The organism is Haemophilus parainfluenzae, assembly GCF_003252755.1.
Lineage (GTDB): Bacteria > Pseudomonadota > Gammaproteobacteria > Enterobacterales > Pasteurellaceae > Haemophilus_D > Haemophilus_D parainfluenzae_N.
The window spans coordinates 172,700-227,326 of sequence record NZ_QEPT01000003.1 but is presented as its reverse complement, the minus strand read 5'-3'; the positions used below and the strand labels follow the sequence as shown (position 1 = coordinate 227,326).

Genomic DNA, 54,627 nt, shown 5'->3' with positions numbered 1-54,627 from the left:
GTTCGTGTAGATGCTGAGCGTAAATTGCTATTAGTAAAAGGTTCTGTACCTGGTGCTATCAATGGCGATGTTATCGTTAAGCCGGCAGTTAAAGCATAAGTCTAGGAGATAGAGATGGAATTACAAGTTGTAGGTGCAAACGCACTAACTGTTTCTGAAACTACCTTCGGACGTGAGTTTAACGAAGCTTTGATTCACCAAGTTGTTGTTGCTTATGCAGCAGGTGCTCGTCAAGGTACTCGTGCGCAAAAAACTCGTGCTGAAGTGTCTGGTTCAGGTAAAAAACCTTGGCGTCAAAAAGGTACAGGTCGTGCTCGTTCTGGTGATATCAAATCACCAATCTGGCGTTCTGGTGGTACAACCTTCGCGGCAAAACCACAAGATCACAACCAAAAAGTGAACAAGAAAATGTACCGTGGTGCTATCAAAAGCATTCTTTCTGAATTAGTTCGTCAAGACCGTTTGGTTGTTGTTGAAAAATTCGAATTAGATGCACCAAAAACTAAAGTATTAGTACAAAAATTAAAAGATTTAGCAGTTGAAGATGCGTTAATTATCACAGCAAGTTTAGATGAAAATCTATTCTTAGCGGCACGTAACTTATATAAAGTTGATGTACGTGATGTTCAAGGTATCGATCCAGTTAGCTTAATCGCTTTCGATAAAGTGATTGTTACTGTTGATGCTGTGAAACAAATTGAGGAGATCCTAGCATGAGTCAAGAACGTTTGCTAAGCGTGCTACGTGCACCGCACATCTCTGAAAAAGCAACTAACAATGCTGAAAAATCTAACACTGTTGTACTTAAAGTTGCTTTAGATGCGAACAAAGCTGAAATTGCTGCTGCTGTTGCTCAATTATTTGAAGTAAAAGTTGACTCAGTTCGTACTGTGGTTGTTAAAGGTAAAACTAAACGCCGTGGTAACAAAATGGGTCGTCGCAGCGACTGGAAAAAAGCTTATGTAACTTTAGCCGAAGGCCAAAACTTGGACTTCGTGGACAGTGCAGAGTAATCGGAGGAAATTAGAGAATGGCTATCGTTAAATGTAAGCCGACCTCCGCTGGTCGTCGTCACGTTGTTAAAATCGTGAACCCTGAATTATACAAGGGTAAACCTTACGCGCCTCTTCTAGATACTAAATCTAAAACTGGTGGTCGTAACAATTATGGTCGTATTACCACTCGCCACATCGGTGGTGGTCATAAACAACATTACCGTTTAATCGATTTCAAACGTAACAAGTTAGATATCCCAGCGGTTGTTGAACGTTTAGAATATGATCCAAACCGTTCAGCTAACATTGCTTTAGTGCTTTATAAAGATGGTGAACGCCGTTATATCTTAGCACCTAAAGGTTTGTCAGTTGGCGATCAAATCCAATCTGGCGTTAACTCACCAATTAAAGTGGGTAACTCATTACCAATGCGTAATATCCCAGTTGGTTCAACAGTACATAACGTTGAATTAAAACCAGGTAAAGGCGGTCAAATCGCTCGTTCTGCTGGTGCTTATGTACAAATCATCGCTCGTGAAGGCAACTACGTAACTTTACGTTTACGTTCAGGCGAAATGCGTAAAGTATTAGCTGAATGTGTTGCTACAATCGGTGAAGTTGGTAACTCAGAACATATGCTTCGCGTATTGGGTAAAGCTGGTGCTAACCGCTGGAGAGGTATTCGCCCTACAGTTCGTGGTACTGCAATGAACCCAGTAGATCACCCACACGGTGGTGGTGAAGGTCGTAACTTTGGTAAACACCCAGTAACTCCTTGGGGCGTTCAAACTAAAGGTAAGAAAACTCGTCACAACAAACGTACTGATAAATATATCGTACGTCGTCGTGGCAAATAATTTAAATTAATAAGAGGATAAGCCATGCCACGTTCTCTCAAGAAAGGTCCTTTCCTTGACCTACACTTGTTGAAGAAGGTAGAGAAGGCGGTGGAAAGCGGGGATAAAAAACCAATCAAAACTTGGTCCCGTCGTTCAATGATCATTCCTTCAATGATCGGATTGACCATCGCAGTCCATAATGGTCGTCAGCACGTTCCTGTTTATGTATCTGATGAAATGATCGGCCATAAATTAGGTGAATTTGCACCGACTCGTACATACCGCGGTCACGCGGCAGATAAGAAAGCTAAGAAATAAGAGGTAAATAGATGGAAACTATCGCAAAACATCGTTACGCTCGCACTTCTGCCCAAAAAGCTCGCTTAGTTGCCGATTTAATTCGTGGTAAAAAAGTTGCGCAAGCATTAGAAATCTTAACTTTTACTAACAAAAAAGCTGCGGCTTTAGTTAAAAAAGTATTAGAGTCTGCTATTGCTAACGCAGAGCATAATGATGGTGCAGATATCGATGATCTTAAAGTTGCTAAAATCTTCGTTGACGAAGGTCCTAGCATGAAACGTGTTATGCCACGTGCTAAAGGTCGTGCAGATCGTATTTTAAAACGTACTAGCCACATCACTGTGGTTGTGTCAGATCGTTAATAAGTAGAGGAATAGCAATGGGTCAAAAAGTAAATCCAAATGGTATTCGCCTAGGTATTGTAAAACCTTGGAACTCTACTTGGTTCGCGAATACACAAGATTTCGCCGACAATCTTGACGGTGACTTCAAAGTACGCAAATTCTTAACTAAAGAATTAGCAAACGCTTCGGTTTCACGTATTACTATTGAGCGTCCAGCGAAAAGTATTCGTGTAACAATTCACACAGCTCGCCCTGGTATCGTTATCGGTAAAAAAGGTGAAGATGTTGAAAAATTACGTAACGCAGTATCTCAAATCGCTGGCGTTCCGGCTCAAATCAACATTGCTGAAGTGAAAAAACCGGAATTAGATGCAAAATTAGTTGCAGATAGCATCGCTTCTCAATTAGAACGTCGTGTAATGTTCCGTCGTGCTATGAAACGTGCGGTACAAAGCGCAATGCGTTTAGGTGCTAAAGGTATCAAAGTTGAAGTTAGCGGTCGTTTAGGTGGTGCAGAAATCGCACGTTCTGAATGGTATCGTGAAGGTCGTGTACCTCTACATACTCTTCGTGCGGACATCGATTATAACACTGCAGAAGCTCATACTACATACGGCGTAATCGGCGTTAAAGTATGGATCTTCAAAGGTGAAATTTTGGGTGGAATGGCTGCAGTTGCGCAATCAGAACAACAACCTGCCGACAAGCCTAAAAAGGCTCCGCGTGGCAAAGGTCGTAAGTAAGGAGAAACGCTAAATGTTGCAACCAAAACGTACAAAATTCCGTAAAGTTCACAAAGGCCGTAACCGTGGTATCGCGGGTGGTACTGAAGTTAGTTTCGGTACATTCGGGTTAAAAGCAGTTGGTCGTGGTCGTTTAACCGCTCGTCAAATTGAAGCGGCTCGTCGTGCAATGACACGTGCAGTTAAACGTCAAGGTAAAATCTGGATCCGTGTTTTCCCAGATAAACCAATTACTGAAAAACCATTAGAAGTCCGTATGGGTAAAGGTAAAGGTAACGTTGAGTACTGGGTAGCCTTAATCCAACCGGGTAAAGTACTTTATGAAATGGATGGTGTGTCAGAAGAGATTGCAAGACAAGCATTTGCATTAGCAGCTGCTAAATTGCCAATCAAGACTACCTTCGTAACTAAGACGGTGATGTAATGAAAGCTCAAGATTTACGTACAAAAAGTGTTGAAGAGCTGAATAATGAGTTAGTGAACCTTTTAGGTGAACAATTCAAATTGCGTATGCAAACAGCCACCGGTCAGCTTCAACAAACCCATCAGGCTAAACAAGTGCGTCGTGATATCGCACGTGTTAAAACCATTTTAACTGAGAAGGCGGGTGAGTAATGACTGATAAAATTCGTAGCGTACAAGGTAAAGTTGTTAGCGACAAAATGGAAAAATCTTTCGTTGTTGCTATTGAACGTAAGGTAAAACACCCGTTATACGGTAAATTTATCCGTCGTACAACTAAATTACACGTACACGATGAGAACAACGAAGCCAAATTAGGTGATGTAGTAGAGATTCGCGAATGTCGTCCTCTCTCTAAAACCAAATCTTGGACTTTAGTTCGTGTTGTTGAGAAAGCAGTTATTGCTTAATTAACAAGTTAAAAAATAAAAGCCAATGGTTTATACCGTTGGCTTTTTTCTTTCCACGGCTTGCTAAAAGTCATGAAAATTTGACCGCACTTTAAATGAGCTAATTTAAGCGTAAAATTTTGATTGCGTTTCTAGCTTGATTTTGGTAAACTCCGCCACCTATCCGCCATATATCTTTATAAGGCATGGATAGGTTCGTCCCGCAAGGGTGTATTATTAACTTAACGGAGCATAAAATATGATCCAAGAACAGACTATGCTGGATGTTGCCGATAACTCTGGTGCTCGCAGCGTAATGTGTATCAAGGTTCTAGGTGGATCGCACCGTCGTTATGCTGCTATTGGTGATATCATCAAAGTTACTGTGAAAGAAGCAATTCCACGCGGTAAAGTTAAAAAAGGTGATGTATTAAAAGCAGTTGTTGTGCGCACCAAGAAGGGTGTTCGTCGCCCAGACGGATCAGTCATTCGCTTCGATGGTAACGCTTGTGTAATTTTAAACAATAACACAGAGCAACCAATCGGTACTCGTATTTTTGGACCGGTGACTCGTGAACTTCGTTCTGAGAAATTCATGAAGATCATTTCTTTGGCACCAGAAGTACTGTAAGGAGAAGTGAGAAATGGCTGCAAAAATTCGTCAAAACGATGAAGTAATCGTACTTGCCGGTAAAGACAAAGGCAAGCGTGGCAAGGTAACTAAAGTGTTACCAAACGGTAAAGTGTTTGTTGAAGGTATCAACATCATCACTAAACATGAAAAACCAGTTCCTGCTTTAGGACAAGCTGGTGGTTTAGTGAAAAAAGAAGCAGCTATTGATGCTTCTAATGTTGCGATTTTCAATCCAAAAACAAACAAAGCTGACCGTGTAGGTTTTAGATTCGAAGACGGCAAAAAAGTACGTTTCTTCAAATCTAACAATGAAATTATCTAACAAACTGGAGTAATGCGATGGCGAAACTGCATGATTACTACAGAGATCAAGTAGTAAACGAGTTAAAAAATAAATTCGGCTACAAATCTGTCATGCAAGTCCCACGAATCGAAAAGATTACCCTGAATATGGGTGTGGGTGAAGCATTGACCGATAAGAAATTGCTAGACAACGCAGTAGCGGACTTAGCAGCAATTAGCGGTCAAAAACCTTTAGTAACTAAAGCTCGTAAATCTGTTGCTGGCTTTAAAATCCGTCAGGGATATCCAATCGGTTGTAAAGTAACACTACGCGGTGAGCGTATGTGGGAGTTCTTTGAACGTTTAATTACAATTGCTGTTCCACGTATTCGCGACTTCCGCGGTTTAAGCGCGAAATCATTTGATGGTCGTGGTAACTACAGCATGGGTGTGCGTGAACAAATCATCTTCCCTGAAATCGATTACGATAAAGTAGATCGTGTACGTGGTTTAGATATCACTATCACAACTACTGCTAAGAATGATGAAGAAGGTCAAGCACTACTTGCTGCCTTTAATTTCCCATTCCGTAAATAAGGCAGGTTATAATGGCAAAACAATCAATGAAAGCACGCGATGTAAAACGCGTTAAATTGGCTGAAAAATTCTTCGCTAAACGTGCAGAATTAAAGAAAATCATTTCTGATGTCAATGCCTCTGACGAAGATCGTTGGAATGCAGTGTTAAAATTACAAACTTTACCACGTGATTCTAGCCCTAGTCGTCAACGTAACCGTTGCCGCCAAACTGGACGTCCTCACGGCGTTTTACGTAAGTTTGGTTTAAGCCGTATTAAGGTTCGTGAAGCTGCTATGCGCGGCGAGATCCCTGGCCTTAGAAAAGCGAGCTGGTAATATACCACTTTATTTTGGAATCGGAGAAAAAGTACAATGAGTATGCAAGATCCAATCGCAGATATGCTGACCCGTATTCGTAACGGTCAAGCTGCGAACAAAGTTGCAATCAATATGCCTTCTTCCAAGCTAAAAGTGGCAATTGCCAACGTATTAGCTGCTGAAGGTTATATCGAAAGCGTTAAAGTTTTAGAAGGTGCAAAACCTGAATTGGAAATTACTTTAAAATATTTCCAAGGCAAACCGGTTGTAGAAAGCATCCAACGTGTAAGCCGTCCAGGCCTTCGTATTTACAAACGTAAAGACGAATTACCAAAAGTTATGGGTGGTTTAGGTGTTGCTGTAATTTCTACATCTAAAGGTGTTATGACTGACCGTGCAGCTCGTCAAGCGGGCTTAGGCGGTGAGATCATCTGTTACGTAGCTTAATAGAGGGGTAGGAAAATGTCTCGTGTTGCAAAGGCACCTGTTAATATTCCTGCCGGCGTTGAAGTTAAACTCGACGGTCAGCTATTAACAGTAAAAGGAAAAAATGGCGAGTTATCTCGCACAATTCATCACTCAGTTGAAGTTAAACAAGATAATGGTCAATTTACTTTCACTCCACGTGAAGGTTTTGTTGAAGCGAATGCTCAATCGGGTACAGCTCGAGCATTAGTTAATGCAATGGTTATCGGTGTTACTGAAGGCTTCACTAAGAAATTACAATTAGTGGGTGTTGGTTACAGAGCTCAAGTTAAAGGCAACGTAGTTGCATTAAGCTTAGGTTTCTCTCACCCTGTGGAGCACACTTTACCAGCAGGTATTACTGCTGAATGCCCTTCACAAACGGAAATCGTTTTAAAAGGTGCTGACAAGCAGTTAATTGGTCAAGTTGCAGCAGATATTCGCGCTTATCGCCGTCCTGAACCTTATAAAGGTAAAGGTGTACGTTACTCTGATGAAGTAGTACGTATGAAAGAGGCTAAGAAGAAATAATTAAGGTAACACTATGGATAAGAAATCAGCTCGTATCCGTCGTGCAGCTCGTGCACGTCATATGATGAGAGAGCAAGGTGTAACTCGTCTAGTTATTCACCGTACTCCGCGTCATATCTATGCACAAGTTATTGCACCAAACGGTTCAGAAGTGCTTGCCGCTGCTTCAACTGTTGAAAAAGCAATTCGTGAGCAAGTTAAATATACCGGTAATAAAGATGCCGCAGCAGTAGTAGGTAAACTTGTTGCTGAGCGCGCATTAGCAAAAGGCGTTAAAGACGTTGCTTTTGACCGTTCCGGTTTTAAATATCATGGTCGTGTCCAAACTTTAGCGGACGCTGCACGTGAAGCTGGTCTACAGTTCTAATGAGGTAAATTGAGATGTCAAACATCGAAAAACAAGCTGGTGAACTGCAAGAGAAGCTAATCGCAGTAAACCGTGTATCAAAAACTGTAAAAGGTGGTCGTATTATGAGCTTTACTGCTTTAACAGTAGTAGGCGATGGTAACGGTCGCGTAGGTTTTGGTTATGGTAAAGCTCGCGAAGTTCCGGCAGCGATCCAAAAAGCGATGGAAAAAGCACGTCGCAATATGATTAATGTCGCTTTAAACGAAGGTACATTACAACACCCAGTTAAAGGTGTTCACACTGGTTCTCGCGTATTTATGCAACCAGCTAGCGAAGGTACAGGTATCATCGCTGGTGGTGCAATGCGTTCAGTGTTAGAAGTTGCTGGTGTACGTAACGTTCTTTCTAAAGCGTATGGTTCAACCAACCCAATCAACGTTGTTCGTGCAACTATTGATGCATTAGCAAATATGAAATCACCAGAAATGGTTGCTGCTAAACGTGGCAAAACCGTTGATGAAATTTTGGGGTAATTGATAATGGCTAAAACTATTAAAGTAACTCAAGTTCGTAGCTCAATTGCTCGTTTACCGAAGCACAAAGCTACCTTGCGTGGTCTTGGTCTTCGCCATATGCACCATACTGTTGAGTTAATCGATACTCCGGCAGTACGTGGTATGATTAACCAAGTTTCATACATGGTTAAAGTGGAGGAGTAAGAGAATGCGTTTAAATACTCTATCTCCGGCTGAAGGTGCTAAGCACAGCGCAAAACGCCTTGGTCGTGGTATTGGTTCAGGTTTAGGAAAAACTGGTGGTCGTGGTCATAAAGGTCAAAAATCTCGTACTGGCGGCGGTGTTCGTCGTGGTTTCGAGGGTGGTCAAATGCCATTATACCGTCGTTTACCAAAATTTGGTTTCACTTCAATGAAATCAGCTGTAACTGCTGAAGTTCGTTTAAACGAATTAACAAAAGTTGAAGGAAATGTTGTCACTTTAGAAGCATTAAAAGCTGCAAACATTTTAACTAAAGATATTCAATTCGCTAAAGTTATCTTAGCTGGTGAAGTGAAATCTGCAGTTACTGTACGTGGTTTACGTGTAACTAAAGGTGCAAAAGCAGCAATCGAAGCTGCTGGCGGTTCAGTTGAGGAATAATTAGCAAATGGCTAAACAACCAGGTTATCAAAGCAGAAGTACTAATAGTGGTACTGGTGAACTAAAAAGCAGATTGCTTTTTGTATTAGGTGCACTTATCGTTTATCGTATTGGTTCTTTTATTCCGCTTCCTGGTATTGATGCCGCCGTGCTAGCTCAATTAGTTGAACAACAAAAAGGCACCATCATTGATATGTTAAACATGTTCTCTGGTGGTGCATTGAGCCGAGCATCAATTTTAGCATTAGGTATTATGCCGTATATCTCGGCATCTATCGTGATGCAATTGCTTGCGACGGTTTCCCCTGCCTTAGCAGAATTGAAAAAAGAAGGCGCAGCAGGACAAAGAAAAATCACCAAGTATACTCGTTATGCAACGGTGGTTTTTGCTACTATCCAAGCTATCGCAATTTCTACCGGTTTACCGAATATGTTGCCACAGTTAGTGCCAAATATCGGTTTTACTTTTTACTTCACTGCAGTAGTGAGTCTTGTAACCGGAACCATGTTCTTAATGTGGTTAGGTGAGCAAATTACTGAAAGAGGTATTGGTAACGGTATCTCAATTCTTGTTTTTGGTGGTATTGTTGCAGGATTGCCGCATGCAATCATCGAAACAGTTGAGCAAGCTCGTCAAGGACAAATGCATCCTTTAGTTCTTCTACTAATCGCTGCTATTGTTTTTGCAGTAACTTATTTTGTTGTCTTCGTAGAACGTGGACAACGTAGAATTCGTGTTGAATATGCTAAGCGTCAACAAGGACGTCAAATTTTAGGTGGTCATTCAACTCACTTACCATTAAAAGTTAATATGGCAAACGTAATGCCAGCAATTTTTGCTTCAAGCATTATTTTATTCCCAGCTACATTGACACAATGGTTTGGTCAGAATGATAAGTTTGAGTGGTTAAATGACTTATCAATGTTGTTGAATCCTGGACAACCTTTATATCTTCTTGTTTATGCGGTAGCGATTATTTTCTTCAGTTTCTTCTATACTGCAATGCAATATAATCCACGTGATACAGCAGATAATCTAAAAAAATCTGGTGCATTTATCCCAGGAATTAGACCAGGTGAACAAACATCACGTTACATTGATAAAGTGATGACTCGCTTAACATTAATTGGCGGTCTTTATGTAACGTTCGTATGTTTAGTCCCTTATATTATGACATCAGCATGGGATGTTAAATTCTACTTCGGTGGTACTTCCTTATTAATCGTTGTTGTTGTAATTATGGATTTTATCGTGCAAGTTCAGAGTCACTTAATGTCGTCTCAATATGAATCTGCGTTAAAAAAAGCAAACCTTAAAGGTTTTGGACAGTAATTGTTCATTTAAGTAAAAAGGATAAGCAATGAAAGTTCGTGCTTCCGTTAAGAAGATGTGTCGTAACTGTAAAATTGTTAAACGTGAAGGTGTTGTTCGCGTATTATGCAGCGACCCTAAACATAAACAACGTCAAGGTTAATTAACATTTCTTCTTGCAAAGAACCGGTTGAGTAGTTATACTACTCAACTCATTTATGTCCTTGGTATTCTGTTTGAGTATCCTGAAAACGGGCTTTTCAAGATCAGAATACCAAATTAGTTAAAATAATAGGAGTGCATAGTGGCCCGTATTGCAGGCATTAACATTCCTGATCACAAACACGCTGTAATCGCTTTAACTGCAATTTACGGTATCGGTAAAACTCGTTCTAAAAGCATTTGTGCTGCGGCGGGTATTGCTGAAGATGTTAAGATCAGCGAATTGTCTGAAGAGCAGATTGACAAACTGCGTGACGAAGTTGGTAAATTTACCGTTGAAGGTGACTTACGTCGTGAAGTAACACTAAACATCAAACGTCTTTTAGACTTAGGTTGTTACCGTGGTTTACGTCATCGTCGTAGTTTACCGGTACGTGGTCAACGTACTAAAACTAATGCGCGTACCCGTAAGGGTCCACGTAAGCCGATCAAAAAATAGTCGGGGTAAATAAAGAATGGCTAAAACACCAGTTCGTGCACGTAAACGTGTAAAAAAACAAGTTGTAGATGGCGTAGCACACATTCACGCATCTTTCAATAATACAATCGTTACCATTACTGACCGTCAAGGTAATGCTTTAGCTTGGGCTACAGCAGGTGGTTCAGGTTTCCGTGGTTCTCGTAAATCTACCCCGTTCGCTGCACAAGTTGCTGCAGAACGTTGTGCTGAAATCGTTAAAGAATTCGGCTTAAAGAACTTGGAAGTTATGGTTAAAGGTCCGGGTCCGGGTCGTGAATCAACAATCCGTGCATTAAATGCAGCGGGTTTCCGTATCACGAACATCACTGATGTGACTCCGATTCCTCATAACGGTTGTCGTCCACCGAAAAAACGTCGTGTTTAATGGCGTAATAGGATAGTTGGAGAAAGAAAATGGCAAGATATTTGGGCCCTAAACTCAAGCTCAGCCGTCGTGAAGGCACTGATTTATTCCTTAAATCAGGTGTGCGTGCGATTGATTCAAAATGTAAAATTGATACAGCACCAGGTCAACACGGTGCTCGTAAACCGCGTTTGTCTGACTATGGTAGTCAATTACGTGAAAAACAAAAAGTTCGTCGTATCTATGGTATTTTAGAGCGTCAATTCCGTAACTACTATAAAGAAGCAAACCGTTTAAAAGGTAATACTGGTGAAAACTTACTAGTATTATTAGAAGGTAGATTGGATAACGTTGTTTATCGCATGGGATTTGCTGCAACTCGCGCAGAAGCTCGTCAATTAGTGAGCCACAAAGCGATTGTCGTAAATGGTCGTGTTGTAAATATCCCATCTTTCCAAGTTTCTGTAAATGATGTCGTTGCTGTTCGTGAGAAATCTAAAAAACAAGCACGTATTAAAGCATCATTAGAATTAGCAGAACAAAGAGAAAAACCAACTTGGTTAGAAGTTGATTCTGCGAAAATGGAAGGTGTGTTCAAACGTGTTCCTGAACGTTCTGATTTATCAGCAGACATTAACGAACATCTGATCGTTGAGCTTTACTCTAAATAATAGTTAAGCTTAAAAGCAAAGAGAGGATAAAATGCAGGGTTCTGTTACAGAATTTTTAAAACCACGCTTAGTAGATATCGAGCAAATTAGCTCTACTCATGCTAAGGTGATCTTAGAACCGTTAGAGCGTGGCTTTGGTCATACTCTAGGGAATGCATTACGTCGTATCCTTCTGTCTTCAATGCCAGGTTGTGCTGTAACTGAAGTAGAAATTGATGGCGTATTGCATGAATATAGTAGTAAAGAAGGTGTTCAGGAAGATATTCTTGAAGTTCTTTTAAACCTTAAAGGTCTAGCGGTTAAAGTACAGAATAAAGATGATGTTATTCTGACATTAAATAAATCTGGAATTGGCCCTGTTGTTGCAGCAGATATCACCCACGATGGTGATGTTGAGATTGTTAATCCATCACATGTAATCTGTCACTTAACAGACGAAAACGCATCTATTAATATGCGTATTCGTGTTCAACGTGGTAGAGGTTATGTACCTGCATCTGCTCGTACTCATTCACAAAATGAAGATCGTCCAATCGGTCGTTTATTAGTAGACGCTTGTTATAGCCCGGTTGACCGTATTGCTTACAATGTTGAAGCAGCACGTGTTGAACAACGTACTGACTTAGATAAACTAGTTATCGAGTTAGAAACTAACGGGACTATTGATCCGGAAGAAGCAATTCGTCGTGCAGCAACAATTTTAGCAGAGCAACTCGATGCATTCGTTGATTTGCGTGATGTTCGTCAACCTGAAGTCAAGGAAGAAAAACCGGAATTTGATCCGATTTTATTACGTCCTGTTGATGACTTAGAGTTGACAGTTCGTTCTGCTAACTGTTTGAAAGCAGAAACAATTCACTATATCGGTGACTTAGTACAACGTACAGAAGTTGAGTTATTAAAAACGCCTAATCTTGGTAAGAAATCTCTTACTGAAATTAAAGACGTTCTCGCTTCACGTGGCTTGTCACTTGGTATGCGCCTTGAGAATTGGCCACCAGCAAGTATTGCTGAAGACTAGTTTGGTCATAGGTTAAGATTTTTCTGAGAAGGATAAGATCATGCGCCATCGTAAGAGTGGTCGTCAACTAAACCGTAATAGCAGCCATCGCCAAGCGATGTTCCGTAACTTAGCAAGTGCTTTAGTTAGTCATGAAATCATCAAGACTACTTTACCAAAAGCTAAAGAATTACGTCGTGTAGTTGAACCGTTAATTACATTAGCAAAAGAAGATAGCGTTGCAAACCGTCGTTTAGCATTCGCTCGTACTCGTAACATCGAAACTGTTGCGAAATTATTCAATGAATTAGGTCCACGTTTTGCTCAACGTGCAGGTGGTTACACCCGTATCTTAAAATGTGGTTTCCGTGCAGGTGACAACGCTCCAATGGCATACATTGAGTTAGTTGATCGTCCAGAAGTTGCAGAAGCAGCAGCGGAATAATAATTTGTTATAAAATGAAAAGGCTCACTAATGTGAGCCTTTTTTATATTTCTTTTTCTAGAATTCAGCTTCAGCTCTGAATGTCATTTTCTCACCTGTAATAGGATGAGTAATCGTAAGTTCTTCTGCATGTAAGCATAGGCGAGGTGACATCGCTTTAGATTGTGGGTGAGAATAAAATTTGTCACCTAAAATAGGATGTCCTAGTGCGAGTGTATGTAAACGTAGTTGATGTGAACGTCCTGTGATTGGTGTCAGTTTTACTCGAGTGCAGTTAGTAGGTAATCTTTCTAGAACTTCATAAAACGTGACCGCTCTTTTACCAAATACAAAATCAATGCGTTGACGCGGGCGATTTTCCCAATCACAAATCATGGGAAGATTAATTTCCCCACTATCTTGTTCTAAGTGTCCCCATACTAAAGCTTGATAATATTTCTTTGGCTCACGTTCACGAAATTGACGTTTCAACTCTTTATCTGCCGCTTTACTTAATGCAAATAGAATAATCCCACTTGTGGCCATATCTAAACGATGTGCAGGTTCACAAAATCCAAATTTCTCTTTTACCCGACTCATTGCACTGTCATAGTATTCTGGCTGATTGCCAGGGACTGAAAGTAAACCGCTTGGTTTGTTTACTACGCAGATATGATTATCTTGGTAGATAATATCTAAATACGGTTCTAAAGGGGGGTGGTATTCAATAAGTGCCATATTATTCCTTGTTTGTCACTATTACCCGAAGGCTATCTAGTCGCCAGCTTGCTTTACTTAATTCTTCTAGAGAAACTAAACGTTGTTTTTCTAATACATCAATTTCCACCTGGCGAATATTTTTATTTACTGCTTTCAAGGCTATAAGTCTATTGAGCTCAGTGCTCAATGTTTGATCGGCTAATCTACTGGCTTCTCGAATTTGAGCTTGTGCAATTTCAGTTATTTTGTGCTCGCCTAGTTTAATTAATTGCTCAATATTTGGACGAGCCATTTTGACCATTTTATTTGCAATGTCTTTGCTTAGTAGCTTAAGTTTATTTTGCAATGTATCAAAATTAACTTGTCCGGCGAGATCATTTCCTTTGCTATCCAGCAATAATCGAACTGGTGTAGGTGGAAGAAAACGATTCAGTTGCAAGCCTTTTGGTGATTGGCTTTCAATCATATAAATCAATTCAACCAGTAGCGTGCCAGCAGGCAGTTGTTTATTGACTAATAATGCCATTGCTGCTTTGCCAATGTCGCCAGAAGCGATTAAATCAATGCCTTGACGAATCATTGGGTGATCCCAGGTAAGAAATTCTAATTCCTCACGCGCAAGGGCTAGTTGTCGGTCAAAAGTTACTGTGACACCTTCTTCTTTTAGTCCTGGAAAATCAGGAACAAGCATGGTGCCTGTTGGCGTGATGACAATGCTGTTTTCACCTAAATCATCTTGTTCTACACCAATAATATCAAATAAATTCAGTGCAAAATTGACTAATTGTGGCGAATTATCTGTTTGAGCAATTTCTCCCGCAAGTCGTTGTGCCTTTTCACCACCATTAGAATTTAATTCTAACAAACGATCACGACCTTTTTCCAAGGCTAAACGCAATGCTTTTGCTTGTTTTTGCGTTTGGAGAATGAGTTGCTCAAAATCTGCTTTATTTTCTGACCGCACTTTTAATAAAGTTTCATATTGTTCAAACAATGCCATACCAATAGGGCAAGTTTGTTCAAAAGCATTTAATCCTTCATGATACCAACGTGCTAAATCTTGCTGTGCAGAACCTGATAGGCAGGGTACATAAATTTGTACATCTCGCGTTTGCCCGATGCGATCTAAACGGCCAATACATTGCTCAAGTAAGTCAGGATTTTCTGGTAAATCGAAGAGTACGAGATGGCAAGCAAATTGGAAGTTTCTCCCTTCAGAACCAATGCTTGAACTCAGTAAAACTTGTGCGCCATTATCAGTATCTGCAAAATAAGCCGCTGCACGATCTCGTTCAATAATCGACATTCTTTCATGGAAAACAGCAATGCGAATGGCTTCTTTTTCTCGTAAAATTTGCTCAAGTTGAATTGCCGTTTGTGCTGTTTTACAAATGACTAAGATTTTTTCATTTCGGTGTGATTTTAAGAAATCAATTAACCAATGAATTTTTTCATCACCCTCAGTCGCATCAATCGTTACTTGGTGATAAACCCGATGCGGGAAACCTTTTACACCTTGGCGTGTATTGCGAAATAAAATACGGCTTGTGCCATGTCTGTCGATGAGATTTTGAATGAGTTCTTGTCGCGCAGCTTGTTTCTCCTCATCATTATGACAGGCTAAAGCTTTGAATAATGATTCGACATCCTGCTCATTGAGTAAATCAGAAATATGATTTTTTTCGACCGCACTTAGCGGCTTCTCTGAGAGTAAAGATTGCACAGCATCCGCAACAGGCTGATAGTTTTCTTGCTCCTTCAAGAATGCTTGATAATCGTAAAAACGCTCATGATCAAGCAAGCGTAAACGTGCAAAATGGCTTTCCAAACCCAGTTGTTCAGGCGTTGCGGTGAGTAATAAAACAGATGGAATAGCATTCGCTAATTGTTCTACTAATAAATAAGCGGCACTTGGCGCATTTTCAGACCAAGCTAAATGATGCGCTTCATCGACAATTAAACAGTCAAATTCAGCTTCAATAGCTTGTTGTACACGATTGGGATGGGCTTTCAACCAGTCTAATGCACAGATAATTAAGCTTTCTGTACTAAATGGGTTGATAGCTTGTTCGGCAAAATCTTCACAACGTTCTTCATCAAATAATGAAAAATGTAAATTAAAACGACGAAGCATTTCAACAAGCCATTGATGTTGCAAGGTTTCAGGTACAATAATTAATACACGTTGTACTTTTTCAGTAAAAAGCTGGTTTTGCAAAATCATCCCTGCTTCAATGGTTTTACCTAACCCCACTTCATCCGCTAAGAGTACACGAGGATTGACACGATTTCCTACCTCTTGCGCGATATGAAGTTGATGAGGAATTAAACCCGCACGATTGCCTCGTAATCCACGCAAAGGCGATTGGAATTGAGCTTGTTGATGTAGAAGAGTTTGATAACGCAACGCAAAATGTTCACTGCGGTCAATTTGCGATGAAAAGAGGCGATCTTTCGCTTGGCTAAAAGAAATTATCGGAGAAAGTTCTTTTTCATTGACGATAACGTCTTCGCCTTGCGCATTTTTGACTAAATAAAATAAGAGACCATTCATTTCTTGAACATCAAGAACTTCACCTTGCCAACCTGCCTGGTGATGAAGTTGTTCCCCTTTATTCAATACAATTCGGGTTAAGGGAGCTTGTGCCACCGCATAAATTCGGGTTTCATCTGTGGCGGGAAAGTGAAGGGTAACTGAACGGAAATCTAAGTCTGTAATCATGCCTAATCCGAGGCTATTTTCTGTTTCGCTAATCCAACGTTGACCGATTGCAAATGACATCATCTTCCTCTTAATGAATCTCTTAAAATGGGGCGATATTGTAGTCTGATTATAAGGGAAAGCAAGGCATGGCCATCTAAAAGTATGAAAAATAAAGTGTGATTTATCTCACAATAATCAAATTAAATACTCGCTATGCTTTACTTTAAAAAAGTGCGGTGTAAAAATGGCGTACTTTTTATAAAACAGGAGTGTTCCATGAATTGGACAGAACGACTTAAAGAAGAATTTTTATCCGGTTGGAAGCCTTTTGAAGTGGTATGGGTGGTTATTTTCCTTGCCGCGCAAATTATTGCTTATGTTCTTGCGCCAGATAGCCCATTAGGCATGATTTCGGGTATTGCAGGTATTCTCTGTGTAGTATTGGTGAGTAAAGGAAAAATTAGCAACTATTTCTTTGGGCTTATTTTTGCTTACACCTATTTTTATGTCGCATGGAGAAACAATTTCCTGGGCGAAATGAATACGGTGCTCTATGTGTATATTCCATCACAATTTATCGGTTATTTTATGTGGAAACAACACATGCAAAACGATAATGGCAGTGAAAGTGTAATTGCAAAAGCTTTAACACCAAAAGGTTGGGCAATTTTACTCGTGAGTGTTGGGATTGGGACATTCTGCTTTGTGCAGGCTTTAAAAGCAGCGGGCGGGAGTTCTACAGGATTAGATGGTTTAACCACGATTATCACCGTAGCGGCACAATTATTGATGATTTTGCGTTATCGTGAGCAATGGTTATTGTGGATTGTCTTAAATGTGCTTTCCATTTTACTTTGGGCAGAGCAGCCAGCGATGTACTTAATGTATAGTGCTTACTTACTTAACTCATTATATGGTTATTACAACTGGACGAAACTCGTCAAAGCGGAAAGTCACTAATCACATCAATAAAAAAGGGCATAGTCATATGCCCTTACATTTTCAAATAAAATGCCTTCGTCAACGCAATAAATTCCTCTGTGTACTGATTGTTTTCGTTATAAATCACCAAGCTATCTTTTACCTGTGGTAAATGCTCTCGGCTAAACGTGAGTAATATCCGTTGTGGATCTTTCCCTGTCTTTGTAATGACATCAGTCTGCTTAATGCAACAGAGTGCGGTTGAATTTATCAATGTTTTCCCCGCCTCATAAGGCAAGACAAAACTGATTTTTCCTTTTTCGGATAAACAACTCGCCGCCCAATTTAACCAATCTAAATGGCTTTGTTGAACATAACGGGCAAGTGCTCGTTCATTATTTCTACATTCAACGCCTTGCGCAAAATAAGGCGGATTCGCCACAATTAAATCAAATTGATGTGCTGTTTGTTGGCAATAAGTTTGCACATCTTGGTGTGTTAAATAAAGGCGATTGTGCCATGGCGAAGCCTGGAAGTTTTCTTGTGCTTGTTGTGTTGCAAGGGGATCAAGTTCAACGGCTTCAATTTGGCAATGCTCATGACTTCGTTGGGCGAGCATTAATGCAACCAAGCCTGTGCCAGTCCCCATATCTAGAATATACTGACAATCAGATACATCCGCCCAAGCACCCAGTAAAATGCCGTCTGTGCCGACTTTCATTGCACAATGTTGTTGATTAATATGGAATTGTTTGAAGGTAAAGCTGCTCATAAAATCTTGCGGAAAATGACCGCACTTTCAGGTATAATCAGCCCCAATTTTAACAAATTAACGCAAAATAATGAATTTATCCCCATTTGAAGAATTCGATCTTTCCCCTGAATTATTAAAGGCCTTAGAAAAGAAAGGTTATACTCGCCCAACTGCCATCCAATTAGAAGCGATTCCGGCTGCAATGGAAGAGCGTGATGTGTTAGGTTCTGCACCAACAGGTACAGGTAAAACTGCTGCATTTTTATTGCCAGCGATTCAGCATTTATTGGATTATCCCCGTCGTAAACCTGGTGCGCCTCGCATTTTAATTTTAACACCAACTCGTGAGTTAGCGATGCAGGTTGCGGAACAAGCGGAAGAATTGGCGCAATTCACGCATTTGAAGATTGCTACGATTACAGGCGGTGTAGCGTATCAAAATCATGGGGAAGTGTTTAATTCAAATCAGGATATCGTGGTGGCAACACCAGGACGTTTATTGCAATACATCAAAGAAGAGAACTTTGATTGTCGCGCGGTAGAAATGCTGATTTTTGATGAAGCAGATCGCATGTTGCAAATGGGCTTTGGGCAAGATGCGGAGAAAATTGCTGCTGAAACACGTTGGCGTAAACAAACGCTCCTCTTCTCAGCGACATTAGAAGGGGAGTTATTAGTTGATTTTGCAGAACGTTTATTGAATGACCCGGTAAAAATTGATGCCGAGCCAAGTCGCCGTGAGCGTAAGAAAATCAACCAGTGGTATTATCACGCCGATAGCAATGAACATAAAATTAAGTTGCTTGCACGTTTCATCGAAACCGAAAAAGTTAGCAGAGGTATTGTGTTTGTCCGTCGTCGTGAAGATGTGCGTGAGCTTTCTGAAACTTTGCGTAAACGTGGCATTCGCTCTACTTATCTAGAAGGCGATATGGCGCAAACGCAACGTAATAACGCCATTGATAAATTAAAATCAGGTGTTGTTACTGTGTTAGTGGCTACTGATGTCGCCGCACGTGGGATTGATATTGATGATGTCACACACGTCATGAACTTCGATTTACCTTATAGTGCAGATACTTATTTACATCGTATTGGTCGTACGGCTCGTGCAGGAAAAAAAGGCACGGCTGTTTCTTTTGTTGAAGCACATGATTACAAATTGCTCGGTAAAATTAAACGCTATACGGAAGAGCTTTTAAAAGCGCGTATTTTAGAAGGGCTAGAACCTCGTACTAAACCACCGAAAGATGGGGAAGTAAAATCCATGTCTAAAAAGCAAAAAGCACGTATTAAAGAAAAGCGTGAAGAAAAGAAAAAAGCAGACGTGAAGAAGAAAGCTAAACTGCGTCATAAAGATACGAAAAACATTGGTAAACGCCGTAAGCCAAGCGCAGAAAAAACAGCCGAGAAATAATAAAAAACAACCGCACTCATTAAGTGCGGTTATTTTTTTGACTATTTATTGACTTGGCTACCGATTACGCCACCTAATGCGGCACCACCTAATGTGGTTGCGGCATTACCACCAAGCATATAGCCTGCTGCACCACCGATAGCGGCGCCAGCTGTTGTATTTTTTTGAGTACGACTCATATTTCCACATGCAGCAAGAGAAATAACAGTCATCGCGATAACAAGTGATTTTCCAATTAATTTCATAGGATCTCTCCGTGTTTAACATATAAAACTATCCATATTGATAGTAATCCCTAAGACAAACAGAGATGAATGAAAGTTCAAAAATATGCGTTTTTCGCTGTTTTTCTGAACAATTAAATATATTGAATGTTAATCTTTAGCTTGATCTAATACTTTCGTAACCACTTTCAAATATTCAATTGCCAAACTATGATGCCCCGTACTCGCATTAAACACTAAATCTTCACTTAATACACCACAAGGCATATCCTCTGGGATCTTACCATCCTCATAAGCTTGATAATCTTCTCGCCAGTCACCATCAAAATAATAGTGTTCTAAGGTTTTCATTTTTGGTAAGAAGGTCTGCCATTTTTCAAGAAATTGTTCTGCGTCAGCTAAGAAACTCTCTGCTTCATTGAGAAGATTTTCCATTTCTGAAATTTTATCTAAGCGTGATTGAGGTAACATAGGTTTCTCCAAAATAAGGTAAAAATAAACCGCACTTTATGCGAACAAAGTGCGGTGAGTTTATCACGAGTTTTTTACTTACACATCATAAGTGGTGGATGCAGTATTACCACCGCGACCCGTCCAGTTGGTGTGGAAGAATTCACCGCGTGGTTTGTCAGTGCGCTCATAAGTATGTGCACCGAAGTAGTCACGTTGTGCTTGCAATAAGTTTGCCGGTAAACGGGCTGAAGTGTAACCATCTAAGAAGGTAATAGCAGATGCCATACAAGGCATTGGGATACCTACTTCGATAGATTTTGCCACCACTTTACGCCAGTCGCTTAATGCGTTTTCTAAAATGCCTTTGAAATAACTATCTGAACCTAAGAAGATTAAATCTGGATTTGCTTCATATGCATCACGAATGTTACCTAAGAAACGGCTACGGATAATACAACCTTCACGCCATAATAATGCGGTTGCGCCGTAGTTGATGTTCCAGCCAAATTGTTCAGAGGCTTCACGAATCAGCATAAAGCCTTGTGCGTAAGAAATGATTTTTGACGCCAATAAGGCTTTACGTACCGCTTCAATCCAAACTTTTTTATCGCCTTCAACAGGTTGAATTGTTTTGCCGAATAATTGGTTAGCGGCAACACGTTGATCTTTAAATGAGGATACGCAACGAGCAAAGACAGATTCAGTGATTAAGGTTAATGGAATACCGAAATCTAATGCATTGATACCCGTCCATTTACCTGTCCCTTTTTGGCCAGCTGTATCTAAGATTTTTTCAACTAATGGTTCAGCATCAGCATCTTTATAACCAAGAATATCGGTCGTGATATCGATTAAGTAGCTATCAAGTTCAGTTTTTTTCCATTCTGCGAAGATAGCTTGCATTTCTTCATAGCTTAAGCCTAAACCTTCTTTTAAGAATTGGTAAGCTTCACAGATTAATTGCATATCGCCATATTCGATACCATTGTGAACCATTTTCACAAAGTGGCCAGCGCCTTCACCGCCAACCCAGTCACAGCAAGGCTCGCCTTGTTCTGTTTTAGCAGAGATGGCTTGGAAGATTGGTTTAACATATGGCCATGCTTCGTGGTTACCACCCGGCATGATAGATGGTCCATGACGCGCACCTTCTTCACCACCAGAAACACCCGAACCGATAAAGCGAATGCCTTTTTCAGCCAATGCTTTTACACGACGGTTGGTATCAGGATAGTTTGAGTTACCACCATCAATGATGATGTCGCCTTCTTCTAAGTGCGGTAATAATGCCTCAATGAATTGATCCACTACATCACCCGCGCGCACCATTAACATCACTTTACGTGGTTTTTCTAATTTAGAAGCTAAATCTTCTAAAGAGTATGCACCGATAATATTTGTGCCTTTTGCTGCACCTTGTAAAAATTCATCCACTTTTGAAGTGGTACGGTTATATGCCACGACTTTAAAGCCATGATCATTCATATTTAAAATGAGGTTTTGCCCCATTACGGCTAAGCCGATAACACCGATGTCGCCTTTTACTGACATTGTTTTCTCCTGTTTGTAGGGTACAAGTTGTTGTACCGATTTGAATATGTTGGTGCAACAAGTTGTACCACATGACTACACGCAAAAAGTGCGGTCGTTTTTTCAATTATTTTTTACTTATGCTGGCGCGCGTCTTCCGACACGTGCCTTATAATTTAAGAAGTTATCAGCACGCGTCGGAAGACGCGCGCTATCAAAAAGGGTAAAATGCAAATATTTTACACCTATTTCAAAGCTAAAATAACGTAAACATAAAATTTGTATTTTTTATTTCTTGTGTAAATACATATTTATGATTTATATCTATCTTCTCATCTATTAACTTAAATAAATAATCTTGTTCTACTTTACGATGTATACCTATAAGCCATAGATCTCTTTCACTAGGCAACTCAAGTTGTCTGATATTATTATATTTTTCTAAATCTTTGATCATATTTCTGATACAAGCAGAAGCTTCCATATTTTGTTTTACTTCTATAGGAATAAAGCTATGAGCACCTTTCTCTCGAACAATAAAATCAATAGCACATAAAGATTTTAATTTTTCTTTCCTTTGATCCATAAAACATCGTTCTTCACGATAGGCTTCTTGAACATTATCTTGTGCACAGAGAAAAATAAGCATTTCAACTTGTAGCCATATCTCCCACCCTGAAATATTTAATCGATCAATATCATTTAAACGATTAATAACATGTTTTTGTTGAAAAAATTTTAAGAAGATTTCTTTAAGAAAATCAAAATCTTTATTGATTTTATACATTAACATTTCCTACACATTTTTAACTCTTCGTCCACGCACTCATATGTTGAGTAAATCCAATATGTGGATAATAATCCACTGCTTGTGGAGCGGATAAAAGCACAATTTTGGCTTGTGGATGTAAGGCGTGTTTAGTGTGATCAATTAACTGCAAGCCGATACCTTGCTTTTGATATTGTTCATCAACTGCTAAATCAGATAAATAACAGCAATAGGCAAAATCCGTCACCGAACGTGCCACACCCACTAATCGTTCATCATCCCAAGCGGTGACTAATAAATCCGCATGGTGCAACATTGCCGCGACACGTTTTTCATCCTCTAACGGACGGCGTGCCCCGAGCGTTGTTTTATTTAGCAATTCAATAAATTGTTTAACTGAAATTGGTTCATTCACTTTGTAGTCTATCATTTTGCAAGCCTGTGATATTTGATACTCAACCTGTTATAGCAATTTCGCCGCCGCTTTATCTAAATACCATTCCGTCACCCCATTTTTTGCTTTAATTTTTGCTGCGGGATAAGGCAGATTTTCTGCTGGCGTGGTTTGGATTTCTTTTAGAATGTCTGCTTTGCTTTCGCCAGTGACCAAATAGGTAATGCGTTTCGCTTGTTCAATGAGTTTGGCGGTTTTAGAAATGCGAATTTGACCACTTTCAGGGTGTTTAGCAATGATAGCTAGGTTTTCATCATCAAAATTGGTTTGATGTGGGAAGAGAGAAGCAGTATGACCGTCAGTCCCCATACCTAAAATAATCCAATCAAAAACACCGTTTGGAATGACCGCACTTAATTCTTCTTCGAAACGTTTTAACTCAAAGTTCGGTTCATTTTCGCCACGAATTCGGTGGATATTTTCTGCAGGAATTTGAATGTGATCGAATAAGAGTTTTTGCACTTCACCGTAGTTGCTTTCTGAATCGGTTGGAAGAACCATGCGATCATCACCCCACCAAAAATGCAGATTTTTCCAGTTAATTTGTTCCGCATAAGGCGCTTTAGCTAAGGTTTTAAATAACAACTTAGGTGTTGAACCACCAGAAAGGGAAATATTTACAGGATGATTTAATTGGCTATAAATCACAAATTCTTGGGCGATCTTTTCAACAGCGTGTTGAGCCGTTGGGAAGGTGATGGTGTTCATGTTTGCTTCTCTTTATATTGGATATAAGCCTTCTTCCGCTTGTAGGGAAGAAGGCTTGCGATTAATGATTAAACCTTTTTCTTCATTTTGCCGCTTGGTTTACGCCATACGCGACCACTTTTCGCAATGAGTTTTTCGGCTGCAACGGGTCCCCAAGTGCCGGCTTCATATTCGTAAACTCGACCGCCTGCTTCTTTGTAGTCTAAAATTGGTTGAACGAATTTCCATGCAGCATGAACGGCATCAGTACGAGCGAAGAGTGTCGCATCACCTTTCATCGCATCGAGTAATAAGCGCTCATAAGCCGTCAGGACTTGGTCATCGGCTAAATCAGCATAACGGAAATCCATTGAGACTTCTTTGGCTTCAAAGCCAGCCCCTGGTTTTTTCAAGCCGAAACGCATTGAGATGGCTTCATCGGGTTGAATACGGATGATCAATTTATTTTCTGGTGCATTTTGACTGAATACAGGATGTGGTGTGGTTTTGAAATGAATCACAATTTCCGTCACACGTGCCGGTAAGCGTTTACCGGTACGTACATAGAAAGGTACGCCCGCCCAACGCCAGTTTTCGATTTCGCAACGTAAAGCCATAAAGGTTTCAGTGCGAGAGTTAGAAGGCACGCCTTTTTCTTGTAAATAACCTTTGACTTCTTTGCCATCAATTTCTGCTGCAATGTATTGACCAAGCACTAAATTATGCTCAACGTCATCTTGCGTTAATGGACGTAAAGAGTGCATGACTTTGGCCACTTCATCACGCATTGAGTTCGCATTAATGATAGCAGGTGGTTCCATGGCAACCATGGCAAGAACTTGTAGTAAGTGGTTTTGGAACATGTCACGCATTGCACCGGAACCATCATAATAGCCGCCACGTTCTTCTACACCAATGGCTTCGGCTCCCGTAATTTCGACATAATCAATGTAATTACGGTTCCAAAGCGGTTCGAATAAACCATTTGAGAAGCGTAAAACAAGTAAGTTTTGCACGGTTTCTTTACCAAGATAATGGTCGATACGATAGATTTGATGTTCTTCAAAGAAACGATGAATTTGGACGTCGAGTTCTTGTGCTGTTTTTTCATCGTAACCAAAAGGTTTTTCGACAATAATCCGTTTCCAACCGTCTTCTTCTGTGTTTAAACCATGAGCTGCAAGACATTCTGGAATCACACCATATAAACTTGGCGGGGTGGACATGTAATAAAGCGTGTTGCCATTCGTTTGATATTTAGTATGTAATTCTTCTAAACGGGGTACTAATTTACCGTAATCAGCCGCATCAGATGTGTTTACCGCTTGGTAATAGAGATGGTTACAGAATTCTTCGAGCGTTTCAGGCGTAGTTTCTTCTGTTTGAAGAAGTGCTTCGCGCATTTTCTCACGGAAAGTGTCATCGTTTAATTCTGAACGAGCGACACCTAATACAGAAAATTTGTTTAAACGCCCAAATTTGAAAAGATTATAAAGTGCTGGAATGAGTTTACGGTGAGTCAAATCACCGGAAGCACCAAAAATTACGATACAGTTATTATTCGTTTGCATATTATTCCTTATTGTTCCGAGTAGCGTTTTTAAATAATGCAATATATTACTGCACTTTACCAATCGAACCAATCAATTAAATTGAAAGACAGATGCCCAATTTTGTGTATTATCTGACACCATCACAAAGTTTGGATTAATTAAACTTTCACGCTGGTTATAGGTGAGTGGCTGAAAGTGTGGATCGAAAATTCCACCATTGATTTCAGCTAATAAAATTTCAGCGCCAGCAGTGTCCCATTCGCCGGTTTTGCCGAGGCGAACATAGCAATCAACCGCGCCTTCTGCGACCAAACCGCTTTTCAAACTACTTGAACCAACCACCGTAAATTCGCATGCCACATTCTTCGCCAAAATTGACCGCACTTTTTCTTGTGAGGTGGTGGCGCCTACGGCGATTTTTAACGGTTGAGTAAGATCGATTTTTCTTGGCTGTAAGGCTTTTATCTCTTTGTCACTCTGTTTGAATGCCCCAAAACCTTTCATGGCGTAATAGGTGATATTCAAAATAGGGAAGTGAATAACACCTAGTACGGGTTGATGGTTTTGCACAAGTGTGATCAAAACGGAAAATAGATCTGTGCGATCAATAAATTGCTGTGTGCCATCAAGGGGATCGATCAACCAATAGGTTTGCCAAGTTTGGCGTTGTTCAAAGGGAATATTGCAGTTTTCCTCTGAAAGAACAGGGATATCGGGGAAAAGTTCGGTCAGTTTTTCAATTAAAAACTGGCTGACAAATAAATCCGCCTCTGTGACAGGTGTGTTATCCGATTTAGTTTGTATTGCCACATCCTGTTGGTAAAAACGAGCCAAATGTTTTCCCGCTTCATTAGCAAGCGTGAGGACTTGATCGAGAAGAGATTGAGATAATTGCATATTTATTCTCTACTTTGATTTCGGTAATAACAAGGAGAGGAAAATTGTCGTATAGATTGCCATGATGGCAGAGCCGCCTAAGATGAAGGATATACGGTCAGTGAGGTATTTCGTATTTGGTGCGATCACGACATTCCCGATACTCCAATAACAAAAAATAATGATAAATGAAAAAAGGAGAATCTTCTTCCAGTGATGGCGTAGATAGCCTCTGCATTTGGCAAAGTAAGCATTGATTATCGCCGGAACAGTGAGAGGCCAAAATGTCAGAAAGAAACCAAATAACGCAGAGTCGAAATAGCCTTCTCTGTAGTCGTCTAGGTCGAAAAGGACATAAGCGATAACACTGCCTATCAGCTGCGTAACTAGTGGGAAGATAATAATCGCTTTCAAATAAGGGGATTGAGTTGACACCTTAAGCTCCTAGAAAAATAGGCTATCCGAGGACAGCCTATTTTCATCCATTATTTCGATTTCTTCGCACGTAATACACGAGAAACGAAAATAAAGACACCGAAGATAAACACAGCAAGACCGAGTAATTCGCCTATATTATCCCAGTTTTCTAACGCTAAGGCTAATGGTGCTTCAGAGCCGCCAGATGTTACAGATGCCGCGATAATGAAGGCTAAGATAACGCCCATTAAGCTTTCACCAACAATTAAACCAGCCGCGAAAAGTGTACCGAAGCGTTCTGCTTTTTTCTCCACTTCAGTATCGTTAGTGCGTTTTGCGTAGCTCTTAATATTGCGTGTGAGAAGCCATGCCATCACCGCACCGACCACAACCGGCATATTGATTGATGGTGGAAGGTAAATACCAATACCAACCGCTAATACTGGTAGCGCGAAGCGATTGTTAGTTGTTTTACGCATAAGCGCATCAATAATGATTAATACAACACCTAAACCTACACCACTTAAAATGTAAGTCCATTCTAATTGATTGGTGAAAATACCTTTTGAAATAGTGGTCATAATGGTTGCTTGTGGCGCAGAAAGTGCTTGTGTTGGATCCATGTCTGGACGTGGTAATGCACCCGTGAAACCATAAGCGTGGTATAAAATTTCTAATACCGGCGCAATTACTAATGCACCAACGAAACAACCAATGATTAACGTAACCTGTTGTCTCCAAGGTGTTGCTTCAACTAAAAGACCAGTTTTTAAATCTTGTAAGTTATCGTTTGAAATAGTTGCTGTGGTTAATACGATAGATGCGGTGAACAAGGTCAATGCGGTTAAGAATTTTTGACCGTCTGCCGTTTCAAATAAGCCACTGCTTTTACCAATTGTCACTAAAACAAGTGAAATCACGATCACGGAAATAATCCCGATACCTGAAATTGGGCTGGAAGATGAACCAACTAATCCCGCCATATAACCTGATGCCGCTGCGACGAAGAAACCAATTAACACCGCAAGTAGCGTACAAACCACGACTAATAACACGGCAAGTTCAGCAGAAATTGGTGCGGCTGCAACGAAGTGATATAAGGAAATCACGATTAATACAACGGTCGCCAATAAAATATAAATAATGGTTTTTGGCGATAAGTCGATATCAATACGATTTTCTGATTCAGCTTGTGAGCCTTTTAACATACGGAAAGAATGAACCATCCCTTCAATCATTGGTTTGAGAAGGATTAATAATGTCCAAATCGCTGCAATACCGATAGTACCCACACCAATAAAGCGTACTTTGGTTTTCCATTCGGTCATGGCGTAACTCACAATTGAAGCATCGGTTGGCATATCACCTGTTGCAGTGAAATAAGGTACAGCCACACCCCAAGCGAGGAATGTACCGAATAACATTGCAAGACCGCCCACGATACCGATTAAGTAACCCGCACCGACTAATGCAAGAGAGAATCCCATCGGTAATTGGAAAACGGCTTTACCGTTAGAGAACCATGCACTTGCGCTGTCAGACATGACACGTAATGCGTTGGTTAGGAACGCAACGGTTCCTGCAAAAATACCGCCATAAGCGATATCTTTTACACCACTGTCGCTTTCGTCATTATTACCCGCTTTTAAGATTTCAGCTGCCGCCACACCTTCAGGGTAAGGTAAGTCGCTGTTTACCACCATCGCACGACGTAATGGAATAGTGAATAGTACGCCCAACGTACCACCAGAGGCACAGATAAGCACAGTTTGCCAGAATGGGAATTCTTGCCAGTAACCCATCATTAACAGGCCTGGAAGAACGAAAATAACAGAAGACAATGTCCCCGCTGATGAAGCTTGGGTTTGCACCATGTTATTTTCTAAGATACTGGAATCCTTGAAGAATTTTAAAATTGCCATAGAAATTACGGCAGCCGGAATGGAGGAGGCAAATGTCATCCCCACTTTAAGACCCAAATAAACGTTAGATGCAGTGAAGATCACTGTAATTAACGCCCCAAGGAACATTCCTCGGAAGGTCAATTCTTTTAAATTATCATGAGACATAAATTTTCCTATTTATTTTTGAAAAATGACTATACATTCTCAAAAAAAGAATAATTATTCAAGTTTTATTTAAAGTTAATCGCTTGCAATTAGAATTTATCTAAATTTCTTCAATTTATTTACGTTTTTTTAAATAATCTCGCAAGGTATAAAGTGCGGTTAAGTTTCTTGCCTCATTAAATTCATCACTATCCAACAGGGCGTCAAGTTGAGATAAAGGGTAACGCACGATTTCTAGTGGTTCGGGTTCATCCCCTTCCAGTTGATTTGGGTATAGATCTTCACCTAATAAAACGTGCATTTTATGCCCCATGATTTGTGGATTGATCTTCATCGTGCGTAAAAACTTCCATTTTTTTGCCCCAAAGCCAATTTCTTCCTGCAATTCGCGATTCGCACTTTGTTCGGGCGTTTCTCCCGTATCCATACCACCTTTTACAAAGCCTAATTCATATTGTTCCGTTCCAACGGCATATTCACGAACCAGGAGTAGATCTTCTCCATCAATTGCAATCACCATGACGGAGTCGCGATTGAAAGGGCGAAAACGTTCATAAGTGCGGTCAATGCCATTAGAGAATTTGAGATCGACAGCTTGAATTTCAAACAAGCGGGATTTTGCCACGGTGGAAAGGGAGAGAATGTGTGGAAGTTGTTTTTTCATGATATTAGCCCTATTATCTTGTTATTGGCTCATCATACGCAAAGTGAGAGAAATAGGAAGAGTTATGGCTGAAAATAACGAAGTACGATTAGATAAATGGCTTTGGGCGGCGCGTTTTTATAAAACCCGTAGCATTGCGAAAGCGATGATTGAAGGGGGCAAAGTACATTACAACGGTCAACGAGCTAAAGTAAGTAAAAATGTAGAAATCGGTGCCATGATTAAGCTACGTCAAGGCAACGATGAAAAAGAAATTGAAGTGATTGCGTTGAGTGACCAACGCCGTGGCGCCCCCGAGGCCCAACTGCTTTACCAAGAAACGGCACAGAGTGTGAAAAAACGCGAAGAAATGGCATGGGCAAGAAAAAATAATGCACTTTCGATGCCGCATCCTGATCGTCGTCCAAACAAAAAAGAACGTCGAGATTTATTGAAATTTAAACACCAAGATGAGTTCTAGAAAACAAAAGTGCGGTCGAATTTGACCGCACTTTTTGTATTAATGATTTTTATGACTTGTGCTGTATAGGATTTTGTCGGTATAAGCCATTGCAATCGCTGAAATCAAGAAAGAAAAATGAATTATCACTTCCCACATGATTGTTTTTTCAGGAATTTTTGAGGCATTCACAAAGGTTTGCAATAAGTGGATAGACGAAATACTGATAATTGACATAGAAAGTTTGACTTTCAGTACAGTTGCATTCACATGGCTCATCCATTCAGGTTGATCAGGGTGGTTTTTCGTGCGCAGTTTTGAAACAAAAATCTCATAACCGCCTAATGTTACCATTACTAATAAGTTAGCAATCATTACCACATCAATGAGATTGAGTACGGCGAGCATAATGGTGTCCGCATCCATTTCATTAACATTGGTGATGAGATACCACAAGTTTTTCATAAACTTGTAGGCATAGATGCCTTGCACGACAATTAAACCTAAGTAAATAGGCACTTGTAACCAACGACTTGCAAAAATCGTTTTGCTTAGAAAGTTAGTCTGTTCATTATATTTTGCACATGGATCCGAGATTTCTTTTTGTTCCGTTGCCATAAAATTCCTCATAAATAAAAATTCAAATAAAAAAGCGGCAAGAAAATAGCCGCTTTTAAAGAAAAATTCAACCGATGTTTTTTATTTTACCCCGTTCTCGGTAGTGACAAGAGATAGGCGCGTTAAGTCCACGTCATTATTGAGTAATTCAACGTTTGGCATGCTCTTGTTAGCTTTCGCTGACAAGTCTTTAAAGCGTTCCACTTTCCCGACTAAACCTTGTTGTCCCACAAGGGCGGTGACGGTGCTGTTGTATTGATTGCTCACAGTGGAAAGCGTGTTGCCTAGTTTGTTCAAGCGTTCTGCCACCAGGCAAATCTGGTTGTAAATTTCGCCTGCTTTTTCTGCAATTTCTTTGGCTTCGGCGTTGCCTCGTTCGATACGCCATAAATTCGCCACAGTACGTAAAATTGGCATAAGGGTCGTGTGCGAAACCATAATCACATTTTTCTCATAACCATAATTAAACAGGCTTGGGTCTAATTTTAAGGCTTCAATATAAGCGGGTTCTACGGCGATGAACATTAAGACAAAATTAGGGCTACGCATGCCAATCAAATTGCTGTAATCCTTGCGGTGCAAGTCATCAATGTGATTTTTCAGGGCTTTAATATGCTCCCTTAGTAAACGCTCACGTTCAAATTCATCCTCAGAATTGACCGCACTTTCGTAAGCATTCAATGACATTTTGCTATCAATGATGATGTTTTTCTCATCGGGCAGATTGAGCACAAAATCAGGATAGTTTCGACCGCCTTGTTCATCTTTAAAATGGGCTTGTGCACTGTAATGCACATTTTCAATGAGTCCGGCCAGTTGAAGCGCGCGCTCAAGTTGTACTTCTCCCCAGTTGCCTAGGGTTTTCTTTTCACCTTTTAACGCCGAGGTTAAATTATTGGCCTCTTGCGACATATTTAAGCCAATTTCCAACACCTTTTTGATTTCCGCTTCTAAGCCCGCATTGCCTTTTACGGATTCTGAATGGATTTCATTGACTCGTTTTTGAAAGCCTTCGATTTGTTCACGGAAAGGCTTCAATAAGGTTTCCAATGCGGTTTGATTGGTCTGATTAAAGGATTGGCTTTTTTCTTCCAAAATGCGGTTGGCCAGATTTTGGAATTCCACGCCTAGCTGTTGTTTGGATTGCTCAATATGTTGCTGCTGTTCGGCAAAATGCTTTTCTTTTTCGGAAAGGGTGGTTTTCAACTCCGTTAATTCTTGTGAAAGTGCGGTCAATTTTTCCTGCGTTTTTTGCTGCTCTTGTTCTTTTCGTAGCACATTTTCTTGCGCTTGTTGTAATTGACCTTGCAAGCTTTCAGCTTGTGCTGAAGCGATCCCAAATCGTTCTTTTAATGCGGTGATTTGCCCGCCAATTTGATCGTGTCGGAGCTGTTCTTCATCCAATTCTTTTTCTAAATATTGGATTTTTTCATCACGTTCATTAAGGCGAGTTTGCAAGCCTTCTGCATGAGTTTGCGCTTTAACAGCTTGTTGTTCTAGTTGATTTTTGACCGCACTTAAGGAATCAAAACGCTCCGCTAATTGATTGTAATCTTCGATAGTTTTATTGAGATCTTGTTGTAATTCTTGCGTATCTCGTTTGCTGCGGCTTAATAGAAAAAGCATCACAATGCTGATAAAAACCAGCACAGCAATGATGATTAAATATTGATTAGGCGTGAGTTCTGACATAAATAGGCTCCTGGAAACGGAAAAATTTTAGCATATTCCCAGAAACTTTTTAAAAATTAAGAGGATTTTCACTAGACAAAGAAAGTGCGGTCAAAAATAACCGCACTTTTTTTATAAAGATTAGTAGTTTGAGTTAATCAATACTTCTTCGCCGTAGCCACCAAGGGTTGGCATTGGTTGATAAGTTGAGTTAGCGGCACGCATTAAACGAATACCACGAATACCTGCTTCTTTTGCGGCTAGGATATCGTCATCGCTGTCACCATAGTGAATACTCACTTTGTGCTCAATAATACCCGGTGTTTTGTTATATTTAGTTGGAAGTTTGCGACCACCCATGAATTCTACAGGATGCATGTCTTTAATATTAAAGGCTTTTTGTAGCACTGGTGTCACACCATCTTTATCGCCTGCTGTACGACCGGTAATGAAATAAATTTGGTCACCACGTGCTTGGTGCATATTAATTAAATTCACCGCAATTTGTTTTGGAATAGAATATTGGTCACAACCCGCATTTACTTCATTCCAGAAATCTTGATTTTTTAAGTAATCATTTTTACCTGGTGAGTATTTTTCTTGGCCGTGATAGAAACAAGGGCTACTGAAAAGGACGGTATCGTCAATGTCGAAGCTCACATTAATGGGTGCTTTGCCTTCCAATTCTTTTTTCAATTGTTCAACAGAGATCCAGTGAATAGGTTTTTGCTCTGTCATTTCACGAGCATTCGTACCTTGTTCAGTGTAAGGTTCTTTGTTTGATGCAAAAGTAGAGGCTGCGCTTGCCGCTAAAATTGCAATGGCAGAAAGTTTAAGTAAATTTTTCATGTTTTCCTCATTAAGTAGTTTGTTTTACTTGTAATAAATCATATTACTTTAAAATATGGGTGTGAAATAATAGCAATCGTTTGCTATTTAAAAAAGTGATCTTTGTCACATTTTTTTGAAATGGTTGTTTAATAAAGCATCAAAGAAAAATTTCCCCTTGAATTTGGCGGAATTGAACGCCATATAACGAATAACTTTTCTTAAAAGAAGGATAAAAGAATGACAACAATTGTAAGCGTACGTCGTAATGGCCAAGTGGTTGTTGGAGGCGATGGACAGGTTTCATTAGGCAACACCGTCATGAAAGGGAATGCCCGTAAAGTACGCCGTTTATATAATGGCAAAGTTTTAGCCGGTTTCGCAGGCGGTACAGCCGATGCGTTCACCTTATTTGAATTATTTGAGCGAAAATTAGAAATGCATCAAGGGCATTTGTTAAAAGCCGCCGTGGAATTAGCCAAAGATTGGCGAACCGATCGTGCCTTACGCAAGTTAGAAGCGATGCTGATTGTGGCGGATGAAAAAGAAAGTTTAATCATTACCGGTATTGGTGATGTGGTGCAACCGGAAGCCGATCAGATTTTAGCGATTGGTTCAGGCGGTAATTATGCGTTGTCGGCCGCTCGTGCATTGGTGGAAAATACCGATTTATCAGCACGTGAAATTGTTGAGAAGTCTTTAAAAATTGCCGGTGATATTTGCGTGTTTACCAATACGAATTTCACTATCGAAGAATTACCGAATAAATAAGGAAAAATTATGTCTGAAATGACCCCTCGTGAAATTGTTTCCGAATTAGATCAACATATTATCGGCCAAAAAGAGGCGAAAAGAGCGGTTGCGATCGCGTTACGTAACCGTTGGAGAAGAATGCAGTTGCAAGAGCCACTTCGTCATGAAGTGACCCCTAAAAATATTTTAATGATTGGGCCAACGGGGGTGGGGAAAACCGAGATTGCGCGTCGTCTTGCAAAATTAGCCAATGCACCATTCATTAAAGTGGAAGCGACCAAGTTCACCGAAGTGGGTTATGTGGGGAAAGAAGTGGACTCCATTATTCGTGATTTAACGGACAGTGCGATGAAATTGGTTCGCCAGCAAGAAATTGCGAAAAATCGTGCGAAAGCAGAAGATGCGGCTGAAGATCGTATTTTAGATGCATTACTACCACCACCAAAAAATCAATGGGGTGAAGTGGAAAACCACGATACCAATAGCAGCACTCGCCAAGCGTTCCGTAAAAAATTGCGTGAAGGTCAATTAGACGATAAAGAAATCGAAATTGATGTGTCTGCGGGCGTGTCAATGGGCGTGGAAATTATGGCACCTCCAGGCATGGAAGAAATGACTAATCAGTTGCAATCCATGTTCCAAAGCCTGGGTTCGGATAAAACTAAAAAACGCAAAATGAAAATTAAGGATGCATTAAAAACCTTAATTGATGATGAAGCGGCAAAATTGATTAATCCAGAAGAATTGAAACAAAAAGCCATTGATGCCGTTGAGCAAAACGGTATTGTGTTTATTGATGAGATCGATAAGATCTGTAAAAAAGGTGAATACAGTGGTGCCGATGTTTCACGAGAAGGTGTGCAACGTGACTTATTGCCATTAGTGGAAGGTTCAACGGTTAATACCAAACACGGGATGGTGAAAACCGATCATATTCTCTTTATTGCATCGGGCGCATTCCAAGTGGCACGTCCATCGGATTTAATCCCAGAGTTGCAAGGCCGTCTGCCGATTCGTGTTGAGTTGTCTGCATTAACGGCAGAAGATTTTGAGCGTATTCTAACTGAGCCAAATGCCTCTTTAACGGAGCAATATAAAGCGCTTATGGCGACAGAAGGCGTGAACATTGAGTTTACACAAGATGCCATCAAGAAAATTGCTGAAGCCGCCTTCCGTGTGAATGAGAAAACGGAGAATATCGGTGCAAGACGTTTACATACCGTTATGGAACGTTTAATGGATAAAATCTCATTTGATGCGAGCGAAATGGATGGTCAAACCGTGAATATCGATGCTGCTTATGTGATTGAGGCATTGGGCGAAGTGATTGAGAATGAAGATTTAAGTCGATTCATTCTGTAATGAAAGTTTAGATAAAGAAAAAGTGCGGTTATTTTTAACCGCACTTTTTTTATCTCTAGTTTTATTTCTAGATTAAGATTAGTGACCACCGCAACCACAGCCGCCATGACCGTGTCCGTGATCATGATCGTGTTTATGACCACCGCCACAGCAACCATCGTGCCCATGATCGTGATCATGGTGGTGATGACCGTGACCGCCGCAACCACAACCGTGACCATCTTCGTCATCATGGTGGTGGTGGTGATCATGTGCGCCATGTACGTGACCGTGAGCAATTTCTTCTAATGTTGCTTCACGAGTGCCAACAACTTCCACAGTGAAGTGTAATTCTTGACCCGCTAACATGTGGTTACCATCAACTACCACTTCATCGCCATCCACTTCAGTGATCACAACTGGAACTGGACCGATATCTGTGTCAGCTAAGAAACGCATACCAACAACGACTTCATCAACGCCCTGGAATACATCTTTTGGTACACGTTGAACCATGTTTTCATTGTATTCGCCGTAGCCTTCTTCAGGTTGAACACGCACTTCAAATTTGTCGCCAACTTCTTTACCTTCTAAGGCATTTTCAAGACCAATGATTAAGTTATTGTGGCCTTGTAAATATTCTAATGGTTGATTTGCTGGTGCTTCATCAACTAATACACCGTCTTGAGTACGTACTTGGTAAGCGATACTCACAACCGTATTTTTTGCTACTTTCATAGTGTTTTCCTTATTAAAAAAATCGTCGTTCATTGTATAGAAAATTATTCTTTAAGCAATGCAATTCGCGCATTCACACTGACTTTAATTTTCTCTTTGCCACTTTGAGTGTAAGTTTCATCTTTTTCATCTGAGTAAGAGAAACTTTTTGCCATCATTGCTCCTGCGGCATAAGGGCGGAAATCATTCGCTGAATCATTGGCAGAAGACACGTCAAGGCTTTGTGTGTGATAACCTTTCATCTGCCAAGATTCTTGAATTAAGAGTGCTTTATCTTTAACTTTCGCTAAAGCTTCTTTGGTTAATTCCTTTTCTAAACTACTTAATTTTTCACGTGAAACAGACGCGCTTACGCGATCAATGGCTAATACGCCATCTAATTCATGTACTAGGGTTGATAACGCTTGAGAATCTTTACTTTCTAAGGTTAATTCTGCACGCGCAATCCAGCCTTGTTGTTTGCCTTTATTGTCATAACGAATCCAGGTATTGCGAGAATTATCTTTAATTTCAACCGCACTTTGTGCTTTTGCCAACTCAATGGCTTTATTCATTTTTTCCGCCATAGTTTTATTGAGTGCGGATAAATCATTGCCCTCTGCTTGGTAAAAAAGGGACACTTGCAATAAATCACGTTCTACCTCTCTTTCAGCTTCAACACTAAAGCTGACATCAGTTGGCTGATGAGATACGGGTTCTGTTGCAAAAGAAGCGATAGGCAGGGCAAGTAATGTTAAAGAAAGTGCTTTGAGTTTCATTGTTTCATTCCTATTTGGGTAAGATAAAAATTAAGGGCGGTTTAACACGCCCTTTGTTATTATTAATGTAAACGTTCGTTGTCGTCTTCGACATCTTCATCGTCAAAAAATTCACCGTCATCACCGTATTCATCATCCTCAGCATTCGGATCTTCAAAATACGTGCCCCAGCCATCATAAATGCCTTTGTATTTTTCCACTAAGGGTAAAATTTCTTTTTGTTGTGCATCGATAATTTCAGGCTTTAATTCCACTTCACTGATGATGTCAAAGCAGAAAATCACCTTGCCACTTTCATCTTCAAATTCTTCCGCTTCTGACACTTCATAGCCTGCTTTGAAAGCATCCACAGCAATTTTTTCTAAGGTATCAAAATCATAATGAGCGATGTGATGTTCGATAATATAAAGGGCATCCGGATCGCTGCCGTCATTTAATAAATCCGTAATGATTTCACGGGTTTCTTCTTGGAGTTCGTTAAAGTTCGTCATAAGGCATTCCTTTTGTCAGAAAAAGTGCGGTCATTGTAGGGGATAAAGATGAAAATGTCGCTAAAAATTTATTCTCATTTCAGTTTGCCTTGAAGGGGCGGAAAGGTTAAAATTCTGCGCGAATAAATTGTGCTTAACATGCCCAGCTGAACACGCTATTTATTGCAGCGAAAAAAGTTGGGCTTTCTTATTTTAGAACGAAAAAAATGGTCAAACATCTCCCTTATTTCACCTTAAAAACACCACCAAAAACAACCGCACTTTTAAAGCAAGAGTTCGCTGATTTTATTGTTAAAGAAGATCTGGGCTATGAAATGTCAGGCGAAGGCGAATTTGTGGCGGTAAAAATCCGTAAAACGGATTGCAATACATTGTTTGTGGGTGAAAAACTTGCCAAGTTCGCAGGCATTTCTGAGCGAAATATGGGGTATGCCGGTTTGAAAGATCGTCATGGCATTACGGAACAATGGTTTTGTTTGCAAATGCCGGGGAAGGAAACGCCAGATTTTAGCCAATTTCAGTTGGAAGGCGTCGAGATTTTAGACGTCACTCGCCACAATCGTAAAATTCGTACGGGTAGTCTTCAAGGAAATACCTTCGAGATTTTATTGCGCGGTGCAAAAGAAAGTGATGAGTTGAATGAACGCTTAAATTTTGTGGCGAAATATGGTTTCCCTAACTACTTCACTGAACAACGTTTTGGGCGTGATGGTCGTAATCTGACCCAAGTGATTCGTTGGGCGAAAGGGGAGATTAAGGTCAAAGATCGTAAAAAACGCAGTTTTTATCTTTCCGCCGCTCGCAGCGAAATTTTTAATTTAGTTGTAGCAGAACGAATTGAACAAAATGTGGCAGATCAGGTTCTAAGAGACGATATTGTGCAATTAAACGGATCGCACAGTTGGTTTAAAGCTGATGAAAATGAAGATTTAGCGGTTTTACAGCAACGTTTGAATGAGCAAGATATTTTGCTGACCGCGCCTTTAATTGGCGAAGAAAATTTATCTGCAAGTGCGGTCGAAAATCAAGTGGTTTTGGAACATCAGGTTTTCCAAGAATTGATGAAACAAGAAAGAATGAAAGCCGCTCGCCGCCCTTTATTGATGAAGGCAAAAGATTTCCATTGGACGTTTGTTGAAGAAGGATTAAAGCTCTCATTTTATTTGCTGACAGGAAGTTATGCGACTGCATTAGTGCGAGAGTTAGTAAATATTAAGGAAGAAGAATAATGCGAATTTTAGTCAGCAATGATGACGGTTTTCACGCCGAAGGGATTCAAGTTTTAGCAAAAGAATTACGCAAAATTGCCGATGTGGTGATTGTTGCGCCCGATCGTAATCGTAGCGCGGCATCAAGCTCATTAACGCTTATTGAGCCGCTTCGTCCGCGTCATTTAGACAGTGGTGATTATTGCGTAAATGGCACACCGGCTGATTGTGTGCATTTGGCATTGAATGGTTTTTTATCTGGACAAGTGGATCTTGTGGTATCAGGTATTAATGCAGGTTGTAACATGGGTGATGATACATTGTATTCAGGTACCTTAGCTGCCGCATTGGAAGGTCGCCATTTGGAGTTGCCAGCCATTGCTGTCTCTTTAGATGGTCGTTTGCATTATGAAACAGCGGCTCGCGTGGTGTGTGATTTGATTCCCAAATTGCATCCTCAATTATTGAATAAACGCGAAGTGATTAACATTAATGTACCAGATTTGCCTTACGAAGAACTCAAAGGCATTAAAGTCTGCCATTTAGGCTATCGCACCTCTGCAGCGGAAGTGATTAAACAAAAGGATCCTCGAGGTGAACATATCTATTGGATTGGCCCGTCAGGCTTGCCAGAATATGATGGTGAAGGCACGGATTTCCATGCGGTAAAAAATGGTTATGTTTCAATTACGCCAATTCAAGCGGATCTTACGGCTCATCAGTCAATTGCTGCTTTACAAGATTGGCTGGAAAGTGAATAATGTGCCGTTTTGAAAAGAATTTTCCCTATTGAAGCAATAAAGGATAAGTGAATGAATATTTTTGGTGCGATGTATGATAAAACAATGCAATGGTCAAAACATCGCTTTGCCGTGTTTTGGTTATCCTTTGTGAGTTTTATTGAGGCCATTTTCTTCCCCGTTCCACCAGATGTCATGTTGATTCCGATGTCAATGTCAAAACCGAAAAGTGCGTTTCGTTTTGCGCTTTATACGGCTGTCGCTTCGGTTGTCGGCGGAATGATTGGTTATGCTATCGGCTATTATGCTTTTGATTGGGTTCAAGGCTATATTCAACAATGGGGCTACCAAGCCGCTTGGGAACAGGCTATAGCTTGGTTTAAAGAATGGGGTATTTTAGTAGTTTTTGTTGCCGGTTTCAGTCCTATTCCTTATAAAGTTTTCACGATTTGCGCGGGTGTGATGCAAATGGCATTTATCCCATTTGTGATTAGCGCATTTGTATCGCGTTTTGCTCGTTTTACTTTAGTAGCAAAATTGGCTGCATGGGGCGGAGAAAAATTCGCGGCGAAATTACGTAAATCCATTGAGTTCATTGGTTGGAGTGTGGTCGCTCTGGCTGTGATTGCTTATATTATTTTGAAATAACAGGATGACTTTTTTTATGAATAGATTACTCTTTATCATCTCAAGTGCATTGCTGATCTCAGCTTGTACGGGAGAACCCAAAAAACAAGATCCTGATGCATTACCTGATGGTATTATGCAGCCAGTAGAAGGAACGGGAGCAATTGCTGGTGGTAGCTTTATGCCGGAAATTGAAAAGAATTCGATGCCAAATCAAATGAAATAAAATAAATTTAATGTTAAAGGAAGAATAAATGAAAAAATCGTTTTTATTGCTCCCTGTGAGCATCGCTATTTTAACCGCGTGTAGTTCAAATAGCCCTGCACCAATCGAAAATGTGGATGGCACACTCTCTCCAGGTGTAATGCAACCTGTCGATAATAATTCGAGCGGTACATGGCAGCCAGAAATCCAACAAAATACGATGCCAAATACCATGGGTAATAGCGTGCCAACGGGAACTCAAACACCACAACCAAGTTTCCAACCGACTTATCAACCGGTACAACAGCCAGCAGCAACTCAACCACAGCCTGCTCCAGCACCGGTTCAACCGCAAACTAAAACGGTAACTAAAACAGTTTCTGATTGCACCAGCTCAGGTGCAATCAACGTGCCACGTAATCCAAATACCAACGCACCGGATTACAGCCAAATTCAAAAAGGTTCATACAAGGGAAATACCTATAAAGTAAACAAAGGCGATACCATGTTCTTAATCGCTTACTTGACCGGTATGGATGTGAAAGATTTGGCAAGCATGAACAATATGAAAGAGCCTTATAGCTTAAGCGTAGGCCAAACGTTAAAAATTTCAAATTGTTCAACTAAAACGGTTACCACGACTGTACCAGTGAAAACGACGGCACCAGCTGCACCGGCAGCCCCTGCTGAGCCTGAAGTGACTTATACACCAGGTGCGAACGGTACTCAAATTGGTTCTGATGGTACGGTAATTGGTCCAATTAAATCAGGTGTCGCAACAGGTGGCGCATCAACACCAGCGTTTACCAACAATACACCTAGCACACCAGTGACAATGACAACACAAGTGGAAACCACAAACAATACTCCCGTTAATGCAAACGTTGTAGCACCAGTGGCATCGAATGTAGCATGGCAATGGCCAACACAAGGCAACGTGATCCAAGGTTTCTCTAACTCCGATGGTGGTAATAAAGGGATTGATATCAGCGGTTCTCGAGGACAATCGGTTAAAGCGGCGGCAAGCGGTCGTATTGTTTATGCAGGTAATGCATTACGTGGCTACGGTAACTTAATCATCATCAAACATAATGATGATTTCTTAAGTGCTTATGCACACAACGACAAGATCCTTGTGAGCGATCAACAAGAAGTGAAAGCGGGTCAAGAGATTGCGAAAATGGGTAGCACAGGAACAAATGCGGTGAAACTTCATTTCGAAATTCGTTATAAAGGTAAATCTGTCGATCCAGTTAGATACTTACCGAGAAGATAATCTTTTCTCAGAAAAAAGTGCGGTTAAAAATGACCGCACTTTTTGTTATACTCTCACCAATTTTTTCTCAATGCTTAGAATCTAAGGTTAATTCAATGCGTACAAGTCAATATTTATTCTCAACATTAAAAGAAACCCCGGCTGAAGCGGCTATTGTGAGCCATCAATTGATGCTTCGTGCAGGGATGATTCGTCCTCTTGCTTCAGGTCTTTATAATTGGATGCCAACCGGCTGGCGTGTGCTCCGTAAAGTAGAAAAAATCATCCGTGAAGAAATGGATAAAAGCGGCGCACTTGAAATCAAAATGCCAGTAGTACAACCAGCAGAATTATGGGAAGAATCAGGTCGTTGGGAACAATATGGTCCCGAATTACTTCGTTTTGAAGATCGTGGAAACCGTAACTTTGTATTAGGTCCAACACACGAAGAAGTGATTACGGACTTAGTTCGTCGCGAAGTGTCATCATACAGACAACTTCCAATCAATTTATACCAAATTCAAACAAAATTCCGTGATGAAGTGCGTCCTCGTTTCGGTGTAATGCGTTCGCGTGAATTTATCATGAAAGATGCCTATTCTTTCCATACGGATCACGCGAGCTTGCAACAAACTTATGATGTGATGTACCAAACTTATAGCAATATTTTCAATCGCTTAGGTTTAGATTTCCGTGCAGTACAAGCGGACACGGGTTCTATCGGTGGTAGTGCCTCACATGAATTCCAAGTATTAGCGAACAGTGGTGAAGATGATGTGATTTTCTCTACTGAATCTGATTACGCTGCAAATATTGAATTAGCGGAAGCGGTGGCGATTGGTGAACGTGCCGCGCCAACGAAAGCAATGGAATTAGTTGATACGCCAAATGCAAAAACCATTGCTGAGTTGGTGGAACAATTCAATTTGCCAATTGAGAAAACGGTTAAAACCTTAATTGTAAAAGGGGCAAGCGAAGAGCAACCGTTGGTGGCATTAGTGATTCGTGGTGATCATGAATTAAACGAAATCAAAGCGGAAAAATTACCAGAAGTGGCTTCACCATTTGAGTTTGCAGACGAAGCTGTTATTAAAGCAAAAATTGGTGCAGGTGTAGGCTCATTAGGTCCTGTTAATCTCAATATTCCAGTGATTATTGACCGTTCAGTGGCGTTAGTGTCTGATTTCAGCGCGGGTGCAAACATTGATGGTAAACATTACTTCAATATCAACTGGGAACGTGATGTAGCGTTACCAAAAGTGGCGGATATTCGTAACGTGGTTGAAGGTGATCCAAGTCCAGATGGTAAAGGTACCTTATTGATTAAACGTGGTATCGAAGTCGGCCATATTTTCCAATTAGGTAAAAAATACTCAGAAGCCATGAATGCGACGGTTCAAGGTGAAGATGGTCGTCCAATGGTCGTAACCATGGGATGTTACGGTATTGGTGTAACACGTGTGGTGGCTGCAGCGATTGAACAGCATTTTGATGATCGCGGTATTGTATGGCCAACAGATGAAATTGCGCCATTCACCGTAGCCGTTGTGCCTATGAATATGCACAAATCTGAAAGCGTTCAACAATATGCAGAAGAATTGTACCGCACTTTACAAGCACAAGGTGTAGAAGTGATCTTTGATGATCGTAAAGAACGCCCAGGTGTGATGTTTGCAGACATGGAACTTATCGGTGTCCCACACATGGTGGTGATTGGTGAGAAAAATCTCGCAAACGGCGAAATTGAATATAAAAATCGTCGCACCGGTGAAAAACAAATGATTGCAAAAGATCAGTTGTTAGATTTCTTGAAAGGGCAAATTAAAGCTTAATTAAGTCTTTGATGATGAAAAAAGGAGATTGAGACACACACTTCAATCTCCTTTTTTATTATCGATTAGTAATTACTTGAGGTATTACCAGAAACACCCGTTACAATAGCAATCCCTGCGCTTGCACCAATTCGTGTCGCACCTGCTTCAATCATGGCTAGTGCGGTTTGAGTATCACGAATACCGCCAGAGGCTTTCACGCCAATGTTGCCTACCGTTTTCTTCATTAATGCCACATCTTCTACGGTTGCCCCACCTTTATTGAAACCGGTTGAGGTTTTAACGAATGCCACACCCAACGCTTTACAGATTTCACAGGCTTTTACGATTTCTTCTTTGGTGAGTAAGCACGTTTCTAGAATCACTTTAAGCGGCACGCCATGACAAGCGGTTAATACAGCTTGAATATCGTCTTTTACGGCATCCCATTTATTGGATTTAATTAAGCCAACATTAATCACCATATCGATTTCACTCGCACCCGCTTTGATTGCTTCTTGAGTTTCAAACGCTTTGACAGAGGATAAGTTGGCACCAAGTGGGAAACCAACAACGGTACAAATTTTAACGTTTGTACCTGCTAGCTTTTCTTTAGCTAAAGGAATATAACCTGAATTAATGCAGACTGAATAAAAACCGTATTCAATAGCTTCATCACAGAGTTTAAGAATATCCTGTTCTGTTTTTTCAGCAGTAAGGGCAGTGTGATCAATATATTGTGCTAATTGTTTACTATCCATATTTTTTCTCCTTATAAAATGATGTGATTATCATAACAAAATATCTGTAATTTTGACCGCACTTTTCTGATCGATTACAATCCATTTATCCTAGATCATGAAATTTTATTGTGAAGCTTAAAACATTATTAAAAAATGCGATTTCGCTCCTACTGACGTTGATTATTGTAAGCAGTATTCTCGATTTTATTCGTAAACCTAATATTCCGCCTGAAATCAATGCGACGGCACTTTATGATTTACAGGGGAATGCCTTCTTTTTACCTCAATTAGATCAAGCTAAGCCGACGATCATTTATTTCTGGGGAAGTTGGTGCGGTTATTGTCGTTATACTTCTCCAGCGATTAATTCACTTTCAGAAGAAGGCTATCCGGTAGTCTCTGTCGCGCTACGTTCGGGGACAAATAAGGACGTGGAAGATTATTTACAAACGCATCACTATCAGTTTACAACGGTGAATGATCCTCAAGGCAAGATTGCTGAGCAATGGCAGGTGAATGTGACACCGACGATTGTTATTTTAAATAAAGGAAAAATAGATTTGGCCACAACGGGCTGGACAAGTTATTGGGGCTTAAAAGTGCGGTTGTTTTTCACAGAGTTTTTTGGCTAAGCGGTACAAAATCTATTACAATACACAGACTTATTTTAAAGAGGACAGAATTATGATTATCGTAACAGGTGGTGCAGGTTTTATCGGCAGTAATATCGTTAAAGCGTTAAATGATATGGGACGCAAAGATATTTTAGTGGTGGATAACTTAAAAGACGGGACTAAATTCATTAACTTAGTGGATCTTGATATCGCAGATTACTGCGATAAAGAAGACTTCATTGCATCCATTATTGCAGGCGATGATTTAGGTGAGATCGATGCGGTATTCCATGAAGGGGCTTGCTCAGCGACTACTGAATGGGATGGCAAATACATCATGCATAATAACTACGAGTATTCAAAAGAGTTATTGCATTACTGTTTAGATCGTCAAATTCCGTTCTTGTATGCATCAAGTGCGGCGACTTATGGCGACAAAACTGAATTCCGTGAAGAGCGTGAATTTGAAGGTCCATTGAATGTGTACGGTTATTCTAAATTCTTGTTCGACCAATATGTACGTGCAATTTTACCTGAAGCAAAATCACCAGTATGTGGTTTCCGTTATTTCAACGTGTATGGTCCGCGTGAAGGTCACAAAGGTTCAATGGCAAGTGTGGCATTCCACTTAAATAACCAGATTCTTAAAGGCGAAAATCCAAAATTATTTGCAGGCAGTGAACACTTCCGCCGTGATTTCGTTTATGTAGGCGATGTGGCACAAGTCAACATTTGGTGCTGGCAAAATGGCATTTCAGGTATATTCAACTGTGGTACCGGCAATGCGGAGTCTTTCGCTGAAGTGGCAAAAGCAGTGATTAAATTCCATGGTAAAGGTGCAGTGGAAACTATTCCATTCCCAGAGCATTTGAAATCTCGCTATCAAGAATATACGCAAGCTAACCTTGATAAACTTCGTGCAACTGGCTATGACAAACCATTTAAAACCGTAGCGGAAGGTGTGGCTGAGTACATGGTGTGGTTAAATAAATAAAATTATTGAACAAATAATGTCGTTCAATACTAGAAAATGAATAAAGTGCGGTTAAAATTAGTCTTATTTTTAGCCGCACTTTTGTTATAAGGTCAAGCATGAATATTTTAATTATCGGCCCGTCTTGGGTCGGCGATATGATGATGTCGCACAGTTTGTATCAACAACTCAAACTGCAATATCCCAATTGCCAAATTGATGTGATGGCACCGAATTGGTGTAAACCGCTTTTAGCCCGCATGCCAGAAGTGCGTCATGCCATTGAAATGCCGCTTGGTCATGGTAAGTTTGCCTTGTGTGAACGTTATCGTTTAGGTAAAGCATTACGTAATCAATATGATATGGCGATTGTGTTACCAAATTCCTTGAAGTCAGCCTTTATTCCCGCCTTTGCAAAAATTACTGTGCGTCGTGGTTGGAAAGGGGAAAGCCGTTATTTCTTGCTTAACGATTTACGTAATAACAAACGTGAGTACCCAATGATGGTGCAGCGTTATGTGGCGTTAGCCTTTGAGCAAAATGCGGTACCGAAAGCGGCTGATATTCCTGTTCTAAAACCTTATTTAACCGTTGACCCAACTCAACAAGCGGAAACCTTAAAAAACTTTGAAAAACAGACCGCACTTTTAGGCGAACGTCCGATTATTGGATTTTGTCCGGGGGCGGAATTTGGCCCGGCAAAACGTTGGCCGCATTATCATTACGCTAAATTGGCCGAAATGCTGATTGAAAAAGGCTATGCGGTAGAATTATTTGGTTCACCAAAAGATGTGGAAGCAGGTGAGCAAATCCGCAATGCGTTGTCAGCAGAACTGCAACCGTTTTGTTTAAATTTAGCGGGACAAACAAACCTGAATCAAGCGGTAGATTTAATCGCTAATTGTACGGCAGTAGTGAGTAATGACAGTGGCTTAATGCATATTGCCGCTGCGACAGATCGTCCATTGGTCGCGCTTTATGGCCCAACAAGCCCAACTTATACGCCACCATTATCTGATAAAGCCGTGATTATTCGTTTAATTGAAGGTGATTTAATTAAAGTGCGTAAAAGTACAGATAGCTCGGAAGGGTATCATCAAAGTTTGATTGATATTACACCTGAAATGGCATTAGAAAAATTAGAGGCATTATTAGCAAAATGAACCCTCTTCGCATACACTTACAATTAATCGGAATGGCTATTTTATGGGGGGCATCTTGGCCTTGGGGGCGAGTGGTTGCTCAAGCTATGCCGACGTTTGTTGCCTCCAGTTTGCGATTTTTCTTTGCGATTATTCCGCTCATGATTTGGTTATATGCGGCAAATCGCTTTAAATATGCGAAACAACTAAGAGCAAACCAATGGATAGGTTTGTTTGTGACTGCCTTTTTCGGTGTTTTTGCCTATTCCACGTTTTTTATCTGGGGACTGAAATATCTTCCTGCGGGGCAAGCAGCCGTGATTGTAGCAACAAACCCTGTTTTCACGACGCTTTTGGCAATTTTTTTATTTAAAGAAAAATGGAATCGATGGGTAATACTCGGAATGATTATTGCCATGAGTGGATCGCTATTGGCTCTCACAAAAGGGAACTTTTTACAGATGATGGATTCCTTTGGCTTTGGGCAAATATTATTAATTGGGGCGCTAATTTGTTGGGTGGTTTACACCTTATTAGCAAGAAAAGTACTCGCAGGTATTGATTCGCTCACCGCAACCACCTTATCTTCTATTTTTGGTTTTTTATTGTTATTTATGAGCGCATTATGCGTGGAAAGTGCAGACGATTGGCTTACGGTACAGAATTTATCTCAAGGTGAGTGGATCAGTTTGCTTGGCCTCGCATTTGGTGCGACAGTATTGGCCTACGCCTGGTATTTTGATGGGGTGAAATACTTAGGGGCAGGCAATGCCTCGGCTTACATTATTCTTGTGCCGATTTTAGGCATTTTATTTTCAGCCGTTTGGTTGAATGAACAAGTGGATTCATCCTTAATTATTGGGGGTATTTTAGCGGTGTCAGGTCTCGGTATTATGCACTGGGGAAGAAGGTTAATTAAATGAAAGTATGCGTGATCAAAACGTCTTCTATGGGCGATGTAATCCATACTTTGCCGGCATTGACTGATGCGCAGCGTGCTATTCCTAATCTCTCCATTGATTGGGTGGTAGAAGAGAATTTTGCCGAAATTCCACATTGGCATTCTGCAGTGAAGCAAATCATTCCAATTGCCTTAAGACGTTGGCGAAAATCGCCTTTTTCGGCTCAGACCAAAAACGAGTGGAAATCTTACCGCACTTTATTACAAGCCAATCAATATGATGCTGTGATTGATGCTCAAGGGCTTTTTAAGAGTGCTTTTTTTGCAACACGCTTAGCCAATGGCGTTAAACATGGTTATGACCGAAAAAGTATCCGTGAGCCGATTGCCTCCTTGTTCTACGATAAAAAATACGCTATTTCCTATCAACAACATGCGGTAGAACGTATTCGTCAACTTTTTGCTCAAGCCTTATCTTATCCATTACCGAAAGAAAAAGGGGATTATGGTATTGCTCGTCATTTTATTTCTGCAGATTCTATCGAACCTTATGTGATCTTTTTTCATTCTACAACAAGAGATGAAAAGCATTGGCCAGAACAAGAATGGCGAAATTTAATTGAAAAACTGACCGCACTTTCTGTTCAAGTCCGTTTACCTTGGGGAAATGAAAAAGAAAAGGCAAGAGCAGAGCGATTAGCCGTAGGTTTATCTCATGTAGTCGTTTTGCCTAAGCTTTCATTGAATGAATTGGCTGGACAAATTGCCAATGCGAAAGCCGTGGTATCGGTAGATACAGGGCTTGCCCATTTGACAGCCGCACTGGATAAACCGAATATAACGCTTTATGGTGCAAGTGATCCGACCTTAATTGGCTGTTATGGTCAAAATCAGCATTATTTAACGGCGAATACAATGGAAAATATTACTTCAAGCCAAGTGTTTTCTTCGCTTAATTTATTAATTAAATAGGCGGTAAAATAATCAAATATGTATTTATCTTGATTGATTTTAGTCAAAATATTGCCTATTTTCTGATAGTTGGCAAAATTTAGGGTTGACCATTTAAGTTGTAGTGTATAAACTGCAAAAAGTTCAATTTTTTAATAAACTTCATTAAATAATAGGGAAAGCGTTATGAAAAAAACACTTCTTGCTTTATCTGTAGCCGCATTAGCAGCAGGTTCTGCACAAGCTTATAACTTCCACATTGACCAAACTGGTACTGATGTTGATTTTTATGGTTCTTTACGTGTTAAATGGGAAAGCACCTCTAACAAAACTAACTATGTAAATGGTGATGTAACTAAAGAACACATCAACCACGCAGTTGATAACAACGGCTCACGTTTTGGTTTCAAATTAAAACAAAGCTTAGGTGGCGATTTCTACGCTTTAGGCCGTGCTGAATGGCGTATGCGTGGTGAAGCACCTTCACAACATGATTTTGACCATGTTTATACTCACCAACTTTATGCTGGTTTTGGCCACAAACAATTCGGTGAATTAACTTACGGTAACATGGTAACCATTACAGATGAAGTTAGACAAACCGACTTAGCAAATACTTACAGCTTATCTGATGGCTTATTAGATGGTTCTGCACGTCGTGTAACTCAATATGTGTACAACGGTAACTATGGTGATAACAAAGTTAAATTTGGTGCATACTATGGTGGTTCAAGCAAACGTAGCATGAAAAACCTTGATTTAGCGAACAAACGTAAAAATGCTTGGGGTACAGGTCTTATCTTCAATCATGCAATTGATAGCATCCAAAATGTAACCGTAGCAGCTGGTTTTACTCGTGAAATTTCTGAAAATGCGAATAATACTGCATATTACCGCAATGCTTATGGATTAGGTTTAGCGTATAACTTCGTTCACACCACTTATGGTTTAGATTTAGAACGTCAAGTAACTAAAAACCAAGGTGACAAACGTACTAAAAATGAAGTGCGTGCGATTGTTCGTCAAGGTTTAAACGAAGATTGGAACGTATATGCAATGTATGCGTATAAAACAGATAAACAATTTGGTGATACAGACAGAACTCGTCAATTCATGGTAGGTACTGAATACTACGTATATAATCAAGGTTCTTTAAAAGTGAAACCATTCTTAGAATGGCAAGCGACTCGTACTAAATACGAAAACAGCACTGTAGATCGTAGCCGCGATTTCAAAACTGTTATCGGTTTACGTGCATACTGGTAATTTATCAGTTTAATCTTATAAAACTAGCGGATAGTGAAAGCTATCCGCTTTTCTTTTTGGCTTGTAATTTTGATTTTCACCCCCATAATACTGCACAGGCACAAAGTGCGGTAACAAAACGATATCTTTTTTGAACGTTTACAATTTATTCTCAAAATTGACCGCACTTTTTACTCAAAGAATAAATAGGAACAAATAATGAATTACACTCAAGACAATGACAAACTTTACCGTTACCTTTTCCAAAACCGTGCCATGCGTGGTGAATGGGTACGATTAAACCAAACCTTTACTGATACATTGAATACTCATCATTATCCAAAAGCGGTACAAAACTTACTGGGCGAGATGATGGTGGCAACGAATTTGTTGACCGCCACATTAAAATTTAATGGCAATATTACGGTTCAAATTCAAGGTGATGGTCCATTAAAATTAGCCTTAGTTAATGGCAATGATCAACAACAGATCCGTGCATTAGCCCGTGTGCAAGGTGATATTCAAGACGGTATGAGCCTACATGATATGATCGGCAAAGGCGTATTAGTGATTACGATTGCTCCAACCGAAGGTGAGCGTTATCAAGGCGTTATCGGTTTAGATAAACCAACCATTACGGAATGTTTAGAAGACTATTTTGTTCGTTCAGAACAATTACAAACCCAACTTATTATTCGTACCGGTGAATATGAAGGCAAACCAGTGGCGGCAGGGATGTTGTTACAAATTATGCCAGATGGCCAAGGTACGCCAGAGGATTTTGAACATTTAACGACTTTAGCTGCAACAGTCAAAGATGAGGAGTTATTTGGATTACCGGCAGAAGAATTGCTTTATCGTTTATATCACGAAGAAGTAGTGGAAGTTTTTGAACCGCAATCAGTTTCTTTCTTCTGTGGTTGCTCACCGGAGCGTTCAGGGGCTGCATTATTACTGATTCCTGAAGCTGAAATTGAGGAAATCTTAGAAGAGCATAAAGGCAGTATTGATATGCAGTGTGAATGTTGTGGCACGCATTACTTCTTCAATAAAGAAGCCATTGATAAACTCAAACAAGCCCAATAAGAAAAATCCCCGTTTATGATAACGGGGATTTTTTATAGCCTTTTATTGTTGAACTTGTTCTAAACAATGTTTGATAGCGTCCGGAATTGAGCCTCCATGATTTTTATTGGGAATTGAAATAAATTCCACGGAATTACCTTGTTTTTCCAATATTTCCGCCAATTGATGTGCATTGATTGTTCGCATTTGTTTCCGTTGATTAATACGCTGTAATTGTTCTTCAGTCATATTCGTATCCTGTTCAGGATGCTCTTCATAATAGCCTAATGTAATCAGAATATGTGATGGTTTTTGGCTAATCCATGGTTCATTTTGAGGTAGAAATGAGCCGTTCCCCCACCAAAGAGAAGGGCTTGCCAAGGTGTAATATTGAAATAAATCCGGTTGATGGAAGAGTACATATAATCCAAATAACCCACCAAAAGAATGGCCAAAGAAATATTGTTTTTCCTTATTAATATCAAAATGCTGTTCAATATAAGGCTTTACGTCTTGTTGAATAAAACGTAGAAAATTGGCAGCTTTTCCTCCTTTGGCGAATTCGGCACCTTCTGCAGGGAAAGTGTAGTCTCTCGTGCGTTCTTCAATAACATAAGCTTTATCAGATACATAACCGATACCGACAATAAGCGGTAGAGGTTTATTGGGATTGACAGCATTCACGGCCATTGGAAATTGAGCATTGCCATCTAACGTGTAAAGTGCGGTCAGTTTTTGCGATGTTTTTGGTGGTACCGCAATAAACAAGCGGTAATGATTGTCTTCAAAGGTAAAATCTTTTTGTTGAATTTGATACATTTTTTTCATGCTTTCTTGAATAGGTGGAATCTTAAAGTCGGGTTCTGCTTGCGTGATTTGCGTAAATATCAGCAGACAAAATAAAAAGGGTAAACGCAAAAATGAGAACATGGGTATTGAGTCTTGAGTTGATAATAGTTCTCACTATATCGAAAATATGATGGGTAAATCAACCTTGTTGTATCCCAACCTCCTAAACCACCTAAAAAGGGGTAGAATTTTCCAATGAATGTTCAAAAATGAGATCTAGTTAACATTTTTTTTTTGACAATTCCCATACAATAAACATAGGAAAAATTTTTAAACTTTAATCAAGAGGTGAACTATGACTGATGTTAAAAACGTAATTAAAGAACTTGAAGCAGTTGGTATTCATGATGTTAAAGAAGTGGTTTATAACCCAAGTTATGAACAACTTTTTGAAGAAGAAACAAAACCAGGCTTAGAAGGCTTTGAAAAAGGGACACTTACCACAACTGGTGCGGTGGCTGTTGATACAGGGATCTTTACCGGTCGTTCACCGAAAGACAAATACATCGTTTTAGATGATACCACAAAAGATACGGTGTGGTGGACTTCTGATGTGGCGAAAAACGATAACAAACCAATGACTCAAGAAACTTGGTCAAGCTTGAAAGGTCTTGTGACTAAACAACTTTCTGGCAAACGTTTATTCGTGGTTGATGGTTTCTGTGGCGCAAGTGAACAAGACCGTATCGCAGTGCGTATTGTGACTGAAGTAGCATGGCAAGCACACTTTGTGAAAAATATGTTCATTCGTCCGACAGAAGAACAATTAAAAACCTTTAAACCAGATTTCGTGGTGATGAATGGTTCTAAATGTACCAACCCGAACTGGAAAGAACAAGGTTTGAACTCTGAAAACTTCGTTGCATTTAACTTAACTGAGCGTATTCAATTAATCGGTGGTACTTGGTACGGCGGTGAAATGAAGAAAGGTATGTTCTCAATGATGAACTACTTCCTACCACTTAAAGGTGTAGGTGCAATGCACTGTTCTGCTAACGTAGGTAAAGACGGTGATGTAGCAATCTTCTTCGGTTTATCAGGTACAGGTAAAACCACACTTTCTACCGATCCAAAACGTGAATTAATCGGTGACGATGAGCACGGTTGGGATGATGTAGGTATCTTCAACTTTGAAGGTGGTTGCTATGCGAAAACTATCCATCTTTCAGAAGAAAATGAGCCGGATATTTATCGTGCAATCCGCCGCGATGCATTATTAGAAAACGTCGTTGTTCGTGCTGACGGTTCAGTTGATTTTGACGATGGTTCTAAAACTGAAAATACTCGTGTATCTTACCCAATTTATCACATTGATAATATTGTTAAACCGGTGTCTCGCGCAGGTCACGCAACAAAAGTAATTTTCTTAACTGCGGATGCATTCGGTGTATTACCGCCAGTGTCTAAATTGACACCAGAGCAAACCAAATATTACTTCTTATCTGGTTTCACCGCTAAATTAGCGGGTACAGAGCGTGGTATTACTGAACCAACTCCAACCTTCTCAGCATGTTTCGGTGCGGCGTTCTTAACTCTCCACCCAACACAATATGCTCAAGTGTTAGTTAAACGTATGCAAGCCGCCGGTGCAGAAGCATATTTAGTTAATACAGGTTGGAACGGTACTGGTAAACGTATCTCAATAAAAGATACTCGTGGTATTATCGATGCAATCCTAGATGGTTCTATCGAAAAAGCAGAAATGGGCGAGTTACCAATCTTTAATTTAGCCATTCCAAAAGCATTACCTGGCGTAGATCCTGCGATCTTAGATCCACGTGATACTTATGCGGATAAAGCACAATGGGAAGCAAAAGCAAAAGATCTTGCGGGACGTTTTGTGAAAAACTTCGAAAAATATGCGACTAACGCGGAAGGTAAAGCGCTTATCGCAGCAGGTCCAAAAGCTTAATTAGAAATTAGTATCTAATTAAGATACCTCTACAAATAACCGCACTTTGATTTTTTAACCCAAGTGCGGTTATTTTTATATTAAGATTTTTTTGATCTATTCTTTTGCTACGGTGAGAATAGACCAAACATAAGCCAATACTACCAATACTGCTGATACAGTAAACATAATACTGACAATATCAAGGAACAATAAACTATCAATAATTGGTTTGGTGAAGATGCGATCCGCATATCTTGCTACAAAAGTGATGACATAACCCCATAAAGCCCATGTAGCAATATCTAATAAAGCGCTTTTGGTTTTTATCAGTAATGGAAGGCTTCTACCTTTATTAATTACCATCAATTGTTGTAAAGTAGCCGTTGTCATATTTAAACTCCTCTGTCAGGGCTTGTCCATACAGCTAATTTGGACTTGTTTCTAAAAATTGCTTTTGGAATCCCTACTAGCAGTGTTACGGTATTGAGTAACCAATAAACATAGGGATACCAAATGCAAGAAATTCCATATTGGATCAATCCTTTTTCATAACGTGAATCTATGTATAGACTTAAGAGGCACTGTAAGAAGAAGGAAAAAAACATGATCGATATATTCGTTTCAAACAATTCCATGTTTTGAATACCCATACCTAAAATAAACTTGCGGTATAGTGCAAGTGCAACCAATGTAACTAATAAAATTGCCCAACTCGCAGTAACTAAATATTCTGCGTACATAGGCCACAAACGGCGGTTTTTCCATCGCCAGACTTGTGGGAAATATTTCAGAATAGTTTCAGCTCCGCCTTGTGCCCAACGTAAACGTTGTTTATATAAACCGGAAATGCGTTCAGGCATTAGTACCCAGCATAAAGCTCTAGGTTCATACATTATGTTGTAACCAGCGGTTTGAATTTTCCAACTGATATCAATGTCTTCAGTGATCATATTGGTACTCCAGCCGCCAATTTCTTCCATTATTTCTTTTCGAAATAGACAGCATACGCCAGATACAGTGAAGATTGTTCCCATTAAGCTTTGTGCTCGTTTGATTAGACCGATGATGGAACTAAATTCAGAGACCTGTAATCGACCTAAGATGGTACTACGGTTACGTACACGAGGATTACCTGTAACGGCACCATAAGAACGGTTTAATTCAAGGGATTGGACCATGTAATCGATAGCATCGAAATCCAATACGGCATAGCCATCAATACAAGCGACGTATTCCCCTTTAGCGACTAATAGGCCATGATTTAATGCACTGGCTTTACCTTGGTTTTCTTGATGAAGTGCAACAATGCGTTTGTTTTCTTTTGCCCAACGGTCAATAATTTCACCCGTGTTATCTTTGCTACCATCATTGATAAAGATGAGTTCATAATTGGGGTATCTTAGCTGAAGTAAATAAGGGATAGCCTCATCTAAATTATCTCCCTCGTTGTAGCAGGGCACCATAATGCTGACCATTGAGACTCGCTCTTTTGGCATTTGCTGGAAAGTTGGTTGCCTGAGCTTCCCTTCCATAAAAAGGTAATAACAGAGGCTTGCAGTTACCCAATATATTGCCATTCCAGCAGGATACATAAATACGAAGATGCTAAGCATTTCTAAGAATTGTTGATTCATAATCAATCCTTATGGTTTACCCATATTAGTATTTATTGAAAAGTGCGGTTTCATTTTGCCTAGGTTAGGTTGATTATTTAA

At 40.1% G+C, this 54,627-nt stretch carries 71 protein-coding genes (2 of these 71 only partly in view); 46 read left to right on the top strand and 25 right to left on the bottom strand.

The window, feature by feature from the left end; genetic code table 11:
* From rplC to rplQ, 27 genes are all read left to right on the top strand, one after another.
* Positions 1–99, top strand: partial view of a 50S ribosomal protein L3 gene (gene rplC, locus DPV95_RS05800; protein WP_005632753.1) — the final stretch only. 528 nt of this gene lie to the left of the window's left edge; the window shows 99 of its 627 coding nt (coding positions 529–627); its start codon lies beyond the left edge, outside the window; it ends in the stop codon at positions 97–99.
* 15 nt (positions 100–114) lie between these two features.
* Positions 115–717 (top strand): 50S ribosomal protein L4, encoded by a 603-nt coding sequence (gene rplD / locus DPV95_RS05795; protein ID WP_049368069.1) that lies wholly within the window; start codon positions 115–117, stop codon positions 715–717.
* A complete protein-coding gene (rplW, locus tag DPV95_RS05790) occupies positions 714–1,013 on the top strand; it encodes a 50S ribosomal protein L23 (protein ID WP_005632756.1) in 300 nt (99 codons plus the stop codon). The genes rplD and rplW overlap by 4 nt, the downstream gene beginning before the upstream one ends.
* 17 nt (positions 1,014–1,030) lie before the next feature.
* Positions 1,031–1,852 (top strand): 50S ribosomal protein L2, encoded by an 822-nt coding sequence (gene rplB, locus DPV95_RS05785; RefSeq protein ID WP_005640979.1) that lies wholly within the window; start codon positions 1,031–1,033, stop codon positions 1,850–1,852.
* A 24-nt stretch (positions 1,853–1,876) separates the two neighbouring features.
* Complete coding sequence (rpsS, locus tag DPV95_RS05780) at positions 1,877–2,152, top strand: 30S ribosomal protein S19 (protein WP_005539416.1); 276 nt, start codon at positions 1,877–1,879, stop codon at positions 2,150–2,152.
* Between the two features lie 11 nt (positions 2,153–2,163).
* Entirely contained in the window at positions 2,164–2,496 is a 333-nt protein-coding gene (gene rplV, locus DPV95_RS05775; RefSeq protein ID WP_005625897.1) for a 50S ribosomal protein L22, read from the top strand.
* 17 nt (positions 2,497–2,513) lie between these two features.
* Complete coding sequence (gene rpsC / locus DPV95_RS05770) at positions 2,514–3,221, top strand: 30S ribosomal protein S3 (protein WP_005640982.1); 708 nt, start codon at positions 2,514–2,516, stop codon at positions 3,219–3,221.
* Between the two features lie 13 nt (positions 3,222–3,234).
* Complete coding sequence (gene rplP / locus DPV95_RS05765) at positions 3,235–3,645, top strand: 50S ribosomal protein L16 (RefSeq protein ID WP_005695088.1); 411 nt, start codon at positions 3,235–3,237, stop codon at positions 3,643–3,645.
* Positions 3,645–3,836, top strand: coding sequence for a 50S ribosomal protein L29 (rpmC, locus tag DPV95_RS05760; RefSeq protein WP_005695090.1), 192 nt, complete (start codon positions 3,645–3,647; stop codon positions 3,834–3,836). The genes rplP and rpmC overlap by 1 nt, the downstream gene beginning before the upstream one ends.
* Positions 3,836–4,093 carry a 30S ribosomal protein S17 gene (gene rpsQ, locus DPV95_RS05755; protein ID WP_005695091.1) on the top strand — a complete coding sequence of 86 codons (258 nt, stop codon included), beginning with the start codon at positions 3,836–3,838 and terminating at the stop codon, positions 4,091–4,093. Before rpmC ends, rpsQ begins: the two co-directional genes overlap by 1 nt.
* Positions 4,094–4,331: 238 nt before the next feature.
* The gene (gene rplN, locus DPV95_RS05750) at positions 4,332–4,703 is read left to right on the top strand and encodes a 50S ribosomal protein L14 (RefSeq protein WP_005619403.1); all 372 of its coding nucleotides are present in this window, start codon (positions 4,332–4,334) and stop codon (positions 4,701–4,703) included.
* 13 nt (positions 4,704–4,716) lie between these two features.
* A complete protein-coding gene (gene rplX / locus DPV95_RS05745) occupies positions 4,717–5,028 on the top strand; it encodes a 50S ribosomal protein L24 (protein ID WP_005695092.1) in 312 nt (103 codons plus the stop codon).
* Between the two features lie 17 nt (positions 5,029–5,045).
* Positions 5,046–5,585, top strand: a complete 540-nt coding sequence (gene rplE / locus DPV95_RS05740; RefSeq protein WP_005695093.1) for a 50S ribosomal protein L5 — start codon at positions 5,046–5,048, stop codon at positions 5,583–5,585.
* An 11-nt stretch (positions 5,586–5,596) separates the two neighbouring features.
* A complete protein-coding gene (gene rpsN, locus DPV95_RS05735; protein ID WP_005695094.1) occupies positions 5,597–5,902 on the top strand; it encodes a 30S ribosomal protein S14 in 306 nt (101 codons plus the stop codon).
* A gap of 36 nt (positions 5,903–5,938) precedes the next feature.
* Positions 5,939–6,331 carry a 30S ribosomal protein S8 gene (gene rpsH / locus DPV95_RS05730; RefSeq protein ID WP_005625877.1) on the top strand — a complete coding sequence of 131 codons (393 nt, stop codon included), beginning with the start codon at positions 5,939–5,941 and terminating at the stop codon, positions 6,329–6,331.
* A 15-nt stretch (positions 6,332–6,346) separates the two neighbouring features.
* The gene (gene rplF, locus DPV95_RS05725; protein ID WP_005698881.1) at positions 6,347–6,880 is read left to right on the top strand and encodes a 50S ribosomal protein L6; all 534 of its coding nucleotides are present in this window, start codon (positions 6,347–6,349) and stop codon (positions 6,878–6,880) included.
* Between the two features lie 13 nt (positions 6,881–6,893).
* A complete protein-coding gene (rplR, locus tag DPV95_RS05720) occupies positions 6,894–7,247 on the top strand; it encodes a 50S ribosomal protein L18 (RefSeq protein WP_005695097.1) in 354 nt (117 codons plus the stop codon).
* A 14-nt stretch (positions 7,248–7,261) separates the two neighbouring features.
* Positions 7,262–7,762, top strand: coding sequence for a 30S ribosomal protein S5 (gene rpsE, locus DPV95_RS05715; protein WP_005695098.1), 501 nt, complete (start codon positions 7,262–7,264; stop codon positions 7,760–7,762).
* Positions 7,763–7,768: 6 nt separating this feature from the next.
* A complete protein-coding gene (rpmD, locus tag DPV95_RS05710) occupies positions 7,769–7,948 on the top strand; it encodes a 50S ribosomal protein L30 (RefSeq protein ID WP_005543631.1) in 180 nt (59 codons plus the stop codon).
* Between the two features lie 4 nt (positions 7,949–7,952).
* A complete protein-coding gene (gene rplO / locus DPV95_RS05705) occupies positions 7,953–8,387 on the top strand; it encodes a 50S ribosomal protein L15 (RefSeq protein WP_005695100.1) in 435 nt (144 codons plus the stop codon).
* 7 nt (positions 8,388–8,394) lie between these two features.
* Positions 8,395–9,720, top strand: coding sequence for a preprotein translocase subunit SecY (gene secY / locus DPV95_RS05700; protein WP_005695101.1), 1,326 nt, complete (start codon positions 8,395–8,397; stop codon positions 9,718–9,720).
* A 28-nt stretch (positions 9,721–9,748) separates the two neighbouring features.
* Positions 9,749–9,862, top strand: a complete 114-nt coding sequence (rpmJ, locus tag DPV95_RS05695; RefSeq protein WP_005625868.1) for a 50S ribosomal protein L36 — start codon at positions 9,749–9,751, stop codon at positions 9,860–9,862.
* A 141-nt stretch (positions 9,863–10,003) separates the two neighbouring features.
* Positions 10,004–10,360 (top strand): 30S ribosomal protein S13, encoded by a 357-nt coding sequence (gene rpsM / locus DPV95_RS05690; RefSeq protein WP_005548758.1) that lies wholly within the window; start codon positions 10,004–10,006, stop codon positions 10,358–10,360.
* Positions 10,361–10,376: 16 nt separating this feature from the next.
* Positions 10,377–10,766, top strand: a complete 390-nt coding sequence (gene rpsK, locus DPV95_RS05685; RefSeq protein ID WP_005543603.1) for a 30S ribosomal protein S11 — start codon at positions 10,377–10,379, stop codon at positions 10,764–10,766.
* Between the two features lie 29 nt (positions 10,767–10,795).
* A complete protein-coding gene (gene rpsD / locus DPV95_RS05680) occupies positions 10,796–11,416 on the top strand; it encodes a 30S ribosomal protein S4 (RefSeq protein ID WP_005625866.1) in 621 nt (206 codons plus the stop codon).
* A 31-nt stretch (positions 11,417–11,447) separates the two neighbouring features.
* On the top strand, positions 11,448–12,437 hold the full coding sequence (locus DPV95_RS05675) for a DNA-directed RNA polymerase subunit alpha (protein ID WP_005695102.1): 990 nt from the start codon (positions 11,448–11,450) through the stop codon (positions 12,435–12,437).
* A 40-nt stretch (positions 12,438–12,477) separates the two neighbouring features.
* Entirely contained in the window at positions 12,478–12,861 is a 384-nt protein-coding gene (rplQ, locus tag DPV95_RS05670) for a 50S ribosomal protein L17 (RefSeq protein WP_005695104.1), read from the top strand.
* A 57-nt stretch (positions 12,862–12,918) separates the two neighbouring features.
* On the opposite strand, the gene rluA is transcribed toward rplQ, so the two are convergent.
* On the bottom strand, positions 12,919–13,578 hold the full coding sequence (gene rluA / locus DPV95_RS05665) for a bifunctional tRNA pseudouridine(32) synthase/23S rRNA pseudouridine(746) synthase RluA (protein WP_049368070.1): 660 nt from the start codon (positions 13,576–13,578) through the stop codon (positions 12,919–12,921).
* Position 13,579: 1 nt separating this feature from the next.
* Complete coding sequence (gene rapA / locus DPV95_RS05660; protein ID WP_049368071.1) at positions 13,580–16,342, bottom strand: RNA polymerase-associated protein RapA; 2,763 nt, start codon at positions 16,340–16,342, stop codon at positions 13,580–13,582.
* Between the two features lie 198 nt (positions 16,343–16,540).
* Here rapA and pnuC point away from each other — a divergent pair, with 198 nt between their 5' ends.
* Positions 16,541–17,224, top strand: a complete 684-nt coding sequence (gene pnuC, locus DPV95_RS05655; protein WP_049368072.1) for a nicotinamide riboside transporter PnuC — start codon at positions 16,541–16,543, stop codon at positions 17,222–17,224.
* A gap of 34 nt (positions 17,225–17,258) precedes the next feature.
* On the opposite strand, the gene DPV95_RS05650 is transcribed toward pnuC, so the two are convergent.
* Positions 17,259–17,957: a tRNA1(Val) (adenine(37)-N6)-methyltransferase gene (locus DPV95_RS05650; protein WP_049368073.1), complete on the bottom strand. Its 699-nt coding sequence runs from the start codon at positions 17,955–17,957 to the stop codon at positions 17,259–17,261.
* Positions 17,958–18,027: 70 nt separating this feature from the next.
* Between DPV95_RS05650 and srmB the strand changes: the two genes are divergently transcribed.
* Positions 18,028–19,356 (top strand): ATP-dependent RNA helicase SrmB, encoded by a 1,329-nt coding sequence (srmB, locus tag DPV95_RS05640; protein WP_049368074.1) that lies wholly within the window; start codon positions 18,028–18,030, stop codon positions 19,354–19,356.
* Between the two features lie 41 nt (positions 19,357–19,397).
* Here srmB and DPV95_RS05635 read toward each other — a convergent pair whose 3' ends face one another.
* The 11 genes from DPV95_RS05635 to nudE all read right to left on the bottom strand — a co-directional run bounded on the left by DPV95_RS05635 (position 19,398) and on the right by nudE (position 29,052).
* Positions 19,398–19,601: a YMGG-like glycine zipper-containing protein gene (locus DPV95_RS05635; protein ID WP_005699726.1), complete on the bottom strand. Its 204-nt coding sequence runs from the start codon at positions 19,599–19,601 to the stop codon at positions 19,398–19,400.
* A 129-nt stretch (positions 19,602–19,730) separates the two neighbouring features.
* A complete protein-coding gene (locus DPV95_RS05630) occupies positions 19,731–20,051 on the bottom strand; it encodes a DUF4298 domain-containing protein (RefSeq protein WP_049368075.1) in 321 nt (106 codons plus the stop codon).
* A 78-nt stretch (positions 20,052–20,129) separates the two neighbouring features.
* Positions 20,130–21,584 carry a decarboxylating NADP(+)-dependent phosphogluconate dehydrogenase gene (gene gnd / locus DPV95_RS05625; protein ID WP_049368076.1) on the bottom strand — a complete coding sequence of 485 codons (1,455 nt, stop codon included), beginning with the start codon at positions 21,582–21,584 and terminating at the stop codon, positions 20,130–20,132.
* A 235-nt stretch (positions 21,585–21,819) separates the two neighbouring features.
* Positions 21,820–22,350, bottom strand: coding sequence for a hypothetical protein (locus DPV95_RS05620; RefSeq protein ID WP_049368077.1), 531 nt, complete (start codon positions 22,348–22,350; stop codon positions 21,820–21,822).
* Between the two features lie 19 nt (positions 22,351–22,369).
* On the bottom strand, positions 22,370–22,762 hold the full coding sequence (locus DPV95_RS05615; RefSeq protein ID WP_111406793.1) for a GNAT family N-acetyltransferase: 393 nt from the start codon (positions 22,760–22,762) through the stop codon (positions 22,370–22,372).
* A 33-nt stretch (positions 22,763–22,795) separates the two neighbouring features.
* Complete coding sequence (gene pgl / locus DPV95_RS05610) at positions 22,796–23,494, bottom strand: 6-phosphogluconolactonase (protein WP_049368079.1); 699 nt, start codon at positions 23,492–23,494, stop codon at positions 22,796–22,798.
* 68 nt (positions 23,495–23,562) lie between these two features.
* On the bottom strand, positions 23,563–25,044 hold the full coding sequence (gene zwf / locus DPV95_RS05605) for a glucose-6-phosphate dehydrogenase (protein WP_049368080.1): 1,482 nt from the start codon (positions 25,042–25,044) through the stop codon (positions 23,563–23,565).
* Positions 25,045–25,116: 72 nt separating this feature from the next.
* Positions 25,117–25,923, bottom strand: a complete 807-nt coding sequence (gene cysQ / locus DPV95_RS05600; protein WP_049368081.1) for a 3'(2'),5'-bisphosphate nucleotidase CysQ — start codon at positions 25,921–25,923, stop codon at positions 25,117–25,119.
* A gap of 9 nt (positions 25,924–25,932) precedes the next feature.
* On the bottom strand, positions 25,933–26,337 hold the full coding sequence (locus tag DPV95_RS05595) for an HI_0559 family membrane protein (protein WP_049368082.1): 405 nt from the start codon (positions 26,335–26,337) through the stop codon (positions 25,933–25,935).
* Between the two features lie 50 nt (positions 26,338–26,387).
* Positions 26,388–28,388 (bottom strand): OPT family oligopeptide transporter, encoded by a 2,001-nt coding sequence (locus tag DPV95_RS05590; protein WP_080351325.1) that lies wholly within the window; start codon positions 28,386–28,388, stop codon positions 26,388–26,390.
* 115 nt (positions 28,389–28,503) lie between these two features.
* A complete protein-coding gene (gene nudE / locus DPV95_RS05585) occupies positions 28,504–29,052 on the bottom strand; it encodes an ADP compounds hydrolase NudE (protein ID WP_049368083.1) in 549 nt (182 codons plus the stop codon).
* 64 nt (positions 29,053–29,116) lie between these two features.
* Between nudE and hslR the strand changes: the two genes are divergently transcribed.
* Positions 29,117–29,512, top strand: a complete 396-nt coding sequence (gene hslR / locus DPV95_RS05580) for a ribosome-associated heat shock protein Hsp15 (protein WP_049368084.1) — start codon at positions 29,117–29,119, stop codon at positions 29,510–29,512.
* Between the two features lie 39 nt (positions 29,513–29,551).
* Here hslR and DPV95_RS05575 read toward each other — a convergent pair whose 3' ends face one another.
* The 3 genes from DPV95_RS05575 to aphA all read right to left on the bottom strand — a co-directional run bounded on the left by DPV95_RS05575 (position 29,552) and on the right by aphA (position 32,629).
* Entirely contained in the window at positions 29,552–30,109 is a 558-nt protein-coding gene (locus DPV95_RS05575; protein WP_049368085.1) for a TIGR00645 family protein, read from the bottom strand.
* A gap of 81 nt (positions 30,110–30,190) precedes the next feature.
* On the bottom strand, positions 30,191–31,801 hold the full coding sequence (locus tag DPV95_RS05570; protein ID WP_049368086.1) for a DNA recombination protein RmuC: 1,611 nt from the start codon (positions 31,799–31,801) through the stop codon (positions 30,191–30,193).
* Between the two features lie 120 nt (positions 31,802–31,921).
* On the bottom strand, positions 31,922–32,629 hold the full coding sequence (aphA, locus tag DPV95_RS05565) for an acid phosphatase AphA (RefSeq protein WP_049368087.1): 708 nt from the start codon (positions 32,627–32,629) through the stop codon (positions 31,922–31,924).
* Between the two features lie 219 nt (positions 32,630–32,848).
* On the opposite strand from aphA, the gene hslV reads away from it, so the two are divergent.
* Positions 32,849–33,379 carry an ATP-dependent protease subunit HslV gene (hslV, locus tag DPV95_RS05560; protein ID WP_005695137.1) on the top strand — a complete coding sequence of 177 codons (531 nt, stop codon included), beginning with the start codon at positions 32,849–32,851 and terminating at the stop codon, positions 33,377–33,379.
* A 9-nt stretch (positions 33,380–33,388) separates the two neighbouring features.
* Positions 33,389–34,723, top strand: coding sequence for an ATP-dependent protease ATPase subunit HslU (hslU, locus tag DPV95_RS05555; RefSeq protein WP_049368088.1), 1,335 nt, complete (start codon positions 33,389–33,391; stop codon positions 34,721–34,723).
* Between the two features lie 78 nt (positions 34,724–34,801).
* On the opposite strand, the gene slyD is transcribed toward hslU, so the two are convergent.
* The 3 genes from slyD to rraB form a co-directional block, all read right to left on the bottom strand.
* Entirely contained in the window at positions 34,802–35,440 is a 639-nt protein-coding gene (gene slyD, locus DPV95_RS05550; RefSeq protein ID WP_049368089.1) for a peptidylprolyl isomerase, read from the bottom strand.
* 44 nt (positions 35,441–35,484) lie between these two features.
* The gene (locus tag DPV95_RS05545; protein ID WP_049368090.1) at positions 35,485–36,198 is read right to left on the bottom strand and encodes an SIMPL domain-containing protein; all 714 of its coding nucleotides are present in this window, start codon (positions 36,196–36,198) and stop codon (positions 35,485–35,487) included.
* A 62-nt stretch (positions 36,199–36,260) separates the two neighbouring features.
* Positions 36,261–36,689 carry a ribonuclease E inhibitor RraB gene (rraB, locus tag DPV95_RS05540; RefSeq protein ID WP_005695141.1) on the bottom strand — a complete coding sequence of 143 codons (429 nt, stop codon included), beginning with the start codon at positions 36,687–36,689 and terminating at the stop codon, positions 36,261–36,263.
* A 206-nt stretch (positions 36,690–36,895) separates the two neighbouring features.
* Between rraB and truD the strand changes: the two genes are divergently transcribed.
* The 6 genes from truD to proS all read left to right on the top strand — a co-directional run bounded on the left by truD (position 36,896) and on the right by proS (position 42,556).
* Positions 36,896–37,918, top strand: coding sequence for a tRNA pseudouridine(13) synthase TruD (gene truD / locus DPV95_RS05535; RefSeq protein ID WP_111406792.1), 1,023 nt, complete (start codon positions 36,896–36,898; stop codon positions 37,916–37,918).
* Positions 37,918–38,658 (top strand): 5'/3'-nucleotidase SurE, encoded by a 741-nt coding sequence (gene surE / locus DPV95_RS05530; protein ID WP_049368092.1) that lies wholly within the window; start codon positions 37,918–37,920, stop codon positions 38,656–38,658. Before truD ends, surE begins: the two co-directional genes overlap by 1 nt.
* A 51-nt stretch (positions 38,659–38,709) precedes the next feature.
* Positions 38,710–39,285, top strand: a complete 576-nt coding sequence (locus DPV95_RS05525) for a YqaA family protein (RefSeq protein ID WP_049368093.1) — start codon at positions 38,710–38,712, stop codon at positions 39,283–39,285.
* A gap of 16 nt (positions 39,286–39,301) precedes the next feature.
* Complete coding sequence (locus tag DPV95_RS05520) at positions 39,302–39,490, top strand: hypothetical protein (protein WP_049368094.1); 189 nt, start codon at positions 39,302–39,304, stop codon at positions 39,488–39,490.
* A gap of 28 nt (positions 39,491–39,518) precedes the next feature.
* A complete protein-coding gene (gene nlpD / locus DPV95_RS05515; protein ID WP_049368095.1) occupies positions 39,519–40,745 on the top strand; it encodes a murein hydrolase activator NlpD in 1,227 nt (408 codons plus the stop codon).
* Positions 40,746–40,840: 95 nt separating this feature from the next.
* Positions 40,841–42,556, top strand: a complete 1,716-nt coding sequence (gene proS / locus DPV95_RS05510) for a proline--tRNA ligase (RefSeq protein WP_111406791.1) — start codon at positions 40,841–40,843, stop codon at positions 42,554–42,556.
* Between the two features lie 65 nt (positions 42,557–42,621).
* On the opposite strand, the gene deoC is transcribed toward proS, so the two are convergent.
* Positions 42,622–43,296: a deoxyribose-phosphate aldolase gene (deoC, locus tag DPV95_RS05505; RefSeq protein ID WP_111406790.1), complete on the bottom strand. Its 675-nt coding sequence runs from the start codon at positions 43,294–43,296 to the stop codon at positions 42,622–42,624.
* A gap of 110 nt (positions 43,297–43,406) precedes the next feature.
* Between deoC and DPV95_RS05500 the strand changes: the two genes are divergently transcribed.
* From DPV95_RS05500 to hslO, 7 genes are all read left to right on the top strand, one after another.
* Complete coding sequence (locus DPV95_RS05500) at positions 43,407–43,910, top strand: protein disulfide oxidoreductase (protein ID WP_111406789.1); 504 nt, start codon at positions 43,407–43,409, stop codon at positions 43,908–43,910.
* A 52-nt stretch (positions 43,911–43,962) separates the two neighbouring features.
* Entirely contained in the window at positions 43,963–44,886 is a 924-nt protein-coding gene (gene rfaD, locus DPV95_RS05495) for an ADP-glyceromanno-heptose 6-epimerase (protein WP_111406788.1), read from the top strand.
* Positions 44,887–44,984: 98 nt separating this feature from the next.
* Positions 44,985–46,028, top strand: a complete 1,044-nt coding sequence (gene waaF / locus DPV95_RS05490; RefSeq protein ID WP_111406787.1) for a lipopolysaccharide heptosyltransferase II — start codon at positions 44,985–44,987, stop codon at positions 46,026–46,028.
* The gene (locus tag DPV95_RS05485; RefSeq protein ID WP_111406786.1) at positions 46,025–46,930 is read left to right on the top strand and encodes a DMT family transporter; all 906 of its coding nucleotides are present in this window, start codon (positions 46,025–46,027) and stop codon (positions 46,928–46,930) included. Before waaF ends, DPV95_RS05485 begins: the two co-directional genes overlap by 4 nt.
* The gene (gene rfaC, locus DPV95_RS05480) at positions 46,927–47,880 is read left to right on the top strand and encodes a lipopolysaccharide heptosyltransferase RfaC (RefSeq protein ID WP_111406785.1); all 954 of its coding nucleotides are present in this window, start codon (positions 46,927–46,929) and stop codon (positions 47,878–47,880) included. The genes DPV95_RS05485 and rfaC overlap by 4 nt, the downstream gene beginning before the upstream one ends.
* Positions 47,881–48,045: 165 nt before the next feature.
* Positions 48,046–49,125 (top strand): porin, encoded by a 1,080-nt coding sequence (locus DPV95_RS05475; protein WP_111406784.1) that lies wholly within the window; start codon positions 48,046–48,048, stop codon positions 49,123–49,125.
* 198 nt (positions 49,126–49,323) lie between these two features.
* Positions 49,324–50,190 carry an Hsp33 family molecular chaperone HslO gene (hslO, locus tag DPV95_RS05470; RefSeq protein ID WP_111406783.1) on the top strand — a complete coding sequence of 289 codons (867 nt, stop codon included), beginning with the start codon at positions 49,324–49,326 and terminating at the stop codon, positions 50,188–50,190.
* A 42-nt stretch (positions 50,191–50,232) separates the two neighbouring features.
* Here hslO and DPV95_RS05465 read toward each other — a convergent pair whose 3' ends face one another.
* A complete protein-coding gene (locus tag DPV95_RS05465) occupies positions 50,233–51,057 on the bottom strand; it encodes an alpha/beta hydrolase (protein ID WP_111406799.1) in 825 nt (274 codons plus the stop codon).
* Positions 51,058–51,313: 256 nt separating this feature from the next.
* On the opposite strand from DPV95_RS05465, the gene pckA reads away from it, so the two are divergent.
* Entirely contained in the window at positions 51,314–52,930 is a 1,617-nt protein-coding gene (gene pckA / locus DPV95_RS05460) for a phosphoenolpyruvate carboxykinase (ATP) (RefSeq protein ID WP_111406782.1), read from the top strand.
* Between the two features lie 96 nt (positions 52,931–53,026).
* Here pckA and DPV95_RS05455 read toward each other — a convergent pair whose 3' ends face one another.
* The 3 genes in view from DPV95_RS05455 to pgaB are tightly spaced (at most 9 nt apart) and all read right to left on the bottom strand, a layout consistent with a single transcriptional unit that may run on beyond the window.
* Positions 53,027–53,302 carry a hypothetical protein gene (locus DPV95_RS05455; RefSeq protein WP_005698923.1) on the bottom strand — a complete coding sequence of 92 codons (276 nt, stop codon included), beginning with the start codon at positions 53,300–53,302 and terminating at the stop codon, positions 53,027–53,029.
* Between the two features lie 2 nt (positions 53,303–53,304).
* Entirely contained in the window at positions 53,305–54,546 is a 1,242-nt protein-coding gene (gene pgaC / locus DPV95_RS05450; protein WP_111406781.1) for a poly-beta-1,6-N-acetyl-D-glucosamine synthase, read from the bottom strand.
* A gap of 9 nt (positions 54,547–54,555) precedes the next feature.
* On the bottom strand, positions 54,556–54,627 hold the 3' portion of the coding sequence (pgaB, locus tag DPV95_RS05445) for a poly-beta-1,6-N-acetyl-D-glucosamine N-deacetylase PgaB (RefSeq protein WP_049368107.1). The gene runs 1,845 nt beyond the window's last position; 72 of the gene's 1,917 nt are visible here — the last part of the coding sequence; its start codon lies off the right edge, out of view; its stop codon occupies positions 54,556–54,558.

What these genes read in the sequence shown, in the direction of transcription:
- DPV95_RS05570 (WP_049368086.1), bottom strand. Translation starts at nt 31,801, where the DNA reads ATGTCAGAACTCACGCCTAATCAATATTTAATCATCATTGCTGTGCTG.
- rpmJ (WP_005625868.1), top strand. Translation starts at nt 9,749, where the DNA reads ATGAAAGTTCGTGCTTCCGTTAAGAAGATGTGTCGTAACTGTAAAATT.
- rplO (WP_005695100.1), top strand. Translation starts at nt 7,953, where the DNA reads ATGCGTTTAAATACTCTATCTCCGGCTGAAGGTGCTAAGCACAGCGCA.
- nudE (WP_049368083.1), bottom strand. Translation starts at nt 29,052, where the DNA reads ATGAAAAAACAACTTCCACACATTCTCTCCCTTTCCACCGTGGCAAAA.
- DPV95_RS05630 (WP_049368075.1), bottom strand. Translation starts at nt 20,051, where the DNA reads ATGTTACCTCAATCACGCTTAGATAAAATTTCAGAAATGGAAAATCTT.
- DPV95_RS05575 (WP_049368085.1), bottom strand. Translation starts at nt 30,109, where the DNA reads ATGGCAACGGAACAAAAAGAAATCTCGGATCCATGTGCAAAATATAAT.
- DPV95_RS05525 (WP_049368093.1), top strand. Translation starts at nt 38,710, where the DNA reads ATGAATATTTTTGGTGCGATGTATGATAAAACAATGCAATGGTCAAAA.
- truD (WP_111406792.1), top strand. Translation starts at nt 36,896, where the DNA reads ATGGTCAAACATCTCCCTTATTTCACCTTAAAAACACCACCAAAAACA.
- rplR (WP_005695097.1), top strand. Translation starts at nt 6,894, where the DNA reads ATGGATAAGAAATCAGCTCGTATCCGTCGTGCAGCTCGTGCACGTCAT.
- rplP (WP_005695088.1), top strand. Translation starts at nt 3,235, where the DNA reads ATGTTGCAACCAAAACGTACAAAATTCCGTAAAGTTCACAAAGGCCGT.
- DPV95_RS05590 (WP_080351325.1), bottom strand. Translation starts at nt 28,388, where the DNA reads ATGTCTCATGATAATTTAAAAGAATTGACCTTCCGAGGAATGTTCCTT.
- rfaD (WP_111406788.1), top strand. Translation starts at nt 43,963, where the DNA reads ATGATTATCGTAACAGGTGGTGCAGGTTTTATCGGCAGTAATATCGTT.
- srmB (WP_049368074.1), top strand. Translation starts at nt 18,028, where the DNA reads ATGAATTTATCCCCATTTGAAGAATTCGATCTTTCCCCTGAATTATTA.
- zwf (WP_049368080.1), bottom strand. Translation starts at nt 25,044, where the DNA reads ATGCAAACGAATAATAACTGTATCGTAATTTTTGGTGCTTCCGGTGAT.
- rpsC (WP_005640982.1), top strand. Translation starts at nt 2,514, where the DNA reads ATGGGTCAAAAAGTAAATCCAAATGGTATTCGCCTAGGTATTGTAAAA.
- rplN (WP_005619403.1), top strand. Translation starts at nt 4,332, where the DNA reads ATGATCCAAGAACAGACTATGCTGGATGTTGCCGATAACTCTGGTGCT.
- rplD (WP_049368069.1), top strand. Translation starts at nt 115, where the DNA reads ATGGAATTACAAGTTGTAGGTGCAAACGCACTAACTGTTTCTGAAACT.
- rpsE (WP_005695098.1), top strand. Translation starts at nt 7,262, where the DNA reads ATGTCAAACATCGAAAAACAAGCTGGTGAACTGCAAGAGAAGCTAATC.
- rpsH (WP_005625877.1), top strand. Translation starts at nt 5,939, where the DNA reads ATGAGTATGCAAGATCCAATCGCAGATATGCTGACCCGTATTCGTAAC.
- DPV95_RS05485 (WP_111406786.1), top strand. Translation starts at nt 46,025, where the DNA reads ATGAACCCTCTTCGCATACACTTACAATTAATCGGAATGGCTATTTTA.
- rplE (WP_005695093.1), top strand. Translation starts at nt 5,046, where the DNA reads ATGGCGAAACTGCATGATTACTACAGAGATCAAGTAGTAAACGAGTTA.
- rpsN (WP_005695094.1), top strand. Translation starts at nt 5,597, where the DNA reads ATGGCAAAACAATCAATGAAAGCACGCGATGTAAAACGCGTTAAATTG.
- waaF (WP_111406787.1), top strand. Translation starts at nt 44,985, where the DNA reads ATGAATATTTTAATTATCGGCCCGTCTTGGGTCGGCGATATGATGATG.
- rraB (WP_005695141.1), bottom strand. Translation starts at nt 36,689, where the DNA reads ATGACGAACTTTAACGAACTCCAAGAAGAAACCCGTGAAATCATTACG.
- DPV95_RS05520 (WP_049368094.1), top strand. Translation starts at nt 39,302, where the DNA reads ATGAATAGATTACTCTTTATCATCTCAAGTGCATTGCTGATCTCAGCT.
- pnuC (WP_049368072.1), top strand. Translation starts at nt 16,541, where the DNA reads ATGAATTGGACAGAACGACTTAAAGAAGAATTTTTATCCGGTTGGAAG.
- pgl (WP_049368079.1), bottom strand. Translation starts at nt 23,494, where the DNA reads ATGAACACCATCACCTTCCCAACGGCTCAACACGCTGTTGAAAAGATC.
- hslO (WP_111406783.1), top strand. Translation starts at nt 49,324, where the DNA reads ATGAATTACACTCAAGACAATGACAAACTTTACCGTTACCTTTTCCAA.
- rplQ (WP_005695104.1), top strand. Translation starts at nt 12,478, where the DNA reads ATGCGCCATCGTAAGAGTGGTCGTCAACTAAACCGTAATAGCAGCCAT.
- rplB (WP_005640979.1), top strand. Translation starts at nt 1,031, where the DNA reads ATGGCTATCGTTAAATGTAAGCCGACCTCCGCTGGTCGTCGTCACGTT.
- rapA (WP_049368071.1), bottom strand. Translation starts at nt 16,342, where the DNA reads ATGTCATTTGCAATCGGTCAACGTTGGATTAGCGAAACAGAAAATAGC.
- DPV95_RS05615 (WP_111406793.1), bottom strand. Translation starts at nt 22,762, where the DNA reads ATGATAGACTACAAAGTGAATGAACCAATTTCAGTTAAACAATTTATT.
- cysQ (WP_049368081.1), bottom strand. Translation starts at nt 25,923, where the DNA reads ATGCAATTATCTCAATCTCTTCTCGATCAAGTCCTCACGCTTGCTAAT.
- DPV95_RS05675 (WP_005695102.1), top strand. Translation starts at nt 11,448, where the DNA reads ATGCAGGGTTCTGTTACAGAATTTTTAAAACCACGCTTAGTAGATATC.
- rpsK (WP_005543603.1), top strand. Translation starts at nt 10,377, where the DNA reads ATGGCTAAAACACCAGTTCGTGCACGTAAACGTGTAAAAAAACAAGTT.
- deoC (WP_111406790.1), bottom strand. Translation starts at nt 43,296, where the DNA reads ATGGATAGTAAACAATTAGCACAATATATTGATCACACTGCCCTTACT.
- rplF (WP_005698881.1), top strand. Translation starts at nt 6,347, where the DNA reads ATGTCTCGTGTTGCAAAGGCACCTGTTAATATTCCTGCCGGCGTTGAA.
- rpmC (WP_005695090.1), top strand. Translation starts at nt 3,645, where the DNA reads ATGAAAGCTCAAGATTTACGTACAAAAAGTGTTGAAGAGCTGAATAAT.
- rpmD (WP_005543631.1), top strand. Translation starts at nt 7,769, where the DNA reads ATGGCTAAAACTATTAAAGTAACTCAAGTTCGTAGCTCAATTGCTCGT.
- rplX (WP_005695092.1), top strand. Translation starts at nt 4,717, where the DNA reads ATGGCTGCAAAAATTCGTCAAAACGATGAAGTAATCGTACTTGCCGGT.
- pgaC (WP_111406781.1), bottom strand. Translation starts at nt 54,546, where the DNA reads ATGAATCAACAATTCTTAGAAATGCTTAGCATCTTCGTATTTATGTAT.
- DPV95_RS05635 (WP_005699726.1), bottom strand. Translation starts at nt 19,601, where the DNA reads ATGAAATTAATTGGAAAATCACTTGTTATCGCGATGACTGTTATTTCT.
- hslR (WP_049368084.1), top strand. Translation starts at nt 29,117, where the DNA reads ATGGCTGAAAATAACGAAGTACGATTAGATAAATGGCTTTGGGCGGCG.
- rpsS (WP_005539416.1), top strand. Translation starts at nt 1,877, where the DNA reads ATGCCACGTTCTCTCAAGAAAGGTCCTTTCCTTGACCTACACTTGTTG.
- proS (WP_111406791.1), top strand. Translation starts at nt 40,841, where the DNA reads ATGCGTACAAGTCAATATTTATTCTCAACATTAAAAGAAACCCCGGCT.
- rplV (WP_005625897.1), top strand. Translation starts at nt 2,164, where the DNA reads ATGGAAACTATCGCAAAACATCGTTACGCTCGCACTTCTGCCCAAAAA.
- DPV95_RS05650 (WP_049368073.1), bottom strand. Translation starts at nt 17,957, where the DNA reads ATGAGCAGCTTTACCTTCAAACAATTCCATATTAATCAACAACATTGT.
- hslU (WP_049368088.1), top strand. Translation starts at nt 33,389, where the DNA reads ATGTCTGAAATGACCCCTCGTGAAATTGTTTCCGAATTAGATCAACAT.
- surE (WP_049368092.1), top strand. Translation starts at nt 37,918, where the DNA reads ATGCGAATTTTAGTCAGCAATGATGACGGTTTTCACGCCGAAGGGATT.
- hslV (WP_005695137.1), top strand. Translation starts at nt 32,849, where the DNA reads ATGACAACAATTGTAAGCGTACGTCGTAATGGCCAAGTGGTTGTTGGA.
- DPV95_RS05545 (WP_049368090.1), bottom strand. Translation starts at nt 36,198, where the DNA reads ATGAAACTCAAAGCACTTTCTTTAACATTACTTGCCCTGCCTATCGCT.
- aphA (WP_049368087.1), bottom strand. Translation starts at nt 32,629, where the DNA reads ATGAAAAATTTACTTAAACTTTCTGCCATTGCAATTTTAGCGGCAAGC.
- DPV95_RS05620 (WP_049368077.1), bottom strand. Translation starts at nt 22,350, where the DNA reads ATGTATAAAATCAATAAAGATTTTGATTTTCTTAAAGAAATCTTCTTA.
- rpsD (WP_005625866.1), top strand. Translation starts at nt 10,796, where the DNA reads ATGGCAAGATATTTGGGCCCTAAACTCAAGCTCAGCCGTCGTGAAGGC.
- DPV95_RS05455 (WP_005698923.1), bottom strand. Translation starts at nt 53,302, where the DNA reads ATGACAACGGCTACTTTACAACAATTGATGGTAATTAATAAAGGTAGA.
- pckA (WP_111406782.1), top strand. Translation starts at nt 51,314, where the DNA reads ATGACTGATGTTAAAAACGTAATTAAAGAACTTGAAGCAGTTGGTATT.
- slyD (WP_049368089.1), bottom strand. Translation starts at nt 35,440, where the DNA reads ATGAAAGTAGCAAAAAATACGGTTGTGAGTATCGCTTACCAAGTACGT.
- nlpD (WP_049368095.1), top strand. Translation starts at nt 39,519, where the DNA reads ATGAAAAAATCGTTTTTATTGCTCCCTGTGAGCATCGCTATTTTAACC.
- rplW (WP_005632756.1), top strand. Translation starts at nt 714, where the DNA reads ATGAGTCAAGAACGTTTGCTAAGCGTGCTACGTGCACCGCACATCTCT.
- rfaC (WP_111406785.1), top strand. Translation starts at nt 46,927, where the DNA reads ATGAAAGTATGCGTGATCAAAACGTCTTCTATGGGCGATGTAATCCAT.
- rpsQ (WP_005695091.1), top strand. Translation starts at nt 3,836, where the DNA reads ATGACTGATAAAATTCGTAGCGTACAAGGTAAAGTTGTTAGCGACAAA.
- DPV95_RS05475 (WP_111406784.1), top strand. Translation starts at nt 48,046, where the DNA reads ATGAAAAAAACACTTCTTGCTTTATCTGTAGCCGCATTAGCAGCAGGT.
- rluA (WP_049368070.1), bottom strand. Translation starts at nt 13,578, where the DNA reads ATGGCACTTATTGAATACCACCCCCCTTTAGAACCGTATTTAGATATT.
- gnd (WP_049368076.1), bottom strand. Translation starts at nt 21,584, where the DNA reads ATGTCAGTAAAAGGCGACATCGGTGTTATCGGCTTAGCCGTAATGGGG.
- secY (WP_005695101.1), top strand. Translation starts at nt 8,395, where the DNA reads ATGGCTAAACAACCAGGTTATCAAAGCAGAAGTACTAATAGTGGTACT.